Annotated in this window: 55 protein-coding genes and 1 pseudogene (1 of these 56 cut by a window edge); 16 read left to right on the forward strand and 40 right to left on the reverse strand. The window is 72.6% G+C overall.

All coding sequences use genetic code 11. The features are described from left to right. Nucleotides 1–123 precede the first annotated feature (123 nt). From pstA to DAA34_RS00035, 7 genes are all read left to right on the forward strand, one after another. Nucleotides 124–1185, forward strand: coding sequence for a phosphate ABC transporter permease PstA (pstA, locus tag DAA34_RS00005; RefSeq protein WP_199847377.1), 1062 nt, complete (start codon nucleotides 124–126; stop codon nucleotides 1183–1185). A gap of 59 nt (nucleotides 1186–1244) precedes the next feature. Further along, complete coding sequence (locus tag DAA34_RS00010; RefSeq protein WP_106817069.1) at nucleotides 1245–2960, forward strand: substrate-binding domain-containing protein; 1716 nt, start codon at nucleotides 1245–1247, stop codon at nucleotides 2958–2960. After that, a complete protein-coding gene (locus DAA34_RS00015) occupies nucleotides 2957–5680 on the forward strand; it encodes a hypothetical protein (protein WP_106817070.1) in 2724 nt (907 codons plus the stop codon). The genes DAA34_RS00010 and DAA34_RS00015 overlap by 4 nt, the downstream gene beginning before the upstream one ends. Continuing rightward, entirely contained in the window at nucleotides 5677–6660 is a 984-nt protein-coding gene (locus DAA34_RS00020; protein WP_106817071.1) for a sortase, read from the forward strand. The genes DAA34_RS00015 and DAA34_RS00020 overlap by 4 nt, the downstream gene beginning before the upstream one ends. A gap of 179 nt (nucleotides 6661–6839) precedes the next feature. Then, complete coding sequence (locus DAA34_RS00025) at nucleotides 6840–8417, forward strand: Ig-like domain repeat protein (RefSeq protein WP_158707534.1); 1578 nt, start codon at nucleotides 6840–6842, stop codon at nucleotides 8415–8417. 266 nt (nucleotides 8418–8683) lie between these two features. Further along, complete coding sequence (locus DAA34_RS00030; RefSeq protein WP_199847463.1) at nucleotides 8684–9433, forward strand: phosphate ABC transporter ATP-binding protein; 750 nt, start codon at nucleotides 8684–8686, stop codon at nucleotides 9431–9433. A 10-nt stretch (nucleotides 9434–9443) separates the two neighbouring features. Continuing rightward, nucleotides 9444–10208, forward strand: coding sequence for a lytic transglycosylase domain-containing protein (locus tag DAA34_RS00035; RefSeq protein ID WP_234354036.1), 765 nt, complete (start codon nucleotides 9444–9446; stop codon nucleotides 10206–10208). Between the two features lie 36 nt (nucleotides 10209–10244). On the opposite strand, the gene DAA34_RS00040 is transcribed toward DAA34_RS00035, so the two are convergent. Then, nucleotides 10245–10775, reverse strand: a complete 531-nt coding sequence (locus DAA34_RS00040; RefSeq protein WP_106817073.1) for a SixA phosphatase family protein — start codon at nucleotides 10773–10775, stop codon at nucleotides 10245–10247. Between the two features lie 128 nt (nucleotides 10776–10903). On the opposite strand from DAA34_RS00040, the gene DAA34_RS00045 reads away from it, so the two are divergent. Further along, a complete protein-coding gene (locus DAA34_RS00045; protein WP_106817074.1) occupies nucleotides 10904–11479 on the forward strand; it encodes a DUF937 domain-containing protein in 576 nt (191 codons plus the stop codon). Nucleotides 11480–11502: 23 nt separating this feature from the next. On the opposite strand, the gene DAA34_RS00050 is transcribed toward DAA34_RS00045, so the two are convergent. The 5 genes from DAA34_RS00050 to DAA34_RS00070 are packed head-to-tail and all read right to left on the reverse strand — an operon-like array spanning nucleotide 11503 to nucleotide 16312. Beyond that, nucleotides 11503–12423 carry a 2-hydroxyacid dehydrogenase gene (locus tag DAA34_RS00050; RefSeq protein ID WP_199847378.1) on the reverse strand — a complete coding sequence of 307 codons (921 nt, stop codon included), beginning with the start codon at nucleotides 12421–12423 and terminating at the stop codon, nucleotides 11503–11505. 2 nt (nucleotides 12424–12425) lie between these two features. Beyond that, nucleotides 12426–13991, reverse strand: a complete 1566-nt coding sequence (gene gatB / locus DAA34_RS00055; RefSeq protein WP_106817075.1) for an Asp-tRNA(Asn)/Glu-tRNA(Gln) amidotransferase subunit GatB — start codon at nucleotides 13989–13991, stop codon at nucleotides 12426–12428. Nucleotides 13992–13993: 2 nt separating this feature from the next. After that, nucleotides 13994–15508, reverse strand: coding sequence for an Asp-tRNA(Asn)/Glu-tRNA(Gln) amidotransferase subunit GatA (gatA, locus tag DAA34_RS00060; protein WP_106817076.1), 1515 nt, complete (start codon nucleotides 15506–15508; stop codon nucleotides 13994–13996). A gap of 4 nt (nucleotides 15509–15512) precedes the next feature. Beyond that, entirely contained in the window at nucleotides 15513–15809 is a 297-nt protein-coding gene (gatC, locus tag DAA34_RS00065; RefSeq protein WP_106817077.1) for an Asp-tRNA(Asn)/Glu-tRNA(Gln) amidotransferase subunit GatC, read from the reverse strand. 5 nt (nucleotides 15810–15814) lie between these two features. Beyond that, complete coding sequence (locus tag DAA34_RS00070; RefSeq protein WP_106819584.1) at nucleotides 15815–16312, reverse strand: SRPBCC family protein; 498 nt, start codon at nucleotides 16310–16312, stop codon at nucleotides 15815–15817. A 58-nt stretch (nucleotides 16313–16370) separates the two neighbouring features. Between DAA34_RS00070 and DAA34_RS00075 the strand changes: the two genes are divergently transcribed. After that, on the forward strand, nucleotides 16371–16814 hold the full coding sequence (locus DAA34_RS00075; RefSeq protein WP_106817078.1) for an HIT family protein: 444 nt from the start codon (nucleotides 16371–16373) through the stop codon (nucleotides 16812–16814). A gap of 263 nt (nucleotides 16815–17077) precedes the next feature. Here the strand turns inward: DAA34_RS00075 and DAA34_RS12685 are convergent. Next, nucleotides 17078–17200, reverse strand: a pseudogene (locus DAA34_RS12685) (IS3 family transposase); the annotation flags it as partial. A 116-nt stretch (nucleotides 17201–17316) separates the two neighbouring features. On the opposite strand from DAA34_RS12685, the gene tpx reads away from it, so the two are divergent. Further along, on the forward strand, nucleotides 17317–17811 hold the full coding sequence (gene tpx / locus DAA34_RS00085) for a thiol peroxidase (protein ID WP_106817079.1): 495 nt from the start codon (nucleotides 17317–17319) through the stop codon (nucleotides 17809–17811). An 84-nt stretch (nucleotides 17812–17895) separates the two neighbouring features. On the opposite strand, the gene DAA34_RS00090 is transcribed toward tpx, so the two are convergent. Then, complete coding sequence (locus tag DAA34_RS00090; protein ID WP_106817080.1) at nucleotides 17896–18285, reverse strand: hypothetical protein; 390 nt, start codon at nucleotides 18283–18285, stop codon at nucleotides 17896–17898. A 234-nt stretch (nucleotides 18286–18519) separates the two neighbouring features. Further along, a complete protein-coding gene (gene ligA / locus DAA34_RS00095; protein WP_106817081.1) occupies nucleotides 18520–20841 on the reverse strand; it encodes an NAD-dependent DNA ligase LigA in 2322 nt (773 codons plus the stop codon). A 23-nt stretch (nucleotides 20842–20864) separates the two neighbouring features. Between ligA and DAA34_RS00100 the strand changes: the two genes are divergently transcribed. Further along, the gene (locus DAA34_RS00100) at nucleotides 20865–22364 is read left to right on the forward strand and encodes a long-chain-fatty-acid--CoA ligase (protein WP_106817082.1); all 1500 of its coding nucleotides are present in this window, start codon (nucleotides 20865–20867) and stop codon (nucleotides 22362–22364) included. A 16-nt stretch (nucleotides 22365–22380) separates the two neighbouring features. Here DAA34_RS00100 and DAA34_RS00105 read toward each other — a convergent pair whose 3' ends face one another. Genes DAA34_RS00105 through DAA34_RS00125 form a run of 5 tightly spaced genes read right to left on the reverse strand, consistent with a single transcriptional unit; the run spans nucleotide 22381 to nucleotide 31213 of the window. Continuing rightward, nucleotides 22381–23397, reverse strand: a complete 1017-nt coding sequence (locus DAA34_RS00105; RefSeq protein WP_234354037.1) for a uroporphyrinogen decarboxylase/cobalamine-independent methonine synthase family protein — start codon at nucleotides 23395–23397, stop codon at nucleotides 22381–22383. Beyond that, on the reverse strand, nucleotides 23394–24059 hold the full coding sequence (locus DAA34_RS00110; RefSeq protein WP_106817083.1) for a pyridoxamine 5'-phosphate oxidase family protein: 666 nt from the start codon (nucleotides 24057–24059) through the stop codon (nucleotides 23394–23396). The genes DAA34_RS00105 and DAA34_RS00110 overlap by 4 nt, the downstream gene beginning before the upstream one ends. A gap of 7 nt (nucleotides 24060–24066) precedes the next feature. Further along, nucleotides 24067–25152: a tRNA 2-thiouridine(34) synthase MnmA gene (gene mnmA, locus DAA34_RS00115; protein ID WP_106817084.1), complete on the reverse strand. Its 1086-nt coding sequence runs from the start codon at nucleotides 25150–25152 to the stop codon at nucleotides 24067–24069. Then, nucleotides 25149–26333: a cysteine desulfurase family protein gene (locus DAA34_RS00120; RefSeq protein ID WP_106817085.1), complete on the reverse strand. Its 1185-nt coding sequence runs from the start codon at nucleotides 26331–26333 to the stop codon at nucleotides 25149–25151. Before DAA34_RS00120 ends, mnmA begins: the two co-directional genes overlap by 4 nt. Before the next feature lie 20 nt (nucleotides 26334–26353). Continuing rightward, complete coding sequence (locus tag DAA34_RS00125; protein WP_106817086.1) at nucleotides 26354–31213, reverse strand: NAD-glutamate dehydrogenase; 4860 nt, start codon at nucleotides 31211–31213, stop codon at nucleotides 26354–26356. A gap of 222 nt (nucleotides 31214–31435) precedes the next feature. On the opposite strand from DAA34_RS00125, the gene DAA34_RS00130 reads away from it, so the two are divergent. Beyond that, entirely contained in the window at nucleotides 31436–31750 is a 315-nt protein-coding gene (locus DAA34_RS00130; protein ID WP_106817087.1) for a hypothetical protein, read from the forward strand. Further along, nucleotides 31747–32172 (forward strand): hypothetical protein, encoded by a 426-nt coding sequence (locus tag DAA34_RS00135; RefSeq protein WP_106817088.1) that lies wholly within the window; start codon nucleotides 31747–31749, stop codon nucleotides 32170–32172. The genes DAA34_RS00130 and DAA34_RS00135 overlap by 4 nt, the downstream gene beginning before the upstream one ends. Here DAA34_RS00135 and DAA34_RS00140 read toward each other — a convergent pair. Then, nucleotides 32157–32585 (reverse strand): DUF6912 family protein, encoded by a 429-nt coding sequence (locus DAA34_RS00140; protein ID WP_106817089.1) that lies wholly within the window; start codon nucleotides 32583–32585, stop codon nucleotides 32157–32159. The two genes, DAA34_RS00135 and DAA34_RS00140, sit on opposite strands and share 16 nt — an antisense overlap. A gap of 53 nt (nucleotides 32586–32638) precedes the next feature. Here DAA34_RS00140 and nucS point away from each other — a divergent pair, with 53 nt between their 5' ends. Next, nucleotides 32639–33334, forward strand: coding sequence for an endonuclease NucS (gene nucS, locus DAA34_RS00145; RefSeq protein ID WP_106817090.1), 696 nt, complete (start codon nucleotides 32639–32641; stop codon nucleotides 33332–33334). Nucleotides 33335–33462: 128 nt separating this feature from the next. Here nucS and DAA34_RS00150 read toward each other — a convergent pair whose 3' ends face one another. Both DAA34_RS00150 and DAA34_RS00155 read right to left on the reverse strand, forming a co-directional pair. Then, complete coding sequence (locus DAA34_RS00150; RefSeq protein WP_106817091.1) at nucleotides 33463–33714, reverse strand: hypothetical protein; 252 nt, start codon at nucleotides 33712–33714, stop codon at nucleotides 33463–33465. Beyond that, nucleotides 33711–34007: an ArsR/SmtB family transcription factor gene (locus DAA34_RS00155; protein ID WP_234354038.1), complete on the reverse strand. Its 297-nt coding sequence runs from the start codon at nucleotides 34005–34007 to the stop codon at nucleotides 33711–33713. The genes DAA34_RS00150 and DAA34_RS00155 overlap by 4 nt, the downstream gene beginning before the upstream one ends. Before the next feature lie 201 nt (nucleotides 34008–34208). Between DAA34_RS00155 and DAA34_RS00160 the strand changes: the two genes are divergently transcribed. Next, the gene (locus DAA34_RS00160) at nucleotides 34209–34763 is read left to right on the forward strand and encodes a type 1 glutamine amidotransferase domain-containing protein (protein ID WP_106817093.1); all 555 of its coding nucleotides are present in this window, start codon (nucleotides 34209–34211) and stop codon (nucleotides 34761–34763) included. A 120-nt stretch (nucleotides 34764–34883) separates the two neighbouring features. Here DAA34_RS00160 and DAA34_RS00165 read toward each other — a convergent pair whose 3' ends face one another. Then, nucleotides 34884–36968: a protein meaA gene (locus tag DAA34_RS00165; RefSeq protein ID WP_106817094.1), complete on the reverse strand. Its 2085-nt coding sequence runs from the start codon at nucleotides 36966–36968 to the stop codon at nucleotides 34884–34886. A gap of 108 nt (nucleotides 36969–37076) precedes the next feature. Here DAA34_RS00165 and DAA34_RS00170 point away from each other — a divergent pair, with 108 nt between their 5' ends. After that, nucleotides 37077–37700, forward strand: a complete 624-nt coding sequence (locus DAA34_RS00170) for a cob(I)yrinic acid a,c-diamide adenosyltransferase (RefSeq protein ID WP_106817095.1) — start codon at nucleotides 37077–37079, stop codon at nucleotides 37698–37700. Nucleotides 37701–37706: 6 nt separating this feature from the next. Here DAA34_RS00170 and DAA34_RS00175 read toward each other — a convergent pair whose 3' ends face one another. The 22 genes from DAA34_RS00175 to DAA34_RS00275 form a co-directional block, all read right to left on the reverse strand. Beyond that, entirely contained in the window at nucleotides 37707–38141 is a 435-nt protein-coding gene (locus DAA34_RS00175; RefSeq protein WP_158707535.1) for a DUF2550 family protein, read from the reverse strand. Between the two features lie 10 nt (nucleotides 38142–38151). Beyond that, nucleotides 38152–38418, reverse strand: coding sequence for a F0F1 ATP synthase subunit epsilon (locus DAA34_RS00180; protein ID WP_106817097.1), 267 nt, complete (start codon nucleotides 38416–38418; stop codon nucleotides 38152–38154). A gap of 58 nt (nucleotides 38419–38476) precedes the next feature. After that, entirely contained in the window at nucleotides 38477–38998 is a 522-nt protein-coding gene (locus tag DAA34_RS00185; RefSeq protein WP_199847379.1) for a DUF2752 domain-containing protein, read from the reverse strand. A 68-nt stretch (nucleotides 38999–39066) separates the two neighbouring features. Then, nucleotides 39067–40572, reverse strand: coding sequence for a F0F1 ATP synthase subunit beta (atpD, locus tag DAA34_RS00190; RefSeq protein ID WP_106817098.1), 1506 nt, complete (start codon nucleotides 40570–40572; stop codon nucleotides 39067–39069). Between the two features lie 17 nt (nucleotides 40573–40589). Next, nucleotides 40590–41501 (reverse strand): F0F1 ATP synthase subunit gamma, encoded by a 912-nt coding sequence (locus DAA34_RS00195; RefSeq protein WP_106817099.1) that lies wholly within the window; start codon nucleotides 41499–41501, stop codon nucleotides 40590–40592. A 101-nt stretch (nucleotides 41502–41602) separates the two neighbouring features. Beyond that, nucleotides 41603–43240 (reverse strand): F0F1 ATP synthase subunit alpha, encoded by a 1638-nt coding sequence (gene atpA, locus DAA34_RS00200; protein ID WP_106817100.1) that lies wholly within the window; start codon nucleotides 43238–43240, stop codon nucleotides 41603–41605. Between the two features lie 62 nt (nucleotides 43241–43302). Continuing rightward, nucleotides 43303–44112, reverse strand: coding sequence for a F0F1 ATP synthase subunit delta (locus DAA34_RS00205; protein WP_106817101.1), 810 nt, complete (start codon nucleotides 44110–44112; stop codon nucleotides 43303–43305). Beyond that, complete coding sequence (locus DAA34_RS00210) at nucleotides 44112–44678, reverse strand: F0F1 ATP synthase subunit B (RefSeq protein WP_267894602.1); 567 nt, start codon at nucleotides 44676–44678, stop codon at nucleotides 44112–44114. The genes DAA34_RS00205 and DAA34_RS00210 overlap by 1 nt, the downstream gene beginning before the upstream one ends. A gap of 53 nt (nucleotides 44679–44731) precedes the next feature. After that, nucleotides 44732–44953 carry a F0F1 ATP synthase subunit C gene (locus tag DAA34_RS00215; RefSeq protein WP_407656991.1) on the reverse strand — a complete coding sequence of 74 codons (222 nt, stop codon included), beginning with the start codon at nucleotides 44951–44953 and terminating at the stop codon, nucleotides 44732–44734. Nucleotides 44954–45044: 91 nt separating this feature from the next. Beyond that, entirely contained in the window at nucleotides 45045–45857 is an 813-nt protein-coding gene (atpB, locus tag DAA34_RS00220) for a F0F1 ATP synthase subunit A (protein ID WP_234354039.1), read from the reverse strand. Continuing rightward, a complete protein-coding gene (locus DAA34_RS12345; RefSeq protein WP_234354040.1) occupies nucleotides 45854–46132 on the reverse strand; it encodes an AtpZ/AtpI family protein in 279 nt (92 codons plus the stop codon). The genes atpB and DAA34_RS12345 overlap by 4 nt, the downstream gene beginning before the upstream one ends. 8 nt (nucleotides 46133–46140) lie before the next feature. Further along, a complete protein-coding gene (locus DAA34_RS00225) occupies nucleotides 46141–46557 on the reverse strand; it encodes a hypothetical protein (protein WP_106817103.1) in 417 nt (138 codons plus the stop codon). A gap of 53 nt (nucleotides 46558–46610) precedes the next feature. After that, nucleotides 46611–47753 carry an MraY family glycosyltransferase gene (locus tag DAA34_RS00230; RefSeq protein WP_106817104.1) on the reverse strand — a complete coding sequence of 381 codons (1143 nt, stop codon included), beginning with the start codon at nucleotides 47751–47753 and terminating at the stop codon, nucleotides 46611–46613. 23 nt (nucleotides 47754–47776) lie between these two features. Beyond that, entirely contained in the window at nucleotides 47777–49051 is a 1275-nt protein-coding gene (locus DAA34_RS00235; RefSeq protein WP_106817105.1) for a serine hydroxymethyltransferase, read from the reverse strand. After that, on the reverse strand, nucleotides 49048–49773 hold the full coding sequence (locus tag DAA34_RS00240) for an L-threonylcarbamoyladenylate synthase (protein WP_106817106.1): 726 nt from the start codon (nucleotides 49771–49773) through the stop codon (nucleotides 49048–49050). The genes DAA34_RS00235 and DAA34_RS00240 overlap by 4 nt, the downstream gene beginning before the upstream one ends. Nucleotides 49774–49778: 5 nt before the next feature. Further along, nucleotides 49779–50672 (reverse strand): peptide chain release factor N(5)-glutamine methyltransferase, encoded by an 894-nt coding sequence (gene prmC, locus DAA34_RS00245; RefSeq protein WP_106817107.1) that lies wholly within the window; start codon nucleotides 50670–50672, stop codon nucleotides 49779–49781. After that, complete coding sequence (prfA, locus tag DAA34_RS00250; protein WP_106817108.1) at nucleotides 50669–51748, reverse strand: peptide chain release factor 1; 1080 nt, start codon at nucleotides 51746–51748, stop codon at nucleotides 50669–50671. The genes prmC and prfA overlap by 4 nt, the downstream gene beginning before the upstream one ends. A gap of 87 nt (nucleotides 51749–51835) precedes the next feature. Further along, complete coding sequence (rpmE, locus tag DAA34_RS00255) at nucleotides 51836–52051, reverse strand: 50S ribosomal protein L31 (RefSeq protein WP_106817109.1); 216 nt, start codon at nucleotides 52049–52051, stop codon at nucleotides 51836–51838. A 147-nt stretch (nucleotides 52052–52198) separates the two neighbouring features. Next, complete coding sequence (rho, locus tag DAA34_RS00260; protein WP_106817110.1) at nucleotides 52199–54058, reverse strand: transcription termination factor Rho; 1860 nt, start codon at nucleotides 54056–54058, stop codon at nucleotides 52199–52201. A gap of 263 nt (nucleotides 54059–54321) precedes the next feature. Next, nucleotides 54322–55290: a homoserine kinase gene (gene thrB / locus DAA34_RS00265; RefSeq protein WP_106817111.1), complete on the reverse strand. Its 969-nt coding sequence runs from the start codon at nucleotides 55288–55290 to the stop codon at nucleotides 54322–54324. Nucleotides 55291–55297: 7 nt separating this feature from the next. Next, nucleotides 55298–56383, reverse strand: a complete 1086-nt coding sequence (thrC, locus tag DAA34_RS00270; RefSeq protein ID WP_106817112.1) for a threonine synthase — start codon at nucleotides 56381–56383, stop codon at nucleotides 55298–55300. 1 nt (nucleotide 56384) lies between these two features. Beyond that, nucleotides 56385–56836 carry the 3' end of a homoserine dehydrogenase gene (locus tag DAA34_RS00275; protein ID WP_106817113.1) on the reverse strand. The gene runs 877 nt beyond the window's last position, so the window shows 452 of its 1329 coding nt (coding positions 878–1329); its start codon lies beyond the right edge, outside the window; the stop codon is at nucleotides 56385–56387.

Raw genomic sequence — 56836 nt, forward strand, 5'->3', positions numbered from 1 at the left:
CGATACAGTGTGTGTCTACTCATTGATATGTGATTCTAGACGCGTCTCAGTGATTGTTTTTTTGTTTTTAAAGTGCCCCGCCCCCCCGGACTCCCACCCCTCTCTTTTCGCGGGCGGCGTCAGATGTTTAAAAGAGACACCCACCCGCCGCGACGCAAGCTCGGGCTCGTCACCGCCGAGGAGCACTTCGTGCGGTGGGGGACGGTCGTCGCGGGCTTCGCCCTCGCCTGGATGGTCTGCTACCGCGTCATGCCGTGGGGGCGCCTGCTCCCGTGGTTCGTCCTCGGGATCCTGTTCACCGTCGTGATCACCGCCGTGGTCGGCCTGGAGCGCGGTGGTGTGCCCGAGCTCGCCGACCGCGTGATGTCGGTGATCGTCCACACCGGGGCGCTCGTCGTGTTCCTCGCGCTGCTGTCGGCCGTCGGATACACCTTCTACCGAGGCTGGAGCGCCCTGGGGCACCCGAACATGTTCTACAAGGACATGTCCGGGGTCGGCCCCGCCGACCCGCTCGACCGAGGTGGATTCGCCCATGCGATCCTCGGCACCCTCATCGAGATCGCCATCGCCATCGCGATCACCCTCCCCCTGGGCATCGGGACGGCCGTGTACATGACCGAGGTCGGCGGACGCTTCGCCCGCGTCGTCCGCACCGTCGTCGAGGCGATGACGGCCCTGCCGTCGATCGTCGCCGGACTGTTCATCTACACGACGGTCGTCCTCATGCTCGGCGTGCCCAAGTCCGGCCTGGCGGGCGCCCTGGCGATCGCCGTGATGATGCTCCCGATCATCGCCCGGGCGGCCGACGTCGTCCTGCGGGTCGTGCCGGGAAGCCTGCGTGAGGCGAGCCTGGCGCTCGGGGCCTCCCGATGGAAGACGGTCTGGCACGTCGTCCTCCCGACGGCCCGACCGGGCCTGGCGACCGCCCTCATCCTCGGCATCGCCCGCGGCATCGGGGAGACCTCGCCCGTCCTGCTGACCTCCGGCACGGCCCCGTTCTTCGTTACCGACCCGACGTCGGGAGTGATGAACTCCCTGCCGCTCTACGTCTTCTCGGCCGTCCGGTCCGGCGAGCCCGGGCTTGAGGTCCGAGGGTTCGGAGCGGCCTCCGCCCTGCTGGCGCTCGTTCTCGTCCTCTTCGTCGTCGCCCGCTGGCTCGCCCGCCCCAGGAAGGCCGGCCGATGACCACGCCCCCGTCCCGGACACACCCGACCCCCGCCGCACCGACCCGGAGCACCGCCGTGATGCGTTACCTGTCCGTCCTCTTCACCCTCGCCGTCCTCGCCGCGAGCTCGCTCGCCGGGGCACCCCCGGCCCGCGCCGAGAAGTACGCCCAGATCGAGGGCAACGGCTCGACGTGGTCGGAGAACATCGTCCAGCAGTGGATCGCCGACGTCGACGCCCGCGGCATGAAGGTCACCTACTCCGGCGGTGGTTCCTCCCAGGGCCGCCGGTCGTTCGCGAACTACGTCACCGACTTCGGCATCTCGGAGATCCCCTACCAGGGCAAGGACGAGTACGGGAAGGCCGACACCTCCAACGGCCGCGAGTTCGCCTACCTCCCGATCGTCGCCGGTGGTACCGCGTTCACCTACCAGCTGAAGATCGGCAACCAGCAGGTGCGCAACCTCCGGCTGTCGGGAGCGACCATCGCGAAGATCTTCACCCGCAAGATCACGTCGTGGGACGACCCGGCGATCAGCAAGGACAACAACGGCCGCAAGTTCCCGAAGATCCCCGTCCGCCCGGTCGTCCGGTCCGACGGCTCGGGAACGACGGCACAGTTCACGACGTACCTCGACACGATGCACGCCGGGATCTGGCGCCCGTGGTTCGGCAAGGCCGGCCTCACCTCGTACTACCCGACGAGGAACGACAACGCGTTCAGCAAGGTCTCCGGCTCCGACCAGGTGATGAACACGATCTCCTCGGCCGACGGCAACGGGACGATCGGCTATGTCGAGTACTCCTACCCGGTGAACAAGCAGTACCCGGTCGTCAAGGTGCTCAACGCGAAGGGCTACTACGTCGAGCCGACGACGTACAACGTCGCCGTGGCCCTCCAGTACGCCAAGATCAACCAGAACAAGGGCTCGGACAAGTACCTCACGCAGATCCTCGACGGCGTCTACCGGGCACCCGACGCCCGCGCGTACCCGCTCTCGTCGTACTCGTACCTCCTGCTTCCCACGGGCAAGAACGCCCAGGACCGCCGCATGACGACGGCCAAGCGACAGACCCTCGCGGACTTCCTCTTCTACTCCCTCTGCGCCGGGCAGACGAAGGCCGGGCCGTACGGGTACTCCCCGCTGACGCTCAACCTCGTGTCCGCGGGGTTCGACCAGGTGAAGAAGCTCAAGGCGGCGGACTCGGGCGTCAACCTCAACAACCGCGACGTCCGCTCGTGCAACAACCCGACGTTCGACGGCAAGAACCCGAACGCCAACAAGCTGGCGAAGCTGGCGCCGATGCCCCCCTCGTGCGACAAGGTCGGTCAGGGCCCGTGCGGTGGCGGGACGGGTGAGAACAAGGCCTCCTCGAAGGATGCCGGCGGGTCCGCAGGCGGTGCGGGCGGCGGCGGTGGCGCTGGCGGCGGCAGTGGTGGCGCTGGCGGCGGCGGTAGCACCGGCGGTGGTGCTGGCGGCAGCGCTGGCGGCGACGGCGGTGCTGGCACCGGTGGAGGCGACGCCGGCGGTTCGGCCGGGACCGGCGGCAAGGACGCGAAGGCCGCAGGGGCGGGGACGACGGTCGACCCGGAGACCGGCCAGCCCGTCGCGGCTGGCGTCGACGAGGGCGACGGCACCGTGTTCGGCGTCCCGATCGAGCTCATCAACGGCCGCCAGAACGACCAGACGATCTTCTCGATCCTCGCGGTCCTCGCGCTGCTCGGGATCGTCCTCGTGCCGGCCGTCGGTCCGGCGATCATGAAGCGCCGTGCCGACCAGGGAGGCCAGGGATGACGACGCGATTCCGCAGCACGCTCGGGGCGCTCGGCGCCGGCGCGCTCGTCGCGCTCGGGGTGGCGCCCGCGCTCGCCGTCTCGCCCGCGGGCACTCCTGCTGCCGCCACCGGCAGCACGGCCTCCGCCCCGTCGGTCGCCGTCCCGACCGCAGCACCGAAGCCGTGGTCGAAGACGAAGACCCTCACCCGCACCTTCGAGCAGCCCGACGGCACGACGCTCGACGCGCTGAGCCACACGGTCACCGTGAAGGTCGCCAAGACGACCCAGCTTCGCGGGCGGGAGCGCGTCCGGATCACGTGGTCGGGCGCCAAGCCGAGCCAGGGCCGTGCGGTCAACCCGTACGGCGGCGGGGGCATGGCGCAGGAGTACCCGGTCGTCATCCTTCAGTGCCGCGGCGTCGAGAACCCGAAGCCGGGACAGGAGAAGCTCCGTCCCGAGACGTGCTGGACCTCGACCCAGGCGCAGCGCACCAGCTCGCTCGAGCCCTCGCCGCGCACCGCGCTGTGGCGCTGGGACGCCTTCGCGGACAAGGCCGACACCGAGCCGGTCTCCGGGCTGCCGCTCTCGGACTTCGCGACGAAACCGGCGTGCCAGGCCCCGGCCGAGACCGACTCGATCCACGTCACCCCGTTCGTCGCGGCGAACAAGAAGGTGCACAAGTCGTGCTCGGCGGAGTCCATGGCTCCCGAGGCCGCGGTCGACGCGGCCTTCCCCCCGGCGGAGATCGCGGCCTACACCGACAAGGAGGGCCGCGGGGACGTCCAGTTCGAGGTGCGCAGCGAGACGGAGAACGAGTCGCTCGGCTGCTCCGAGAAGGTCGCGTGCTCGATCGTCGTCATCCCGATCGAGGGCATCAGCACGAGGTACGACGCGACGTACTGCAACGCCAACAGCCTCTGTCAGCGGACGGGACGGTTCCTCGAGGGCGAGAGCAACTACACGGGTGACGGCGTCGACGAGGCCGTCGGGCCGCGCTACTGGTGGTCGGCCTCCAACTGGCGCAACCGGTTCAGCGTGCCGATCTCCTTCGGGTACCCGCCGGACGCCTGCTCGATCCTCGACTCCCGGCCGCCGGTCGGCTTCTACGGCACCGAGCTGCTCAGCCAGGCGAGCCTGCAGTGGGCGCCCGCGTACTGCCTCAACAAGAACCGCTTCAACTTCCAGCACAACCGGATGTCGGACGCGACCGGCTTCAACCTCATGCGGTCCGGCGGTGGCAGTGCGGCCTTCGTCGCGGCGGAGCACGAGTCGGCCGACCCGATCGGGTACGCCCCGACCGCCCTCACCGGGTACGGCATCGGGTACATCATCGACAAGCCCAAGAATGCGGGCGAGTTCACGAACCTCCGCCTGACGCCCCGCCTCATCGCCAAGCTCCTCACCCAGTCGTACGCCGGGTCCAAGGCCGGCCAGGAGCACCCCGGCATGGCGAACAACCCGCAGTCGATCAACCAGGACCCCGAGTTCCGCGAGCTCAACCCCGGCCAGCGGGCGGACGGCTTCGAGGCGGGCGCCTCCCTCGCGTTCCTGTCCGAGTCCTCCGACTCCGTCCGCTCGCTCACGGAGTACATCGCCCAGGACAAGGCGGCGAGCGACTTCATCGCGGGCAAGGCCGACCCCTGGGGGATGAAGGTCAACCCCACGTACAAGGACTACTCCCTCCCGACCGACGAGTGGGACCTGCTCGACACGTACAAACCGACGTACGAGGACGAGTGCCGCAAGTCGCTCGACTCCCCGTACTTCAACCTGCTGGCGGCCCCGGTGACGAGCCTGCGGAAGGTCGCCGAGGCCGTTCTCGACGCGTGGCCGTTCACGGCGACGACGTGCGTCCCGGCGACCCAGTCCGACCCGGCGAAGTTCGGCCGGATCGAGCGACAGGGCGTCGGCAGCCGGTTCGTGCTCGGACTCGTGACCCTCGGTGACGCCGAGCGGTTCGGTCTGCGTGTCGCGGCGCTCGAGACGAAGAAGGGAACGTTCGTCGCACCGACGGACGCATCGATCACCCGCACGGCGGGCCTCGCGCGCCGCACGAGCGAGCACGGCGCCTTCACCTGGTCCCAGCGCGACGTCGTCAAGGACGGCAAGGCGTACCCGGGTGCGATGGTCGTCGACACCGCGGCCAAGCTGACGGGCCTGCCCGAGACCGACGCGGACGTCGTCGCCGACTTCATCGAGATCGCCACGACCGAGGGCCAGCGACCCGGGCCGGGCAACGGTCAGCTCGCCGAGGGCTACGTCCCGATCCGCAAGACCGGCGCGACCGCACGGCTGTGGGCGGGTGCCCAGAGCACCGCAGCCGCCATCCGTGCCCAGAAGGAGCCGACGAGCTCCGGCGGCGACGGCGGCTCGGGCTCCGGTGGTGACGACGGCGGCGGCGGTTCGGGCTCCGGTGGTCCCGGTGGAGCAGGCGGATCCGGCGACGGCGGCGGTTCGGGCTCCGGCGCCACGGGCGACACGGGTGGCGGCAGCGGCGGCGGAGACGCGAAGGCGGCCGACGACTCGACGGCCACCAGCTCGGCCAAGGACGCGACCGCCGCGAAGAACACCGCCCCCGTCTCCTCGCCGGCGACCCCGCTGGGCACCACCGCGGAGATCGCCTCGTGGCTGGCGAAGGTCCTCGTCCCGGTGCTCCTGCTGGCGGCTCCGCTCCTCGCTGGCGGCGCGGGCCTCCTCCAGCTCATCCGCTCGGGCGGCTCCGGCGGGAGGACGGCATGACGCTCCCCCCTCCCCCGCCGGTGCTCGATCCCGAGACACCGAGCACCGACCACGACGCCGCCGTCGCGGCCCACGAGGCCGCCGCGCAGGGACGTCCGGCGCCCGCCGGGCCGCCGGTGGACCTGTCCTCGACCGCACCGAAGGAGGCCGGTGCCCTCTCCGCGATCATCGGGGCGAGCTTCACGCTGTCGGTCATCCTCTTCTGGCTCGTGCTCCAGCTGTTCCTCTTCGGCGCCTTCAGCCACGAGCGCGCGCAGGACGCGAAGTACCAGCAGATCCGAGGAGAGCTCGCCGGGGCCACGAGCCCGACGGGCGGGGTGATCGAGCCGGGGCACCCGGTCGCGCTCCTGTCGATCCCGGCGATCAACCTCCAGGAGGTGGTCTCGGAGGGGACCGCGTCCGGCGACCTGCTCGGCGGACCGGGCCACCGGCGCGACAGCCCGCTGCCCGGCCAGGCGGGTGTCTCCCTCGTCTACGGCCGGTCGATGACCTACGGGGCGCCCTTCGACGACATCACCGACCTGAAGAAGGGTGACGAGATCATCGCGACCACGTCCGTCGGCGAGGCGACCTTCGTCGTGGACGGCGTGCGCCGCCCCGGCGACCCGCTCCCCCCGCCGGTCGAGGTCGGGCAGGCGCGGCTCGTCCTCGCCACGGGCGAGGGCCACGGGCCGCTGGCCTGGGCGTCCCCCGACCAGGCCGTCTACGTCGACGCGACGATGAAGGGCAAGGCGTTCGCCGCTCCCGCCGGTCGGCTCCCCGCCGTCCCCGACGCGGAGAAGGCGATGGCCCGGGACAACTCGGCCTGGCCCCTCATGGCGCTGTGCCTCACCGCTCTCCTGCTGCTCGTCTGCGTGACGACGTGGGCATGGAACCGGTTCAGCCGGTCGATGGTGTGGATCCTCGCCGCTCCCGTCGGTATCGCGCTCGCCTGGGCGAGCACCGACACACTCATGCGCCTCCTGCCGAACCTCATGTGAGCCCGTCGGCGGGGCAGCACCACGCGATCGCGGTGCGGCCCCGTCGCCGTGTCGAGACCGATGCGGAACGGTCGACTGCGCGGCACCGTGCGTTCACCCTGTCGTTGCCCTACGGCCCCGCAGCGGGCGGACAGTGGCACTGGCGATATGCCACCTTCCACGTCACAGAAAGCATTGGGATGTCTCGTCACAAGATCTCCGCCGGCCTTGCCCTCACCCTCGCCGGCGCGGCCTTCTTCGCCGCCGCCCCCGCCCAGGCCGACCCGGCCTTCACGCCGGACACCGACGACGTCGTCGGTGTCGGCTCCGACACGACCATGCTCGCGATGGACAACGTCGCCGACGGCAAGAACGGCATCCCCGGCTACAACGAGGCCTCCGGCGCCAAGGAGCGCCTCGTCTCCTGGGACGCGGTCGTCGGCGACGTCTCCCCGACGATCGTCCCGCGTGCGGGTGCGACCGAGATCGCCCGCCCCAACGGCTCGGGCGCCGGCAAGAACCTCCTCTACGGCTCGGGCAACAACACGGCCATCGACTACGCCCGCTCGTCCTCCGCGCTGAACTCCGCGGAGGCGGCCGCCGGCCTCTACGCCTTCCCGTTCGCCCTCGACCGCCTCCAGATGGCCGTCTCCGGCACCGTCGCCTCGAACGCCCCGGCGACGCTCACCGCGGACCAGATCGTCAAGATCTACAACGGCACCTACACCAACTGGAGCCAGCTGGGTGGCAAGGACGGCGCGATCGTCCCGCTCATCCCGCAGTCCGGCTCGGGCACCCGGTCGTTCTTCGAGGGCCAGCTCAAGGCCGCGAACAACGGTACGGCCGTCACCCTCGCGCCGACGGTCAAGGAGACCCAGGAGCACGACCCGGCCGACATCCAGAACAACCCGAACGCCGTCGCGCCGTTCTCGGTCGGTCGCGCGAAGCTCGCCGGCACGGCCGTCAAGCTCGAGTCGGGCTGGGAGGCCAAGCGCGCCGTCTACAACGTCGTCCGCTCGGCGGACCGCACGAACTCGCGCATGGTCAAGATCTTCGGCACGGACGGCTTCCTCTGCTCGCCGCAGGCCAAGGAGCTCATCGCGCTCGGCGGTCTCGAGCAGCTCGCCAGCGTCGCGAACGGCGGCGTCTGCGGTGAGGCCACCCAGGGTGCGACGTCGAACTTCACGACCAACGACCAGCAGGTCGCCACGACGACGTCCACGCTCGCGGTCGCCACGGTCCAGAAGGTCGCGTTCGGCTACACGGCCACCGCCACGGTCACGGCGTCGGACGGCACGGCCCCGCGCGGCACCGTCCAGTTCTGGGACGGCGGCGTCCTCGTCAAGACGGTCGTCCCCGTCTCGGGCAAGGCCGTGTACAAGGCCACCGCGCAGCGCGTCGGCACGCACAAGATCGTCGCGAAGTACGTCCCGGCCGACGGTGCGCCGTACACCGGGTCGACGTCGGCCGAGGCCAAGACGGTCGTCCGCGGCTCGTCCGCGACGAGCGTCAAGGGCGACTTCACGATCACGCGCACGACCGCCGGCCGGTACGTCGTCACCGTCAAGCGGACCGACACGGCCTTCGTCAAGCCGACCGGTCAGGTCAACGCGCTCCTGGGCACGAAGAAGCTCACGGGCGGCATGCTCGACAAGTACGGTCGCGTCACCCTGACGCTCCCGAAGATGTCGGCGGGCAAGAAGACGGTCACCTTCAAGTACTACGGTGACTTCAAGACCCTCTCGTCGTACAAGAAGGTCACGATTACCGTCAGCTGACGTTCCACGACGTCGGGGTGGGTCGCCGGGCGGCGGCCCACCCCGACGGTGTGTCCCCCGCTCCTCCCCCACACATCACCACGCACGACAGGACCACCGTGAGCCACGAGTACGTCCCCCACCACAGCGCGGAGCCCGAGACGACGGTGCTTGCCCCGGCCGGGCCCGAGACGACAACGACCCTCCCGCCCGTCTCCGAGCCGGATACCGCCAGCCGTCGCCGGGTCGTCGACGGCACCGGGCTCGCCACCCTCGAGGGCCGCGACGTGTCCGCGTGGTTCGGCTCGCGCAAGGTCCTCGACCGGGTCAGCCTGACCATGCACGCCGGCGAGATCACCGCCCTCATCGGCCCGTCCGGCTGCGGCAAGTCCACCTTCCTCCGGATCCTCAACCGGATGCACGAGCTCGTCCCCTCGGCCCAGCTCGCCGGTGAGGTCCTCCTCGACGGGGAGGACATCTACGCCCCGCAGAAGAAGCTCATCGACGCGCGCCGTCAGATCGGCATGGTGTTCCAGAAGCCGAACCCGTTCCCGGCGATGTCGATCAAGGACAACGTCCTCGCCGGGCTCAAGCTCACCGGTACGAAGGCGTCGCGGGCGACGAAGAACGACCTCGTCGAGCAGTGCCTGACCCGCGCAGGTCTGTGGACGGAGGTCCGTGACCGCCTCGACGCCCCCGGCGGTGGCCTCTCCGGTGGTCAGCAGCAGCGGCTGTGCATCGCCCGCTCGCTCGCGATCAAGCCCCGCGTCCTCCTCATGGACGAGCCCTGCTCCGCGCTCGACCCCACCTCGACGCGCGTCATCGAGGAGACGATGCTCGAGCTGGCGCAGGAGGTGACGATCGTCATCGTCACGCACAACATGCAGCAGGCCGCCCGCGTCTCGGACAGGTGCGCGTTCTTCCTCGCGGCCCAGGGGACGCCCGGCGTCATCGTCGAGCACGGGGACACGACGTCCATGTTCGACAACCCGCAGGACCCGCGCACCTACGACTACGTCAACGGACGCTTCGGCTGATCCCGTGGGCGTGGCTGGCACCGGACGGACGACGGCGCTGACGGCGGCCTTCGTCGTCGGCCCGCTCCTGGCGCTGTCCACGGCCGCCGTCGCGCTCGACCGCGACGGGACCGTCACCGGCAGCGGTGTCGTCGGCACACCTCCGGAGGGTGCGCGGGTCGTCGTCTCCCGTGCCCCCTCTGGAACGCCGGTCCGCGCGACGACGGCGGGGACCAGCGTGGAGCCGGACCCCGCGTGGGTCGCCCGGACGGCTCACGCGACGGGGATGCCACGACCGGCCGCACGCGCGTACGGACGGGCGTCGATCGTCGTCTCCCGGGAGCAACCCGGCTGCCACGTCGGCTGGCCGACGATCGCTGGGATCGGGTCCGTCGAGTCGGACCACGGCCGTCACGACGGCGCCCGGCTGCGCGCCGACGGCCGGCCGTGGCCGCGGATCGTCGGGCCCGCGCTCGACGGGACGAACGGCACCGAGGCCATTCCGGCGAGCGCCGACTCCGAGTTCTTCCACGGGGACGACGACTGGGACCACGCCGTCGGTCCGATGCAGTTCATCCCCTCGACGTGGCGGACGTGGGGTGCCGACGGGGACGGTGACGGGCGGGCCGACCCGAACGACATCGACGACGCCGCGCTCGCGACGGCGCGCTACCTGTGCGCCGACGGACGGGACCTGTCGACGGACTCGGGGTGGACCGACGCGGTGTTCTCGTACAACCACTCGGACGACTACGTGGCCCTCGTCAGCCGCCGTGCGCGGGCGATGACCCGCTGAGACGACCTCCCTGTACGGCCCGGGCCGAGGCTGCGGTCAGAGCAGGTCGTCGGCACGCACGACCCGGGTGAGCTCGGCTTCGCCGAACCCCAGCACCGACCACGGCCCGCGGTACTCGAGGACGGCGAGCGTCGCCGGTGGACAGCCGCGGGTGAGCGCCTCGTGGGCGTCCTCGGCACCCGCGCCGTCGGCGAGCATGCTCACCGTCGACGGGAGTGTCGGGTTGTGCCCGATGACGAGGACCACCTGCGCGGACTCGTCCGCGTCCCTGATGACGTCGAGCAGGCCGTGCGCGTCTGCCCCCGGGATCCGGTCGTCGTGCCGGACCTCGGCCTCGCACTCCCCCGCGGCGGCGATCGCCTCGCACGTCTGACGGGTACGGAGCGTCGTCGAGCACAGGACGAGGTCGCAGCCGAGCCCGTGCTCGCGCAGCCACGTGCCGACGGCGCGCGCCTGAGCGCGCCCGCGGTCGGTGAGGGGGCGGTCCCGGTCGCGCATCATCGGGTCGGCCACCGCCTCGCCGTGGCGGAGGAGGAGCAGCGTTCGGTCCTCGGCGCTCGTCGTCATGACCCCACTTTCCCCCCGACCCGGCCCCGTGGCAATGCTGCGCGCCCCGCCGCCCCGATCTCGTGGTTGGGTGGGGCCTGACCAGCCCCGACCGCGGCCCCGAGCCCGGTCCGACGAAGGAGACGCCCGTGTCGCAGATCGAGGAGATCCTCGCTGCCCTGCCCATCGACCAGATCGCCGCACGGGTCGGCGCGACCCCCGAGGAGACCCGGCAGGCCGCAGCGGCTGCCGTGCCCGCCCTCGTCGGTGGTCTCGAGGCCAACGCTCAGGACCCGGCTGGCGCAGCCTCCATCGCGGCCGCTCTGGGCGACCACGACGCGTCGGTCTTCGAGCAGGCCGATCTGTCCGCGGTCGACCCGGCCGACGGCGAGCGGATCGCCGGTCACATCTTCGGCGACCAGCAGGCGCAGGTCGCCCAGCAGCTCGGTGGTCTCGGCGGTGGCAACGCACTGGTGCAGAAGATCATCCCGATCATCGCGCCGATCGTCATGGCGTGGCTTGTCAAGCAGGTGACCGCGAAGGCCGGCGGGGCGCTGCCCGGCGGGCTCGGGAGCAGCCCGGCGGTCCAGGACGCCCTCACCCAGGTGCTCAGCGGCGCCCTCGGCGGCGGGCAGTCCACCCCGGCACCGCAGCCGGGCGGGCTGAACGCCGGGTCGATCGTCACGGACGTCCTCGGCGGGCTGCTCGGCGGCGGCCGCCGCTGACCGGACCCTCGTGCGGCGGTCGGTCAGCCCGGCCGCCGCACGAGGTGCTCCGGCTCCCCGCCGGCGGCCAGTCGCGCGAGCTGGGAACGGATCATCGCGACCGCGCGGGGGCGGAAGGCCTCGGTGACCCCGCCGACGTGGGGGCTGACGATGACTCCGGGCGCGGACCACAGGGGGTGGTCCGCGGGCAGCGGCTCGGGATCGGTGACGTCGAGCGCGAAACGCAGCCGGGCGGCGTGACTCAGGACCGCCTCGGTGTCGAGGACGGTCCCCCGCGCGACGTTGACGACGAGCGCGCCGTCGGGCAGCAGGGCGAGCGCGTCGGCGTCCATCAGACCGGCCGTCTCGTCCCCGCCCGGGACGACGAGGACGACGACGTCGTGCTCGGGCAGCAGGACCGTCAGCTCGTCGATCCCGTGGACGACGTCGACGAGCTCGTCCCCACCCCGGCGGCGGGAGGCGACAGCGGTGAGCGTCACCTCGAAGGGCGCGAGGCGCCGGGCGATGCTCCGCCCGATCGAGCCGTAGCCGACGAGAAGGACCCGCCGGTCGGCCAGACCCGGCCGGAACGTGCGCGGGAGCCACTCGCCGCGGTCCTGAGCCCGGGTGTGCTCGTCGAAGCCGCGCAGGGCGGCGATGGCCAGGCCGACGGCGAGCTCGGCGGTCGCCGCGTCATGGACCCCGGCGGCGTTGCAGAGCCCCGGCCCCTCCGGGAGCACGCGGGCGACGTTCTCGTACCCGGCGGACAGCAGCTGGACCCAGCGCGCCGAGACCGTCGCCACGGCGGGCGCCGTCCGGCTCGCGTCCATGTACGGCAGGACGACGAGATCGATGTCCTGGGTGGGCGCGGGCGCCTCGAGGTCCCACACCACCGTCGTCACCCCGTCGACGTCCCCGACCGCCTCGAGCCAGGCCCGGTCCGGGAGCGAGGCGACGACGCCCACGCTCAGCCCTCGACGCCCAGCGCGGCGAGGATGAGGGAGCGGGCCTTCCCGGCGTCCGCCTGTCCCTTCATCTCCTTCATCACCTGACCGATGAGGGCTCCGGCCGCCTGCACCTTGCCGCCGCGGATCTTCTCGGCGATGTCGGGGTTGCGCTCGATGACGGTGGTGATCGCCGCCTGGAGGGCGTCGTCGTCCTCGACGAGCTCGAGCCCGCGGGCGTCGGCGACCTGCGTCGGGGTGCCCTCGCCGTCGAGCACGCCGCCCATGACCTCGCGGGCCATCTTGTCGTTGAGCCGCCCGCTCGAGACGAGACCCTCGAGCTCGGCGATCGCACCGGGTGTGACGCCGACCTGCGTGGCGTACTCCGTCAGGGGCTGGTTCGCCTCGTTCGCCCGCCGGGCGACCTCGCCGAGCCACCACTTCTTCGCCCCCGCGGCGGTGCCGCCGGCGGCGATCGTCTCCTCGATGAGGTCGAGCGCACCGGCGTTGAGGACGTCGCGCATCTCGAGGTCGGACCAGCCGTGCTCGGCCTGGACCCGGCGCCGACGGACGGCCGGGTCCTCGGGGAGGGTGCCGCGGAGCTCCTCGACCCGCTCCGCGCTCGGGGCGACGGGGACGAGATCGGGCTCGGGGAAGTACCGGTAGTCCTCGGCGTCGGACTTCTCGCGCCCGCTCGTCGTCACCCCGGTGTCCTCGTGCCAGTGCCGCGTCTCCTGGAGGATCGACCCCCCGGAGGACAGCACCGCGGCGTGGCGGCAGATCTCGTACCGGACCGCGCGCTCGACGGAGCGGAGGCTGTTGACGTTCTTCGTCTCGGTCCGGGTGCCGAACGGGACGGCGAGCTGCTCTGCGTTGCGCGGGTCGGTCGGGTCGCCGGCCTTCGGGCGGAGCGAGACGTTCGCGTCGCAGCGCATCGAGCCCTGCTCCATCTTCACGTCCGAGACCCCCAGGGCCCGGAGCAGCTCGCGCAGTGCACCGACGTACGCCTTCGCGACCTCCGGCGCCCGCTCCCCGGCCCCGACGAGCGGCTTCGTGACGATCTCGATGAGCGGGATGCCCGCGCGGTTGTAGTCGACGAGCGAGTACTCCGCCCCGTGGATCCGGCCGGTCGAGCCGCCGACGTGGAGCGACTTGCCGGTGTCCTCCTCCATGTGGGCGCGCTCGATCTCGACCCGGTAGGTCGTGCCGTCCTCGAGCTCGACGTCGAGGTAGCCGTCGAAGGCGATCGGCTCGTCGTACTGGCTCGTCTGGAAGTTCTTCGGCATGTCCGGGTAGAAGTAGTTCTTCCGCGCGAACCGGCACCACGAGGCGATGTCGCAGTGCAGCGCGAGCCCGATCCGGATCGCCGACTCGACGGCGACCTCGTTGACGACGGGCAGCGCGCCGGGCAGCCCGAGGCAGACGGGACAGACCTGGGTGTTCGGCTCGGCGCCGAAGGTCGTCGCGCAGCCGCAGAACATCTTCGTCGCGGTGCCGAGCTCGACGTGCACCTCGAGCCCCATGACGGGGTCGTAGGAGGCGAGCGCCTCGTCGTACCCGAGGACGGCGTCGGTCGTGGTCGTGCTCATCGTCAGCCTCCGTGGGCGGTCAGCTCGGGGGCGCGGTCGAGGAGGGGGCCGCCCCAGCGGTCGGTCAGGGCCCGCTCGAGGGCGGCCCCGACGGTGTACAGGCGCTCGTCCTTCATCGCGGGCGCGAGGATCTGGATGCCCGCGGGCAGTCCGTCCTCGTCGGCCAGACCGCTCGGCAGGGACATCCCGGGGATGCCCGCGAGGTTCGCCGGGATCGTCGCGATGTCGTTGAGGTACATCGCCATCGGGTCGTCGAGCTTGTCGCCGAGAGGGAAGGCCGTCGTCGGCGCCGTGGGGCTGAGCAGGACGTCGACGTGCTCGAAGGCGGTCTGGAAGTCGTTCGCGATGAGCCGCCGGACCTTCTGCGCCGAGCCGTAGTACGCGTCGTAGTAGCCGGACGACAGGGCGTAGGTGCCGATGATGATGCGGCGCTTGACCTCGTCGCCGAAGCCGGCGTCGCGGCTGGCGGCCATCACCTGCTCGGCGCTCGGGGCGTCGATCCCCTGCGGCGCGACCCGCAGGCCGTAGCGCATCGCGTCGAAGCGGGCGAGGTTGCTGCTCGCCTCGCTCGGCAGGATGAGGTAGTACGCGGCGAGCGCGTGCTCGAAGCTGGGGCAGGAGACCTCGACGACCTCGGCACCGGCCTGCGTGAGGAGCTCGACCGCCTCCTCGAAGCGCGCCCGGACGCCGGGCTGGAAGCCCTCGCCGGTGAGCTCCGTGATCAGGCCGACCTTCATCCCCCGGACGTCACCCCGGCGGGCGGCCTCGACGACCGGCGGCACGGGGGCGTCGATGGACGTCGAGTCGAGCGGGTCGTGACCGCCCATGACCTCGTGCAGGAGCGCGGTGTCGAGGACGGTGCGCGCGCACGGGCCGCCCTGGTCGAGGGAGGACGCGAGGGCGATGAGCCCGTAGCGGGAGACCCCGCCGTAGGTCGGCTTCACCCCGACGGTGGCGGTGACGGCGGCGGGCTGGCGGATCGAGCCCCCGGTGTCGGTGCCGGTGGCCAGCGGCGCCTGGAAGGAGGCGAGCGCGGCCGAGGAACCGCCGCCGGAGCCGCCGGGGATGCGGGTCAGGTCCCACGGGTTGTGCGTCGCGCCGTACGCGGAGTGCTCGGTGGACGAGCCCATGGCGAACTCGTCCATGTTCACCTTGCCGAGGATCGGCATCCCGGCGTCCTTGAGGTGGCGCACGCAGGTCGCGTCGTAGGGCGGCACCCAGCCCTCGAGCATCCGGCTGCCGGCGGTCGTCGGCAGGCCCCTGGTCGCCATGACGTCCTTGACGGCGATCGGCACCCCGGCGAGGACGTGCAGGTCCTCACCCTTGGCGCGACGCTCGTCGACCTCGCGCGCGGTGGCCAGTGCGGACTCCCCCGCGACGTGGAGGTAGGCGTGGACGAGCTCGTCGACGGCCGCGGTCCGGTCCAGGTGGGCCTGCGTCACCTCGACGGCGGAGACGTCCCCGGCGCGCAGGCGCGCGGACAGCTCGGCGGCGGTCAGGCGGGTCAGGTCGGTCACGGGGTCAGTCCTCGTCCAGGATGCGGGGCACGGAGAAGCGGTCGAGGTCGCTCGCGGGCGCGCCGGCAAGGGCGTCCGCGACGTCGAGCGAGGGGCGCACGACGTCGGGGCGGGTGACGTTGACCAGCGGCATCGGGTGGCTCATCGGCTCCGCCCCGGCCAGGTCCGCGCGCTGGACCTGGGCGACGGAGTCGAGGATGACGGTGAGCTCGCCGGCGAGCGAGTCCAGCTCGGCGTCGGACAGGTCGATGCGGGCGAGGGACGCGAGGTGCGCGACGTCCGCCCGGGTGAGATCTGACATGCGGGTCAGTCTAGGGAGGGCTGCTCGGCGAGCAGGCGCCGCGCCTCGGCGAGCACCACCTCGTCAGCGCACCCCTTGGCGAAGGCGGCGATCCGCGCCCGGATCTCGCGGCCCAGGAGCCACTGCCCGATCGGCTCCGCGATCGGCCGGAGGAACCGCGGCCGGACGGTGTAGGTGTACTTCCACGACGCCTTGGCGCCCTCCCCGTCGGGCGTGAAACGCCAACCCCCGCCGAAGGTGTCGAAGAACCACGGCCCCGACTCCATCGTCATGCCGACGTTGCTCGGCGGCCGGTAGGAGACATACCGGCTGATCATCGTCGGCCCGACGCGGGCGTGGGTCTTGGTCCGCACCCCCTTGGCCGCCCGGGTGGCCCCGTCGAGGAAGTACTGGCGGCGGATGAAGGGGTCCCACCGCAACCGGACCTCGCCCGTCGTCTGGGAGACGGCGAAGGCGAGATCGGGCGGGAGCGGCACGTGGATCTCGGCCGTGACCTGGGGCACGAGGTCGACGCTACCGGCGCGGTCGACGGGCGCGGCCTTCGTCCCTAGGCTCGCGGGCATGGCGACCGTCTTCTCCAAGATCATCGCCGGGGAGATCCCCGGCCGTTTCGTGTGGGCCGACGACGTGTGCGTCGCCTTCCTCACCATCGAGCCGATCACCGACGGGCACTGCATGGTCGTCCCGCGCGAGGAGATCGAGCAGTGGACCGACGCGTCCGAGCAGACGTGGGCGCACCTGACGTCGGTGGCGCGGACCATCGCGCTCGCGCAGCAGGCCGAGTGGGAGTGCCCGCGGGTGGGGCTGCTGCTCGAGGGCTTCCTCGTCGACCACTTGCACGTGCACACCTGGCCGGCGTTCTCGCCGGAGGACTTCGACCCGCACGCGACGAAGACCGACGTGCCCGCCGAGGAGCTCGACGCCGCCGCGCAGCGCCTGCGGCAGCGGCTCAGGGCGATGGGTCACGCCGAGCGGGTCGTCCCGGCCGGGCCGCTCGCCCGCTGACCCGCGCGCAGCCGAACGTCGCCTGTTGCGCGATGGCACCGTCGACGGCCAGGTCCGTCAGCGATCCCGTCGCGGTCCTCGGGGAGTGTGCGCGAGGACCAGCTGGGCAGTGCAGCCAGGGCTAGGGCGTGTCTCTCAGTTGGCTACGCTCTGACACCGTGACGCGCGCTCGGCGGCATGTCCGTGCGGTTCACGTGGAGTGTGGGTACCAGCGGAGCACCGTGGTGCCATGAAACCAGGCGTTCGCCTCCGGGCAATTGCGGCTCGATCCAGGTCACGATCGCGATGCGAAGCTCATCGCGGGTGGTCCAGGCATGCCGGTCCAGGCCGTTCTTCTGGAGGAGGGCGAAGAAGCTCTCCATGGCGGCGTTGTCACCGGCGGCGCGGTGTCGACGTACCGCTCGGCCGTCGCCCGGTCGATCCCGTCGGTCGCGGAGCAGCCTTCCACCGCGCGAGGTGACCCGGGGTGACAAGGGCGCGCCGCACCCTGTTGGCTGGACCCATGGCAACCACCGCGCTCAAGGGCACCCCCGTCCAGACCTCCGGCGAGCTCCCGACCGTCGGCTCCAAGGCCCCGGCCTTCGAGCTCGTCGGCGAGGGCCTCTCCCCCCTCACCTCCGCCGACCTCCCCGGCCGCGTCGTCCTCAACATCTTCCCGAGCGTCGACACCGGCGTCTGCGCGCAGAGCGTGCGCACGTTCAACGAGAAGGCCGCCGGGCTCGAGAACACCACCGTCGTCAACGTGAGCCAGGACCTGCCGTTCGCGCACGCGCGCTTCTGCGCGGTCGAGGGCATCGACGCCGTGAAGGCCGGCTCGGCCTTCCGTTCCTCCTTCGGCGAGGACTACGGCGTGACGCTGCAGGACGGCCCGATGGCCGGTCTTCTCGCCCGCGCCGTCGTCGTGCTCGACGAGAACGGCGAGGTCGTGCACGCCCAGCTCGTCGACGACATCTCCACCGAGCCGGACTACGACGCCGCGATCAACGCGCTCGGCTGACCCGCCGTCCAGGCGACAGGGCGTCGTTCCCGCCGATGGGAACGACGCCCTGTCGCATGTCCGGGCGGGCCGGACCCGGCGCGATCAGCCGAGCAGGTGGGAGGTGTCACCCGACCCGAGGGAGGCCCGCAGCGCGGGATCGAGGTGCAACGCCCGTAGCCCCGTGAGGGCCCGCCGCGGGTCGACGTCGAGTCGGGCAGCCTCGAAGATCGTCGCCTGCCGCCCGTTCGCGACCGCGATGGCGAGCTCGACCGAGCGCAGGTTGCCCTGGCGCCGGGTCTGCAGGGCGGAGATCGACCCGACGTCCTCCCACGCCAGCTCCTGCCGCCGCGCGGTGACGACCCGGGTCGGGGTGGCGACGACCTCTCCGGGCACGCGCCGCAGCCGCCAGAGGGCGACCGTCCCGAGCGTGAACACCCCGGTGATGGCCGTGATGACCACGAGCCCGAGAACCGCCTTCGGGATGCTCTCCACGTCTCCCCGCGCGAGCCGCCCTGCGCCGAGGACGACGGAGGCCCCGAGCCCCCAGGGCCAGGAGGGCGGTGACCGGCAGCATCCACCACGGCGGGCGCCGGAGCGGGAGGGCGACGCCAGCCTCCCCCTCGTGGACGGTGGGTCGGGGCTGTCCGGCCGTGCGGTAGCGCCGCGCCGACCACACCACCTCGGGCGAGCCGTACCTCGAGTCGGATGCGGGGTACCCGGTGGCCATCAGGACTCCTGCTTCTCGGGGGCCTTCACCGCGTCGGGACCGGTGCCGGGGTCCGTGCCGTCGTCGCCGTCGCCTGTGTCGTCGGAGGCGGCGAAGGCCTCGACCGTGCCCGTCTCGAGGAGCTCGACGAACTGCTCCTCGGTGAGGATCGGGCGCCCGAGCTCGCGGGCCTTGTCCTCCTTGGTCCCGGCGTTCTCGCCGACGACGACCCAGTCCGTCTTCTTGCTCACCGAGCCCGACGCCTTGCCGCCACGGGCGAGGATCGCCTCCTTCGCCTCGTCGCGGGAGAACCCCTCGAGCGAGCCGGTGACGACGACGGTAACGCCCTCGAGCGTCCGGGGAAGGGTCTCGTCCCGCTCGTCCTCCATCCGGACCCCGGCCGCGGCCCACCGGTCGACGATCGCGCCGTGCCAGTCGGCGTCCGCCCCGTCGAACCAGTCGCGGACGGACGCGGCGATCGTCGGCCCGACGCCCTCGACGGCGGCGAGCTGCTCGACGCTCGCCGTGCGGATGGCCGCCATCGATCCCATCGACTGCGCGAGGGCCCGCGCGGCCGTCGGGCCGACGTGCCGGATCGACAGGGCCACGAGGACCCGCCACAGCGGCTGGTCCTTCGCCTTCTCGAGGTTCTCGACGAGGCGGCGGCCGTTCGCCGACAGGACCCGGCCGTCGACGACCTCGTCCTCGGGGTCGGTCTTCTTCGCCGCCCGGGTGTAGAGCGGCACGCGGGCGAGGTCCGCGGCGGTGAGGTCGAAGAGGGTCGACTCGTCCTCGATCACCCCGGCCTCGAGCAGCGCGATCGCGCCCTCCCAACCCAGTGCCTCGATGTCGAGGGCGCCGCGCCCCGCCAGGCCGAAGACGCGCTCGCGCAGCTGGCTGGGGCAGGAGCGGGCGTTCGGGCAGCGGATGTCCTTGTCACCCTCCTTCTGGGGGGCCAGGGGCGTGCCGCACGCGGGGCACTCCGACGGCATGACGAACTCCCGCTCGCTGCCGTCGCGCAGGTCGACGACCGGCCCGAGGATCTCGGGGATGACGTCGCCGGCCTTGCGCAGGACGACGGTGTCGCCGATGAGCACGCCCTTGCGGACGACCTCGTGGGCGTTGTGCAGGGTGGCGAGGGAGACGGTCGAGCCGGCGACGACGACCGGCTCCATGTACCCGAACGGCGTGACCCGACCCGTGCGCCCGACGTTGACCCGGATGTCGAGCAGCTTCGTCGTCACCTCCTCGGGCGGGAACTTGTAGGCGATGGCCCAGCGAGGTGCGCGCGAGGTGGAGCCGAGCCGGCGCTGGACGGCGAGCTCGTCGATCTTCACGACGACCCCGTCGATCTCGTGCTCGACACCGTGCCGGTCCTCCCCCACCGCGGCGACGAAGGCCTGCACCTCCTCGGCCGACTCGAGCACCCGATAGTGGCTCGACACCGGCAGGCCCCAGCCGGCGAGCAGGTCGTAGCCCTCGGACTGGCGCGCGAGGTCGAGACCCTCGCGGCGGCCGAGGCCGTGGACGAGCATCCGCAGCGGACGATTGGCCGTGACCCGCGGGTCCTTCTGACGCAGGGAGCCCGCGGCCGCGTTGCGCGGGTTGGCGAACGGGTCCTTGCCTGCCTCGACGAGCGAGGCGTTGAGGTCGGCGAAGGCCTCGACCGGGAAGAAGATCTCCCCGCGGACCTCGACGAGCCGGGGCACGGGGTGCTCCGCGCTGCCGGTGAGCGTCGTCGGGATGCCCTCGATCGTGCGGACGTTGTGGGTGACGTCCTCGCCCGTGCGGCCGTCCCCGCGGGTAAGCGCGCGGGTGAGCCGGCCGTCCTCGTAGAGCAGGTTGATGGCCAGGCCGTCGATCTTCAGCTCGCACAGCCAGTGCACGTCGGTGTGCGCGTCGCGGGCGGCCTTGCCCAGCCACTCGGCGAGCTCGTCCGGCGAGAAGACGTTGTCGAGGCTGAGCATCCGCTCGAGGTGGTCGACGGCCTGGAAATCGGTGGAGAACGCGGCGGCACCGACGGCCTGCGTCGGGCTGTCGGGCGTGCGCAGCGCGGGGTGCTCCTCCTCGAGCGCGGTGAGCTCGCGCACGAGGCTGTCGTACTCGCCGTCGCTGATCGTCGGCGCGTCCTTGACGTGGTAGGCGAACTGGTGGGCGCGCACCTGCTCGGCCAACTCCTCCCAGCGGTGGCGCGCCGAGGTGGTCACCTCGTCGGTCGGGGCGGCCGGCGTCTGCGCGGTGGGAGGGTCCTCGATCACGGCGTCATCCTCCCCCACCGGTCCGACATCGAGCCCCGGTAGGTGCGGGCGGACGTGGTGTGCGTCACGATGGTGCCACCACATGTCCCTCGACAAAGGAGTCGACCATGTCCAGCCTCGCGCAGAGCGTCGTCCGCAGCGCCTCGACGCACGGGGATCGCAGAGCGATCGTCCTCGACGACGCCACCCTCACGTGGTCCGAGCTCCACGGTCTCGCCGCCCGCGTCGCTGGTGCCCTCCGGGCCGCCGGCCTCGCGCCCGGCGACCGGGTGGCGCTGATCCTGCCGAACGTCCCGGCCTACCCCGTCCTTTTCTACGGGACCCTGCTGGCCGGTGGCGTCGTCGTCCCGCTCAACCCCCTGCTCAAGGAGGCCGAGCTCGAGTACTTCTTCTCCGACTCGGGCGCGTCGTTCGCCTTCGTCTGGCAGGACTTCGCCCCGGCCGCGCAGGCCGCCGGCGCCGCGACGGGGACGACGGTCATCGTGTCCGGGCCCGTCGGACCGGCAGCGGACGCGCTCCCGGCCGGTGAGCCGATCGCCACCCCGGAGGACGTGGCCGGCGACGAGACCGCCGTCATCCTCTACACCTCGGGCACCACCGGGAAGCCGAAGGGCGCGCAGCTCACCCACGACAACATTCGGCTCAACGCGCAGCGCAGCGCCGAGGTCATCATGGAGATGACGCCCGACGACGTCATCATGGGCTGCCTCCCGCTGTTCCACGTCTTCGGCCTCACCTGCGGCCTCATCGCGGCGACCACCTCCGGGGCGACGCTCACCCTCGTGCCGCGGTTCGACCCCGAGAAGGCCCTCGAGGTCGTCGAGCGCGACCGGGTGACGATCTTCCAGGGCGTGCCGACGATGTACGCGGCGATGCTCCACGCCAAGCGTGCCGACTCCACCGACACCAGCTCGCTGCGCGCGTGCGTCTCCGGCGGGTCGGCGATGCCGGTCGAGGTGATGTCCGCCTTCGAGGAGAAGTTCTCCTGCCGGATCTTCGAGGGCTACGGCTTGTCGGAGACGAGCCCGGTGGCCTCGTTCAACATGCCCGACGGTCCGACGAAGCCCGGCACGATCGGTCGCACGATCCCCGGTTGCGAGATGCGGCTGCTCGACGACTCGGGGGCCGTCGTCGGGCCGGGCGAGGGAGTCGGGGAGATCGTCATCCGCGGTGACAACGTCATGAAGGGGTACTGGAACAAGCCGGAGGAGACGAAGGCCGCCATCCCCGACGGATGGTTCCGCACCGGTGACCTCGCGACCGTCGACGACGAGGGGTACTACACGATCGTCGATCGCAAGAAGGACATGATCATCCGCGGCGGGATGAACGTGTACCCCCGCGAGGTCGAGGAGTGCCTCTACACCCACCCGGCCGTGCGCGAGGTCGCCGTCGTCTCCGTGCCCGACGAGCTCATGGGCGAGGAGATCGGCGCCGCCGTCGGCCTCAAGGAGGAGACGAGCGCCACGCCCGAGGAGCTGCAGCAGTTCGTCAAGGAGCGGCTCGCGGCGTACAAGTACCCGCGCCACGTGTGGATCGTCGACGAGCTGCCGAAGGGCCCGACGGGCAAGATCCTCCGCCGCGAGGTGCGCGCCCCGCAGGGCTGAGCCTCGGGGCCGGGTCTCAGCCCCCCTCCTGCGCGCAGCGGTCGGCGATCGTCGCCGCTGCGCGCAGGGCGGCGGCAGCCCCGGCGAGGTCGCTGCCGGCCAGCCCGCACGCGGGGCTGACGACGACGTCGGCGAGCGCCGCGGTCGGCAGCCCGACCCGTCGCCATGCCTGGCGCAGGGCGCGCCACGCCGCATCGACGTCGACGCGGGCGCCCGCACCCACCGGGGCGGGGACGGCCCCGGCCACGAGCGCGGTCCCGGACTCGAGCGCCGCGGCCACGCCCTCCCACGCCGCCGGCGGGAGCCCGGTCGTGTCGAGCGCGAGCGCGTCCAGACGCAGCGACGCCAGGCCGCGCACCGGGACCTGCGGGTCGCAGCAGTGCAACCACACGTGCTCCGCCCCGGCACGGCGGGCACCGGTCACGACCACCTCGAGCCCGGCGACGGCCTCGGGCAGGTCGACCGCCCGCAGCCGGCCCCGACCGGAACGCGTCGGCAGCCGCCCCGCGAGCACCGCGGGGAGCCCGGGCTCGTCGACCTGGACGACGAGCCGTGCGCCGGGGACGAGGGCGCGTACCCGGGCCACGTGTCCGGCGACGCCCTCGGCGAGCGAGGCCGCGAGGTCACGGCACGCGCCGGCGTCCGAGAGGAGACGGTCGGCCCGGGGCCGCTCGATCGCCGCGGCCGACGTCCACGGACCGCAGACCTGCACCTTGAGCGGCCCGTCCCACCCGTCGAACGCCTCGGCCACCTCGTCGAGGTCCTCCCGGAGGAAGGCCGCCGCTCGGGCGAGGTCGCGCCCGGGCCGGTCGGCCAGACGCCAGCCCGAGGGCTGGAGCTCGACATGGAGGTCGACGAGGAGACCCGCGGTGCGCCCGACCATGTCGGCCCCGGGGCCGCGCGCGGGCAGCTCGGGGACGTGCGGCACGCCGTCGCCGAGCAGGTCACGGACGGCGCGCACGGCCTCGCGGGCGCTCGTGCCCGGCCAGCTGCCCATCCCCGTGACGCGCCCGGGGATCTCCGTGCCGGTCACCGGTACCGGCGGCGCAGCGCGTCGACCGACGCCGGGACGGGCGCGTCCGTGCCGGGCTCGGACACCGGGTCGCCCGCGACCGTGCGCAGCGGCACCACGCCCTGCCACACGCCCTGAACCGGCTCCGTCCCGACCCCGCCCGTGCGGGTCTTGAGGAGCCAGCCACCGTCCTCGATCGGCAGCGCGAGCGCGACGGTCGCTCCGACCTCCTTGGCCGTCATGTCCCGCACCTCGCCCGTCCGCGCGGGGATGATCCGGTCCGACAGTCGGGCCAGTGCCGTCCACGCCTCCTCGCCCCGCAGCTCCTCGAGCCGCCCGCGGACGACGGCGCTGCGGTAGTTCGCGCTCGAGTCGAAGGTCGAGGCGGCGACGACGATCCCGTCGATGCTCGTCACCGTGAGGCACGCCGGGGCGCCGGCGGCGACGTGGCGCAGCGCTCCCGCCCCGGACGAGCCGTGCAGGAGGATGCGGTCGCCGTCCCGGGCGAGCAGCAGCGGGACGGCCCACGGCCAGCCGTCGACGACGGTCGACAGCGTGCCGACGAGCACCTCGTCGAGGAGCGCGTCGAGCTCCGCACGGGAGGCCTCGCCACGCGCGGGCTTGCGGGTCAGCCGCCCGAGAGCAGCAGGTTCGGTCACGGCGTTCGCGGTGGGGTCCGGCATCCGGCCATCATCGCGCAGCGGTGCCCGTGCGCGCGATCGTCGCGGACCCGACGACCCGGCTCCCGTCGTAGAGGACGACGCTCTGCCCGGGCGCCACGCCGCGCACCCGCTGCTCGAGCACCACCTCGACGCCGTCCCCGGTCACCCGGACCCGCGCGGGGACCTCCTCGCCGTGGGCACGCAGCTGTGCGCCGTACGCCTGGTCGCCGACCGGCGCGACCCCGCACCAGCGGGCGCGCTCGGCCGTGATCGTGTCGATCCCGAGCAGGTCCGCCGTCCCGATCGTCACCGTCCGGGTGACCGGGTCGGTCGCGGTGACGTACCGGGGCCGGCCGTCCTGCGCCGCGCGGGGCACGCCGAGGCCCCGCCGCTGGCCGACCGTGAACCCGTGGGTGCCGCGGTGCTCGCCGACGACGGCCCCGGTGTGCGCGTCGACGACCGGGCCGGGCGCCTCCCCGAGCCGGTCGGCGAGGAACCCGCGGGTGTCCCCGTCGGGGATGAAGCAGATGTCATGGCTGTCGGGCTTGCGCGCGACGGCGAACCCGCGCTGCGCCGCCTCCGCCCGGACCTGCTCCTTCGTGGAGCCGCCGAGCGGGAAGATCGACCGCGCGAGCTGGTCGGCGTCGAGCACCCCGAGGACGTACGACTGGTCCTTGGCCGGGTCGACCGCGCGGTGCAGCTCCCGCCCTCCCGGGCCGTCGACGACCTGCGCGTAGTGGCCCGTCGCGACGGCGTCGAACCCGAGCGCGACGGCCTTGTCGAGCAGCGCGGCGAACTTGATCCGCTCGTTGCACCGCAGGCACGGGTTGGGGGTGCGCCCTGCGGCGTACTCCGCGACGAAGTCCTCGACGACGTCCTCTCGGAAGCGGTCGGCGAGGTCCCACACGTAGAACGGGATCCCGAGCCGGTCGGCGACCCGCCGGGCGTCACCGGCGTCCTCGAGCGTGCAGCACCCGCGGGCGCTCTCGCGCAGGGTCGCCGCGGACTGCGAGAGCGCGAGGTGGACCCCGACGACGTCGTGCCCGGCGTCCCGCACCCGCGCTGCCGCGACGGCCGAGTCCACCCCGCCGCTCATCGCGGCGACCACCCTCATGCCGCCCCCCCTGCCCGGCGCGCGCGCTCGACGACCTCGGGCAGCGCCGCGAGGAAGCGTTCGACGTCGTCCTCGGTCGAGGTCGATCCCAGGGAGATCCGCAGCGAACCACGCGCGACCTCCGGGTCGTAGCCCATCGCGAGGACGACGTGGCTGGGGCGGGGCACCCCCGCCTGGCAGGCCGATCCCGTCGAGACCTCGATCCCCTGCGCGTCGAGCAGGTAGAGGAGGGAGTCGCCCGAGCACCCCGGCACGAGCAGGTGGGCGTTGTTCGCCAGGCGGGTCGTCGTGTCCCCCGGCTCCCAGCAGCCGGTGACCTCGATCCCGAGGTCGAGCGCGAGGGCCCCTGAGAGGACCCGGTCGCGCAGCGCCGCCAGCCGCGCCGACTCGGCCGCCCGGTGCTCGACCGCGTGCTCGAGCGCGAGCGCCAGGCCGACCGCACCGGCCGCGTCGAGCGTCCCGCTGCGGATGTCCCGCTCCTGGCCCCCACCGTGCGACAACGGCATCGGCCGCAGGTCGCGGGCGACGTGGAGCGCCCCGACCCCGACCGGCCCGCCGAGCTTGTGGGCGCTCACCGCCGCGAGGTCGACGCCGGCGGCCCCGAGGTCGACGGGCAGGTGCGCGACCGCCTGGACGGCGTCGGTGTGGAAGCGGACACCGCGCTCCCGGCAGCCGGCCGCGATGGTGGCGACGTCCTGCACCGTGCCGACCTCGTTGTTGGCCCACATGACCGTGACGAGCGCGACCGATCCCGGGTCCTCGTCGACGGCCGCGAGGACGTCCTGCGCCGCGACGAGCCCGCACGGGCCCGGCTCGACCCAGGTGACCTCGGCGTCGCCCGCCTCGACGAGGGCGGTCACCGGGTCGAGGACGGCGTGGTGCTCGACGCCGCTCGCGACGATCCGACGGCGCGCGGGGTCCTGCGCGCTCGCCGCCCACACCGTGCCCTTGACGGCGATGTTGTCCGACTCCGTCCCGCCCGAGGTGAGGACGATCTCGCTCGGCCGCGACCCCAGGCACGCCGCGATGCGCTCGCGGGCGTCCTCGACCACGGCCCGCGCCGCCCGGCCGCTCGTGTGCAGCGACGAGGGGTTGCCGACCGCCCGCATCGTCTCGGCGATCGCCTCGACGACGTGCGGCAGGACCGGGGTCGTCGCGGCGTGGTCGAGGTAGACGGTCACCGCGCGATCCTACGAGGGGCTCAACCCGTCGCCTGCACGAGCGAGCGCAACGTGCGCAGCGCGACGGACAGCGCGGCGATGCTCGGGGACGTCTGCTCCTCGATGCCCCGCAGCGAGGTCCGGGCCCGCAGGACGGTGCGCTCGTTCGCCTCGAGCCACGCCGCGATCCGCGCGTGCGGATCCCCACCCGCGGGCGTCGCCGCGATGACCCCCCGGGTCAGCCCGGCGAGGACCGCGTACAGGTCGTCGCGCAGCGCGGCCCGCGCCATCGCGTCCCACAGCTCCTCGCGCGGCAGGCGGCTCACCTTGATGAGGTTGACGTCGATCCCGAACTCCTCGGACAGGCCGAAGTACAGCGGGACGACGTCCTCGACGACCTCCTGGGTGTCGTGCGCGATGTCGACGACGTCGAGGAGCGAGTAGAGCTCGAGCAGCCCCGCCGTGCGCAGGGCCAGATCCTGCGGCACCCCGTCCTCGGCGTAGGCGTCCGCGTCCGCGAGCAGCCGCTCGCGCTCACCCCCGGTGAGCACCTCGGCCATCCGCGGCGCCCAGGCCGCCACGACGTCCCGGAACCGCTCGATCTCGGCGCCGACGTCGATCGACCCGCGGCGGCTCGTGACGAGCCAGCGGACCGCCCGGTCGAGCAGCCGCCGGATCTCCAGCAGCAGCGCGGCCTGGACCGCTGTCGGCACGACGCTGTCGAGCTCGTCGACCTGCGCCGAGAACCCCGGCAGGTCGAAGACCTCGCGCGCGACGAGGAAGGCCCGGACGACCTGGTCCACGCTCGCGCCCGTCTCCTCGACGGCACGATGGACGAAGGTGATCCCGCCGCGGTCGACGACGTCGTTGGCGATCCGGGTCGTGACGATCTCCCGGCGCAGGGGGTGCGCGGCCAGGCCGTCGGCGAACCGCTCGCGCAGCCGCTCCGGGAAGTACCCGGCGAGGATCTCGTCGCACCACGGGTCGTCGGGTACGTCGCTGGCGAGCACGTCCTCCTTGAGCGCGAGCTTGGCGTACGCGACGAGCACCGACAGCTCCGGCGACGCCAGGCCCTCCCCCGCCGCCCGCAGCCGCTCGAGCGCGGAGTCGCTCGGGAGGAACTCCAGGGACCGGTCGAGGATGCCGCGCTCCTCCAGCCAGCGCATGAACCGCTGGTGCGCCCCGAGCATCGACCCCTCGCGGGCCCGGGCGTTGCCCAGGACGACGTTCTGCGCGTGGTTGTGGCGCAGCACCCGCTGGGCGACCTCGTCCGTCATCGACGCGAGCAGCTCGTTGCGCTCGTCGGTCGACAGCTCCCCGGAGGCGACCGCCGGACCCAGCAGGACCTTGATGTTCACCTCGTGGTCGGAGGTGTCGACGCCCGCGGAGTTGTCGATCGCGTCCGTGTTGACGGCGACCCCGGCGTGAGCCGCCTCGATCCGCCCGAGCTGGGTGAGGCCGAGGTTGCCGCCCTCGCCGACGACGCGGACGCGCAGGTCCGCGCCGTCGACCCGGATCGCGTCGTTCGCGCGGTCCCCGACGCTCGCGTCGGTCTCGCGGGAGGACTTCACGTACGTGCCGATGCCGCCGTTCCACAGCAGGTCCACGGGGGCGAGCAGCACCGCGCGGAGCACCTCGTCGGGGCTGAGCGCGCCCGTGCCCTCCGGCAGGCCCAGCGCCGCGATCGCCTCGGGCGAGAGCGGGATCGACTTGGCCGTGCGCGGCCACACCCCGCCCCCGGCGCTGATGAGCGAGCGGTCGTAGTCGTCCCACGAGCTGCGCGGCGTCTCGAACAGGCGCCGCCGCTCCGCGTGCGAGGCCGCGGCGTCGGGCGTCGGGTCGATGAACACGTGCCGGTGGTCGAACGCCGCGACGAGCCGGATGTGCTCGGACAGGAGCATCCCGTTGCCGAAGACGTCGCCGCTCATGTCGCCGATGCCGACGACGGTGAAGTCCTGCGTCTGGGTGTCGATCCCCCGCTCGCGGAAGTGCCGCTTGACCGACTCCCACGCGCCCCGGGCGGTGATGCCCATCGCCTTGTGGTCGTAGCCGGCCGAGCCGCCGGAGGCGAACGCGTCGTCGAGCCAGAAGCCGTGCTCGGCCGCGACGGCGTTCGCGGTGTCCGAGAAGGTCGCGGTGCCCTTGTCCGCGGCGACGACGAGGTAGGGGTCGTCCCCGTCGTGCCGCACGGTGCGCTCGGGCGGGACGACCTCGTCCTCGACGCGGTTGTCGGTGAGGTCGAGCATCGTCCCGATGAACCGGGTGTAGGCCGCCCGGCCCGCCTCGAACCACGCGTCGCGGTCGGTCGCGGGGTCGGGCAGCCGGGTGGCGTAGAACCCGCCCTTGGACCCCGTCGGCACGATGACGGCGTTCTTCACCATCTGCGCCTTGACCAGGCCGAGGACCTCCGTGCGGAAGTCGGTCCGGCGGTCGGACCACCGCAGACCGCCGCGAGCGACCGCACCGAAGCGCAGGTGCACGCCCTCGACCTGCGGGCCGTGGACCCACATCTCGTACGCGGGCAGGGGCGCCGGCAGCCCGGGCACCTTCCCCGGCTCGAGCTTGAGGCCGATGTGCAGGCCCCCGTCCGAGGCCGGCTCGACGGCGCCGACGGCGCGGTAGTACGTCGTCCGCAGCGCGGCCCGCACGACCGCGAGGCACATCCGCAGGATGCGGTCGGCATCGAGGCTCTCGACCTCCTCGAGCGCGGCGAGGATCCGCTGCGCGACCTCCTCCTCGGCCGCCGCCCGCTCGTCGTTCGGCTCGCCGTCGAAGCGGTCGGGATCGAAGCGGGTCTCGAACAGCTTCACCAGCAGGGCGGCGATGTCCGGGGAGCCGACGAGCGCGCCGGTGATCGCCACCTGGTCGTCGCTGGGGCTCGCCTGGCGCACGTACCCGGCGAGCATCCGCAGGATCGCCACCTGCCGCCACGTGAGGCGCGCGAGGAGGACGAGGGAGCCGAGGCGGTCGGACTCGACCTGCCCGGACCAGACCGCGCCGACGGCCGACTCGAACAGGTCGCGCATCTCCTCGTGGGGCAGCGCGTCCCACAGCTCCTCGTCGGCGCGCAGCCCGAAGTCGTACACGTGCACGCGGGCGCCGTCGGTCCGCTCGATCTCGTACGGCTGCTCGTCGACGACCTCGACGCCCATGTCCGTGAAGATCGGCAGGACGGCCGTGAGCGAGAGCGGCTGCGTGCGGAACAGCTTGTAGCGGCGTACCCCGGGCTCGGCGCCGACCGGTCGGTAGAGCGCGTGCGAGGTCGGCCGGTCCGGCCCCAGACGGGTGAGGTGCTTGAGGTCCGCGATCGTCTGCTGGCTGCCGAAGCGCTCGCGGTAGGCCACCGGGAAGCCGTCGGCGAAGGTCCCGAGGAGCTCCTGGGACCGCTCGACCCCGAGGAGCTCGCGAGCATCGGCGGCCACCCGCTCGGACCACGTGAGGGTCGCGGCGACGACGGCGGTCTCGACCCGCTCCAGCAGCTCGGGCTCGATCTGCGGGACGACGCCGCCGTCGGAGCGGCGCGCGGCGAAGTGCAGCCGCGCCACGGCGCTCTCGGAGACCTGGGCCGTGAAGTCGAGGACGTCGGTGTCGAGCGAGTCGGTGAGGATCGTCTGGATGCGCTCGCGCACCCGGGTCGTGTACCGGTCGCGCGGGACGTAGACGAGGCAGGAGATGAAGGTCCCCTCTCCCCCGCGGCGCAGGAAGGTGTGCACCCCGTGGCGCGCGGGCATCCGGACCACCGTCGAGACGACGTGCTGCAGGTGGGCGACGTCCGCCTGGAAGAGCTCCGAGCGCGGGTAGGTCGCGAGCGTGCCGAGGATGTCCTTGCCCCCGTGCGAGCGCGGGGTGAACCCGCTGCTGCGGATGATCTCCGCGACCTTCTCGCGGATGATGGGGATCGACTCGACCGGCTCGGTGTACGCGCTCGCGGTGAACAGCCCCATGACGACGGTCTCGGCGGTGATCGAGCCCGCCTCGTCGAACCGCCGGATACGCACCTCGTCCAGCCACGCGGCGCGATGAACGGTGGACCGGCGGCGGCCGGAGGTGACGAGGACGACCCGGGCCGCGTCCGGCGCAGCGGGGGCGGTCGTCGGGAGGACCGGATCGACGGTGAGACCGAGGGCGGCGCCGTCGACCTCGCGCGCGCTCGTGGGATCGCCCGGGGTGCCGTACTCGATCCCCGTCGATCCGAGGAAGGCGAAGTGGTCGTCGACGAGCCACCGGAGGAACTCGACGGCCGCCGCGGTCTGGGCGTACGGGGTGCCGGTGGCGATGCCCACCCCTGCCGCGAGGTCCTCGGCGATCTCCGTGCACCGGGCGACCATCCGCGGCCAGTCGCGCACCGCTGTGCGCACGTCGGCGAGGACGGCCTCGATCGCCGCGACGAGGTCCGCCTCCTCCTCGTCCGCGACCGCCGCGAGCTCGATGTGCATCCACGACTCGTCGCACGCGCCCTCGGCAGGGACGGGCGGCCGCAGGTGGGGGGTCGCGCCGGCGACCGCGCCGACGATCTCCACCAGCCGCCCGTCGTCGTCGCGGCGCACGGTGAGCTGCGGGTGGATGACCGAGCGGACGGTCACCCCCCGCCCGGCGAGCGCGTTCGTCACGGAGTCGACGAGGAACGGCATGTCGTCGGTGACGATCTTCAGCATGGCCGGGTGCGGCACCGGACCCGGCTGGCCGCCGCGGGTGACCAGGCGAACGAGGGGCTCACCGACGCTGCGCCGCGCGGCGAGCTCCACGTGCCCGCGGAACAGCTCCGCGAGCTCGGCGACCCCGCGGTGCTGGAGCTCCTCGGTCGGGACGGCCCGGAAGTAGGCCCGCACCGCGGCGGGGCTCGCCCCGTCCGCCTGCGCGGCGGCGGCCTCGACGACGGACTGACGGTCGCTGGACGGCATCGGTGCTGATCTCACCCTCTGGTCGGCGGACGCGGGGACCGACGCTGGGTCCCACCCGGACGACCTTAGCCCGGTGCGTGACGTCGGACACACTCCCGCGGGGCGGCTCGCCCGGTCGGTGCTGGCGGTGGCTGGGGGTGGTCGCGCGGTGGCGGCGAGGCAGCCCTGCGGGCTGTGGATGCGTTCGGCCCTCCCCCGCGCATGGCGCCTAGAGTTGCGGTGATGCCGACCTCGCCACCGCCGCCGACCGGCCCGGATGCGCTGCTGGGGCCCCTCGCCGGGCTCGCCCGGACGCTGTCCACCGCCGCCGACGACCTGCTCGAGGCACAGCCCACGCTCTCCCCGCCGTCGCTCCAGCGCCGCGTCGACGACCTGGTCGACGAGCTCGTGGCGGCGCTCGGGGCGCTCGCCGACGAGACTGCCGCGGCGGCCGCGCGGGTGGAGATCATCGCCGCCTCGCGCCGCGAGGGGGCGCAGCGGGCAGACACCGGCCCGGCCGCGTCGCGGGGTGCGCGAGCGTCCGAGGAGGCGCGGTGACGACCGACCAGCTCGACGACCCCGTCTCGTGCTCGGCCCTCGCCGGGTCGCTGCGCCGGCACGCGGCCGCGCTCCGGGCGGCGGTGCGGGAGGCGGAGGCGGCCTCGCAGGCGGCGGCGGACGGCTGGCCCGGGCGGGTGTCGGTGCAGCACCGCCGGACCGCCGGGGACCTCGCGACCCGCGCGTGGGAGCTCGCCGGGGCGATGGACCGGGCGGGCCTCGCGCTCGCCACCCATGCCGCCGACCTCGCCCAGGTGCGCACCGACCGAGCCGGGCTCGTCGCGAACCCGGCGCTCGGCGACGAGGAGCGCGCCGAGCGGGAACGGTCGATCGACACCCGCGCGGCCCGGCGTGCCGTCGAGCTGGAGGTTCTGCTCGCCGGTGTGACTGCCGAGATCGGCGCCGGTCAGCCCCGGGCGTAGTCGATCGCGGCGGCCAGCTCCGTGACGTCGAACCACAGCAGGTCCGGGACCTCGTCGCTGCCGGTCGGCGGAGTCTCCTCCACGTGGACCGACGCGATCCGGCGGCGAGGCACGGGCGGGCGGACGAGGATGTGCGCCGAGCCGGGCTCGGGTTCCCGCTTGGTCAGCGCGGGCCGCTCGATGTCCGCGGCGACGACGGCACGGCGGCCCCGGCCGGTCGGCAGGGAGGCGAGCGCCTGGTGCATCGCGAAGAACTCGAGCTCCTCCTCGTCGGCGTCGGGCGTCGCCCGCTCGAGCTCGACGGTGACGGCCCAGGCGTGGAGGTGCTCCCCGCTGGCGGCGACCTCCCCCGTCCGCTGGAGCGCGAGGAGCCCGTCGAGGTCGTGGGGCAGGTAGATCCGGGTCCAGGCCACAGGCGCAGCGTAGCCGCCGGAGGCACGTCGGCGGGGTCCTAGGGTGGGGTGCCATGCGCCTGGTGATCGCGACGTGCAGCGTCGACTACGAGGGGCGGCTCGACGCCCACCTGCCGCTCGCGCGGCGGCTGCTGCTCGTCAAGGCGGACGGCTCGGTCCTCGTCCACAGCGACGGTGGGTCGTACAAGCCGCTGAACTGGATGAGCCCGCCGTGCGCGATGGCCGAGCTGGCGCCGGACGAGGACGACGCGGCCGCGGGGGTCGTCGCGGTGTGGAACGTCCAGCACGCGAAGTCCGAGGACCGGCTGCGGGTGCGGATCCACGAGATCCACCACGACAGCAGCCACGAGCTGGGGGTCGATCCGGGCCTGGTCAAGGACGGGGTCGAGGCACACCTGCAGGCGCTGCTCGCCGAGCACATCACGACCCTGGGCGAGGGGTACACCTTCGTGCGTCGGGAGCACATGACGGCGATCGGGCCGGTGGACATCCTGTGCCGCGACGGCAGCGGCGCGGCGGTCGCGGTCGAGATCAAGCGACGCGGGGAGATCGACGGGGTCGAGCAGCTGACGCGCTACCTGGAGCTGATGAACCGTGACCCGCACCTGGCGCCCGTCACCGGCGTCTTCGCGGCCCAGGTGATCAAGCCGCAGGCCCGCACCCTGGCCGAGGACCGGGGCATCCGCTGCGTCACCCTCGACTACGACGAGCTCAAGGGCATCGACCTCAGCGAGCACCGCCTCTTCTGACCCCACCCCTCACGCCCCACCCCCCACCCCTTCTCGCAATTGCGCGCGCAACTGACATCTGCGCGCGATATTTCACGCGCAGATGTGCAGTTGGGCGCGCAGATGTCGCGCGGACGCGACGGGCGAGATCAGGCGGCGTGCGAGCAGGTCGAGCAGGTGCAGTCCGCGCACGTGCACGTCGCGCACCGGCACCCGGTCGGGCAGGAGCCGCACGAACAGGCGTCGCACTCCTCGACGTGGCCACCGTGGGCGTGGTGCAGGTGACCGTCGTGCTCGTAGTCGGTGTGGTCGCCGTGCTCGACGGCCTGGTGGCCGCAGTCGGCGCCGTGCACGTGATCGTGGTCGGGGTGGATGGCGTGGGCGGCGTGGTCGGTGCTCATCGCTGGCTCTCCTTCGCGTGCTCGATCGCGTCGAGCACGATGTGGGACACGTGCGCGTCGGTCACGGAGTAGATCCGCTCCCGACCCCGCGGTTCCGACCGGACGATCCCGGCGGTGCGCATGACCCGCAGGTGCTGCGAGACGAGGGTCTGGCTCGAGCCGGTTCCCTCGACGAGCCCTGCGACCGTGGCCGGTTCCCTCGAGAGGATCACCAGGAGCCGGACCCGGACGGGGGCTCCGAGGATCTTGAACAGGTCGGCAGCCCTGGCCACCGCCTCGTCGATCCTCGTCACGTCCGCACTATACATGCACGCTTGCGCATGTGAACACTCAAAGTGGAGCCGTGAAATCTGCGCGCCGAAGGTGACATCCGCGCGCGGCATTCGACGCGCAGATGGCACTTGCGCGCGCAATTGCGGCCGGGGGGCGGTTGGGGATGCGCGACCCCCGGGGCCGGTCGTAGTGTCGAGGCACCCCCTACGAGAGGACGCGTCATGGTCGACTCCACTCCCCCTACCCCGACCAAGGTTGCCTTCGCGGTCGCCGGCGAAGGCATCGAGCAGGTCGAGCTCACCGATCCGTGGAACGCGGTGGAGCGCGCGGGCTACCAGCCGGTGCTCGTCTCCGTCGAGCCGGGCACGGTCCAGGCTTTCAACCACCTCGACAAGGCCGACACCTTCGAGGTCAACACGACGTTCGACGCCGCCATCGTCGCCGAGTACGCCGCGCTCGTGCTCCCCGGAGGCGTCGCCAACCCCGACGCCCTGCGCACCGAGCCCCGCGCGGTGTCCTTCGTCAAGGAGTTCGTCGCGTCGGGCAAGCCGGTGGCCGCGATCTGCCACGCTGCCTGGACGCTCGTCGAGGCCGGCGCCGTCGACGGCCGCCGCCTTGCGTCGTGGCCGAGCCTCCGGACCGACATTCGCAACGCCGGTGGGACGTGGGTCGACGAAGAGGTCGTCGTCGACGGCAACCTCATCTCGAGCCGCAACCCCGACGACCTGCCCGCGTTCAACCGCGAGCTGCTCTCGGCGCTCGACGCGATGGGCTGACGGTCTCGGAAATCGCGCGGAGGTTCCCATCTGCGCGCGAAAGGTGACAGGTGCGCGTGATGTTTCACGCGCACCTGTCATTTGCGCGCGCAAATGCGAGGAGGGGGTGGTGGGGGGACGTCAGGCGGGGGTGGGCTCCAGGGGCGGCAGGTCGCGGCTGGTGCGGACGACGTCGACGACGTGGGCCATGATCTCGTTCAGCCCGAAGTCCTTCGGCGTGAAGACGGCCGCGACGCCCATCTCGCGCAGGCGCGCCGCGTCCGACTCGGGGATGATCCCGCCGACGATGACGGGCACGTCACCGGCGCCCGCGTCCTGCATCCGCTGGAGGATGTCCGGGATGAGCTCCATGTGCGAGCCGGACAGGATCGAGATCCCGACGACGTGCACGTCCTCCGCGACCGCCGCCGCGACGATCTGCTCGGGCGTCAGCCGGATGCCCTGGTAGACGACCTCGAAGCCGGCGTCACGAGCACGGACGGCGATCTGCTCCGCGCCGTTGCTGTGGCCGTCGAGGCCCGGCTTGCCGACGAGGATCCGGAGGGTCTCGCCGAGCTCCTCAGACGTCCGGCGCACCGCGTCCCGCACCGCCGCCAGCTCCCCGCTGCCCGCGTCCGCGACGCCCACCGACCCGCTGACCCCCGTCGGGGCCCGGAACTCGCCGAAGACGTCCCGCAGCGCCTGCGCCCACTCGCCCACGGTCACCTCGGCTCGCGCGCACTCCAGCGACGCGGCCATGAGGTTCTCCTCGCTGCCGGCGGCCTCCTTGAGCGCGGCGATCGCCGCCTCCGCACGGGCCCTGCGGGTCTCGTCGCCGTCCCGATCCGCACGCCACGCGCGGATCGCCTCGATCGCCTTCTCCTCGACGTCGTGGTCGACGGTCTGGATGGCCGTGTCGAGATCGGCCGTGAGGGGGCTGGGCTCGGTCGTCTCGTACTTGTTCACGCCGACGACGACGTCCTCGCCGGCCTCGATGCGCTGACGGCGCAGGGCGTGGCTGGCGACGAGCGCGCTCTTCATGTACCCGGACTCGACGGCCGGGACCGCTCCGCCCATCTCCTGGACCCGGTCGATCTCGGCCTTGGCGCCGGCGACGAGCTCCGCGACCTTCGCCTCGACGACCGCGGACCCGGTGAAGAGGTCGTCGTACTCCAGCAGGTCGGTCTCGAACGCGAGAACCTGCTGCATCCGCAGGGACCACTGCTGGTCCCACGGCCGCGGCAGGCCGAGCGCCTCGTTCCACGCCGGCAGCTGGACGGCGCGGGCGCGGGCGTCCTTGCTCAGGGTCACCGCGAGCATCTCGATGAGGATGCGCTGAACGTTGTTCTCCGGCTGGGCCTCCGTCAGACCGAGGCTGTTCACCTGGACGCCGTAGCGGAAGCGGCGCTGCTTGGCGTCCGTCACGCCGTAGCGCTCCCGCGTGATCTCGTCCCACAGCTGGACGAAGGCGCGCATCTTGCACATCTCCTCGACGAAGCGCACGCCGGCGTTGACGAAGAAGGAGATCCGGGCGACGACCTTGCCGAACTCCTCGTCCGGCACGCGGCCCGAGGCCTTCACGGCGTCGAGCACCGCGATCGCCGTGCACATCGCGTACGCGATCTCCTGCACCGGCGTCGCCCCGGCCTCCTGGAGGTGGTAGCTGCAGATGTTCGTCGGGTTCCACTTCGGGATCTCGTCGACGGTGTACGTCACCATGTCGGTGATGAGGCGCATCGACGGCGCCGGCGGGAAGACGTACGTCCCGCGCGAGAGGTACTCCTTGATGATGTCGTTCTGCGTCGTGCCCGCGAGCCGGGCGACGACGGCCGAGCGCTCCTCCCCCGCGGCCTCCGCCTGCTCCTCGGCGGCGACCTGGTAGAGCGCGAGGAGGTACATCGCCGTCGCGTTGATCGTCATCGACGTGTTCATCTCGCCGAGGGGGATCTGGTCGAAGAGGGCGCGCATGTCGCCGATGTGGCTGATCGGCACGCCGACCTTGCCGACCTCGCCGCGGGAGAGGACGTGGTCGGGGTCGTACCCCGTCTGCGTCGGCAGGTCGAAGGCGACGGACAGCCCCGTCTGGCCCTTCGCGAGGTTCCGGCGGTAGAGCGCGTTGCTCGCCGCAGCGCTGCTGTGACCGGCGTAGGTCCGCATGACCCAGGGGCGGTCGCGCTCGGGGCGGACGGGTGCGGCGGACTCGGTGACGTCGGGGGTCTCGGGCATGGTCCGAAGGTACTCGGCAGCCCCGGGACGCGGCAGCCCAGTCCGCGGTGAAAGCGACCACACCGGTCGGGCGGTGGCGGGTGGCGGGGCGTCTGGGAGGGTGGCCCCATGGTCAACCTCACGCGGATCTACACCCGGACGGGCGACGACGGCACGACGGCGCTCGGCGACTTCAGCCGGACGAGCAAGACCGACCCTCGGCTCGGGGCCTACGCCGACACGAACGAGGCCAACGCCCACCTGGGGGTCGCGATCGCGACCGGGGAGCTCGACGAGGACGTCGTCGCGGTGCTGACCCGCGTCCAGAACGACCTCTTCGACGTCGGCGCCGATCTCGCGACCCCGCTGCAGGAGTCGTACGAGTACCCGCCGCTGCGGGTCGAGCAGCGCTGGGTCGACGAGCTCGAGGCCGACTGCGACACGTACAACGCCCGGCTGGAGAAGCTCCGCTCGTTCATCCTCCCCGGCGGCAGCCCGGCTGCCGCGCACCTGCACGTGGCGACGACCGTCGTCCGGCGGGCCGAGCGCTCGGCGTGGGCGGCGCGGCAGGTCCACGGCACCGAGGCGGGGGGCGCGCGCGGCGTCGGCGGGATCAATCCCCTGACCACGACGTACCTCAACCGGCTCTCGGACCTGCTCTTCATCCTCGCGCGGGTGGCGAACCTCGGGCGTGGCGGGGACGTCCTGTGGCAGCCCGGAGGCGGGCGCGCCGAGGCGCCGTCGAAGGGCTGAGCCGCCTCAGGCGACGTGGACGGTCGAGCCCGGGGGCGTCGACTCGGCCCAGGACCGCAGCGCGGTGTAGACCTCCCGGCTCAGACCGAGCTCCGCGGAGGGCAGCGCGGTCCCGATGGGACCGGCGATCGGGACGCTCACCGCGACGGGGATGCCGGGCACCCGCTCCACGACCTCCGACGGGGCGCCGACCGCCACGTCCCCGCGGGGCCACGACAGGGACGGCTGGGTGCTCCACCCGACGAGCGGGAACCAGTCGAGGCGATGGGTCCCGAGCCTGACGAAGCCCGCGTGCCACCGGCCGGAGCGGTCCGAGCGCCGGGCGACGTAGGCGACGGCCGCCGCGGTGGCGATCACCCGGTGCCGGAACCACAGGGTCGCGGGGAGGACGAGGAGCAGCCCCGCGAGCAGCACGACGAGGGCGGTCTCCGCCCCCGTCACGACCGACACCTCAGCTCAGGCCGTCGGCCGAGACCTGCTCGGAGACGATCGTGACGCGGTCGTGGTCGACCGACATGAAGCCGCCGTCGACCGTCGCGGTGCTACGGCCGCTGCCGGTGTGGATGCCGACCTCACCCGCGGCGAGAACGGCCAGCAGCGGGGTGTGGCCCGGGAGGATCCCGATCTCACCGTCGACCGTGCGCGCCGTGACCTGGGTGGCCTCGCCCTCCCACACCTGACGGTCGGCGGCGACGACTTCAACCTGCAGCGAGCTCACGGGCGATCCTCACATCTCGAGGGCGACTGGTTCCGAGCGATCCTACCGGCCGGGCGGGTCAGGTGATGACGCGGTCGAACCAGGTGATGCCGTTGGCGAGGGTGACGATGCGGACGACGCTGTAGAGGATCCATGCCCCGAAGCCGCCAGCGACGAGCCAGACGGGCACCCGGTCGATGAGCGAGTACAGGGGGCGCCGCCGCACGAGCGCCACGACGGTCGCGATCGCGAGACCGACCGCGACGAGGTAGAAGGCCGGCCCGAAGAGGTTGTAGTCGAAGGCCGCGCCGACGTCGCCGTGGCTGAGGTGCACCCACGACCGGGTCAGCCCGCACCCTGGGCACGGCAACCCCGTCAGCAGGAGCACCGGGCAGGTCGTCTGCCCGTGGTCGGTGAGGTACGGGTCCTTGAGGAAGGACACCGCCAGCGCTCCGGCCCCACCCGCCGCGAGCACGCCCACGAGGACCGACTCCAGCCGACGCGAGCGCGGGGCGGCGCCGACCGTGCGCGGCGGCGGCCCCGAGGGCACCGCAGCGGTCGGTCCCGGGGCCGGGGCGGGCGTGTGCTGGTCGACGGTCACCCGCCGATCATAGAACGACGGCGGGCCGCCCCCGAAGGGACGGCCCGCCGTCGGTGATCGAGGTCGGATCAGAGGTTCTTCTGGATCTCCGCCCACTGGCGCTCGACGTCGTCGAGGCCACCGCACATGAAGAAGGCCTGCTCGCCGACGTGGTCGTACTCGCCGTCGCAGATCTTCGTGAAGGCCTCGATGGTGTCGGCCAGCGGGACCGTCGAACCCTCGATGCCGGTGAACTGCTTGGCGACGTAGGTGTTCTGCGAGAGGAACCGCTGGATCCGGCGGGCCCGGTTGACGAGGATCTTGTCCTCCTCGGACAGCTCGTCGATACCGAGGATCGCGATGATGTCCTGCAGCTCCTTGTTGCGCTGGAGGATCTGCTTCACGCGGACCGCGGTGTTGTAGTGGTCCTCGGCGATGTACCGGCGGTCGAGGATCCGGCTCGTCGAGGTGAGCGGGTCCACGGCCGGGTAGATACCCAGCGAGGCGATCTCACGCGAGAGCTCGGTCGTCGCGTCGAGGTGGGCGAAGGTCGTCGCCGGGGCCGGGTCGGTGTAGTCGTCGGCCGGGACGTAGATCGCCTGCATCGAGGTGATCGAGTGACCACGCGTCGAGGTGATCCGCTCCTGGAGGACACCCATCTCGTCGGCCAGCGTCGGCTGGTACCCGACGGCGGACGGCATGCGACCGAGCAGGGTCGAGACCTCGGAGCCGGCCTGCGTGAACCGGAAGATGTTGTCGATGAACAGGAGGACGTCCTGCTTCTGGACGTCGCGGAAGTACTCGGCCATCGTCAGGGCCGAGAGGGCGACGCGCAGACGCGTGCCCGGCGGCTCGTCCATCTGGCCGAACACGAGCGCCGTCTGACCGAGGACGCCCGCCTCCTCCATCTCGACCATGAGGTCGTTGCCCTCACGGGTGCGCTCACCGACACCGGCGAACGTGGAGACACCGCCGTGGTCGCGGGCGACGCGGGCGATCATCTCCTGGATGAGGACGGTCTTGCCGACACCGGCACCACCGAAGAGGCCGATCTTCCCGCCCTGGACGTACGGGGTGAGCAGGTCGATGACCTTGATGCCCGTCTCGAACATCTGGGTCTTGGACTCGAGCTGGTCGAAGGCCGGCGCGGAGCGGTGGATGCCCCAGCGCTCCTTGACCTCGAGCGTCTCGCCCTCCTCGAGGTTGAGGCAGTCACCCGTGGCGTTGAAGACCTTGCCGAGCGTGACGTCACCGACGGGGACGCTGATCGGGCCGCCGGTGTCCTGCACCTGCGCGCCGCGGACGAGGCCGTCGGTCGGCTGGAGGGAGATGGCGCGGACCATCGAGTCACCGATGTGCTGGGCGACCTCGAGGTTGATGTTGCGCTGCTCGCCGGCGATCTCGACGGTCGTCGTGAGGAGGTTGTACTGGTCGGGCATCGCGTCGCCGGGGAACTCGACGTCGACGACGGGGCCGATGACGCGGGAGATGCGGCCGACACCACCGGGGGTGACGTCCATGAGGTTCTCCTCCTGCGGTCCGGTCGACTCGGAGCTCGAGCCCGCGGCGGTGGGGTCGTAGGCAGTGGCGGTCATGGTCTCTCTCTACCTCTTCACTTGGCCTCGGCGAGGGCGCTTGCGCCGCCGACGATCTCGGAAATCTCTTGGGTGATCTCGGCCTGGCGGGCCTGGTTCGCCAGACGGGTGTACTTCTTGATGAGCTCCTCGGCGTTGTCCGTCGCCGACTTCATCGCCCGCTGGCGGGCGGCGAGCTCGGACGCGGCGGCCTGCAGGAGGCAGTTGAAGATCCGCGCCGCGACGTACCGCGGGAGCAGGGTGTCGAGGAGCTCCTCGGCGTTCGGCTCGAAGTCGTACAGCGGCATCGACGCGCCGTTCGCCTTGGCCTCGGCCGCGTCCTGGAACTCGTCGACGACCTCCAGCGGCAGCAGCCGGATGATCTCCGCCTCCTGGCTGACCATCGACACGAAGCGGGTGAAGACGACGTGCACCTCGTCGACGCCGCCGGTCCCGGTGTCGGCCGTGAAGTCGGCGACGATCCGCTCGCTGATCTCGCGGGCGTGCTCGAACGTCGGCTTCTCGCTGAAGCCGCTCCACTCCGCGGCGTACTCACGACGCCGGAACGAGTAGAAGCTGATCGCGCGGCGGCCGACGAGGTAGGGCACGACCTCCTTGCCCTCGGAGCGCAGGCGCTGGACGAGCCGCTCGCTCTCCTTGAGGACGTTGGCGTTGTACCCGCCGGCGAGCCCGCGGTCGGCCGCGAAGATGACGACGGCCGCGCGCCGGACCTGCTCGTGCTCGGTCGTCAGCGGGTGGTCGACGTCCGAGAAGGTCGCGACGGCCGAGACGGCGCGGGTGAGCGCCCGGGCGTACGGCGAGGATGCGCGCACGGCCTGCTGCGCCTTGACGACGCGTGAGGCCGCCATGAGCTCCATCGCCCGCGTGATCTTCTTCGTCGCGCTGACGGAGCGGATGCGCTGCCGGTACTCCCGGATCTGCGCTCCCATGCTGTTCCGCCTCTCCTGGGGTCAGGGTGGTGGGTGGTCGGGGGTGCCGCGTGGGCGGCGGGTGGGTGGCCGGGCGGATCTCCGCCCGGCCACCGGGGTCGTCACCGCTTCTGGCGGACGATCTGCTCCTGCATCGGGTCCTCGTCGAGCTCACCCGGGTCGGCCTCGGTACCCAGCGGCACGGTCTCGTGCTGCTCGGGCCGGAAGCCGCGGGTGAACTCGTCGACCTCGGCCGCGAGCGCGTCCTCGGCACCCTCCTCGAGCTTGCCCGTCTCCCGGATGCCGTCGAGGACCTCCGGTCGGGTGCGGCGCAGGTGGTCGAGGAACTCCGCCTCGAAGCGCGAGACCTCCTCGACCGGAACCTCGTCGAGGCGGCCCGTCGTGCCGAGCCAGATGGAGACGACCTGCTCCTGGATCGGGAACGGGTTGGCCTGACGCTGCTTGAGGAGCTCGACCAGCCGCGCGCCCCGGGCGAGCTGCTGCTTCGAGGCCGGGTCGAGGTCGGAGGCGAACATGGCGAACGCCTCGAGCGCCCGGTACTGGGCGAGGTCGAGCTTGAGCCGGCCGGAGACCTTCTTCATCGCCTTGACCTGCGCGGCACCACCGACGCGGGAGACCGAGACACCCACGTCGATCGCCGGGCGGACGTTGCTGTTGAACAGGTCCGCCTGGAGGTAGATCTGGCCGTCGGTGATGGAGATGACGTTCGTCGGGATGTACGCCGAGACGTCGCCGGCCTTCGTCTCGATGATCGGCAGACCCGTCATCGAGCCCGCCCCCATCTCGTCGGACAGCTTCGCGCAGCGCTCGAGGAGCCGGCTGTGGAGGTAGAAGACGTCGCCCGGGTACGCCTCGCGGCCCGGCGGACGGCGCAGCAGGAGCGACATCGCGCGGTAGGCCTCGGCCTGCTTGCTCAGATCGTCGAAGACGATGAGGACGTGCTTGCCCTGGTACATCCAGTGCTGACCGATGGCCGAGCCGGTGAACGGGGCGAGGTACTTGAAGCCGGCGGCGTCCGACGCCGGAGCGGCGACGATCGTCGTGTACTCCATCGCGCCGGCCTCCTCGAGCGTGCCCTTGACGGCCGCGATCGTCGAGCCCTTCTGGCCGATGGCGACGTAGATGCACCGGACCTGCTTGGCCGGGTCGCCCGTCTCCCAGTACTCCTTCTGGTTGATGATCGTGTCGACCGCGACGGTGGTCTTGCCCGTCTGGCGGTCGCCGATGATCAGCTGGCGCTGGCCGCGGCCGATCGGCGTCATCGCGTCGACGGCCTTCAGGCCCGTCTGCATCGGCTCGTGGACCGACTTGCGCTGGACGACCGTCGGGGCCTGGAGCTCGAGCGCACGACGCTCGGTCGAGGCGATCTCACCGAGACCGTCGATCGGCTGGCCGAGCGGGTTCACGACGCGGCCGAGGTAGGCGTCGCCGACGGGGACCGACAGGACCTCGCCCGTGCGCTTGACCGTCTGGCCCTCCTCGATGCCGGCGAAGTCACCGAGGATGACGACACCTATCTCGTGCACGTCGAGGTTGAGCGCGATGCCGAGCGTGCCGTCCTCGAACTGGAGCAGCTCGTTGGTCATCGCCGAGGGCAGCCCCTCGACGTGGGCGATGCCGTCACCGGCGTCGACGACGCGGCCGACCTCTTCGCGCGACGCGGCGCCCGGGTCGTAGGACTGCACGCTGGCGTCGAGCGCGTCCCGGATCTCCTCCGGACGGATCGAAAGCTCCGTCATGTGTCTCTTCTCCTCGTGTGGCCCCGGTCCGGAGCCGGCTGTGTGGGTGGCGGGTGGGGGCGTCAGCCGGCGAGGTGCCGGCGGGCGCCTTCGAGCTTGCGAGCGACCGTGCCGTCGATGACCTCGTCGCCGACGCGGACCCGCAGGCCCCCGATGACGGACGGATCGACGACGACCTGGAGCAGGACGGGCTTGCCGTAGATCCCCGAGAGAGCACGGGCGAGCCGGTCCTCGTCGGCTTGGTCGAGCGGCGTGGCGGCGGTGACGACCGCGGTGATCTGCTCCCGGCGCCGGGCGGCGACCGCGAGGTACTCCTCGATCGTGCGGCCGAACTTCCGACCACGCGGCTCGAGCACCGCCTGGCGCGCGAGCCGGACCGTCTCCGGACGCGCCTTGTGCTGAAGCAGCCGATCGACGACGGCGGCCCGCTGCGCGGGGTCGCCGTACCGGTTGGTCAGGACGTCCCGCAGCTCCGGGTCTCCCGCGACGGCACGCTCGAAGCGGAACAGCTCGTCCTCGACCCGGTCGACCTCCCCGGAGCGCTCGGCACCGGCGACGACCGCCTCGACGGCGAGCGTCTCGACCGTGTCGGTGAGGTCACGGTCCTGGGACCACCGCTGCCCGACGAGCGCCTTGACGACGTCGAGGGCCGCGGAGGACACCTTGCCGGCGAGCACGCGGTCGACGATCCCCTGCTTGGCGGCCGCGTCCCGCGAGGGGTCCGCGATGCCGCGGCGGAGGGTCGGGTTGGCGTCGACCGCCGAGGCGACCGCGAAGAGCTCGTCGGCCAGCGACGCGGCGTCCGCCACGGCGAGCGCCGACGTGAGGGCCTCGCGCCCGGCGGCGGCCGCCTCACGGGAGGCGCCGCGCATCAGGAACCGACCTTCTCCGGGCGGATCTCGCCCGACTCGAGCTCGGTGAGGAAGCGCTCGACGATGCCCTTCTGACGGGTCTCCTCGTGGAGGGACTCGCCGACGATCCGGCTTGCGAGGTCCGTCGACAGGCGGCCGACCTCCGAGCGCAGCGACTGGCTCGCCTGCAGGCGCTCGGCCTCGACCTGCTTGTGCGCCGACTCGACGATCCGGTCGTGCTCGGCCTGGGCCTGGGCCCGCATCTCCGTGACGATCTGCGCGCCGTGCTGGCGGGCCTCCTCACGGATCTGAGCGGCCTCGGCCCGTGCGTCCTGCAGCTGGGTCTCGTACTGCTGCTTGGCGGCCGCAGCCTCGGCCTGGGCGGCCTCGGCCTGGGCGATGCCACCCTCGATCGCCGCGTGGCGCTCGGCGAAGGCCTGCTCCAGCTTGGGCGCGACGAAGCGGGCGACGACGAAGTACACCACCCCCACCATCACCAGGCCCCAGACGAGCTCGGGGATGTGCGGGATGAGGGGCATCTTCTCCTCGGCTGCCTCCTCGGCGGCGAGGACGACGGCGGTGATCACAGGGGGCTCTCCTTAGCCGTGGACCGGGACGGGATGGCGGGGTTCCCCGACGATCAGAGGAAGAACAGGACGAAGCCGAGGATCGCGAGGGCCTCGGCGACGGCGAAGCCGAGGATGGCCTGCGGCTGCATGAGGTTGCGGGCCTCGGGCTGGCGCGCGATGCCGTTGATGAGGGCGGCGAAGATCATGCCGACGGCGATCGCCGGGCCGATGGCGGCGAGGCCGTAGCCGATGACGGAGAGGTTGCCGGTGATGTCGACAGCGAGGAGGTTCACTGTGTGCCTCTTTCTTTTCTCGGGTTTCGACTACGACCCGTGTCGTAGGCGTTCTGGGGGGCGCGGGCGCGCCGAGGTATTGAGTTGTCGGTCAGTGGTCGTCGGCGAGGACGCCGGCGAGGTAGCTCGCGGTGAGCAGGGTGAAGACGAACGCCTGGAGGAACTGGATCAGGAGCTCGAAGACGAGCATGAGGCTGGCCATGAGGTAGGCCGGCAGGGCCACGAGCTTCATCGCCCCCTCTGCGTCGAGCAGGAACCAGCCCGCCGAGCCCGCGAGGAGCAGGATGAGCATGTGCCCGGCGAACATGTTGCCGAAGAGTCGGAGCGCGAGCGTGAGCGGCCGCGTGATGAAGTACGTGACGAGCTCGAGGACGAAGACGATCGGGATCATGAGCAGCGGCAGGCCCGGCGGGACCATGTGCTTGAAGTAGCCGAGCAGGCCGTGCCGCTGGATGCCGACGACGTGGTAGACGACGTACGCGACGATCGTGAAGGCGATGGGGAAGCCGATGACACCGTTGACCGGGTTCATCACCGGCGGGATCGCCCCGAGCAGGTTGAACACGAGGATCGTGCTGAACAGCGTGACGAGCAGCGGCACGAAGCGCCGGAACTCCTTGTTCCCGAGCATGTCGCGGCCGATGGCGTTGCGCGGCAGCTCGTAGAACTTCTCCAGCAGCCACTGACCCTTCGTCGGGACGACGGCGGCGCGGCGCGAGAGCGCGATCATCGTGGTGCACAGGAGGGCGACGGCGACCGTCGACCAGACCATCTGCTCGGTGACCTGCCAGCCCTCGGGGCCGAACAGCGGGAGCCAGAAGTCGTTCGGGCCCGGGATGTGGGGCCCGCCCTCGGCCGCGGCGGTCGCGAAGGACGTCTGCGACGCAGGCGCAGTCAGTGTCACGGAATCTCCTCGTCGTGGCGCGTGGCACCGGGGACGGCGCCGCCGTCGACGTCCGGTGTCCGGGACGTACCGTACCGGAGCCAGACGACATAGATGGACAGAGCCATGCCACCGACGACGCCGATCGGCATGAGCAGGGTGCGGTGCAGCAACCAGCGGTCGAGCACCCATCCCAGGCCCCCGTACGTCAGGGGTCCGGCGAGCAGGTAGGCCATGACCGTCGCGGACAGCCCGCTGGGGTTGGCCGGCACACGGTCGTCGCTGGTCGGGGGCACGGCGGCGCTCATCGACCCGCCTCCACGAAGACGCCGCGACCGGCCCGGACGTGACCGACCGTCAGCCCGAGCTGCGCGCCGACGACGGCGAGCGCACCCGCGGCCGCGGCGACGGAGCCGTCGAGCCAGTCGGTCCGGCGGAGGGCGACGACGGCCATCGCGAGCAGGGCGAGCTGGCCGAGGTAGACCACGAAGGCGCCGACGAGGTAGGTGCTCGTCGGGCCCGCGAGGATCCACGCGACGAGGGCGACCCCGCCGGCGAGCAGGGCGACGACGAGGGCAGCGACGACGATCGCGCTCGCGGCCCCCCGGGACCCGCTGCTCACCCATCCCCCGAGCGCCGCGACGGCCAGGGCCGCTCCCCCGCCGACGACGAGCCCACGAAGCATCCCGGGGACCGGGGTGCGCGGCGGACGGCGGCTCACGAGGACCTCTCAGCGGGCGATCAGCAGGCGGGGGCAAACGCTTGTGAAAACTATCACAAGCGCCGTTCGATCCCGTGCTCGGTCTGCTCGTAGACCTTCGGCTCGCTGCCGAGCGCCCGGGCCTGCGGCACCCAGACCGTCAGCCCCGCGGCGACGACGAGCATGAGCGCGAGCGCTCCCCCGGCGACCTCGGCAGGGAGGACGACGAAGCCGACGGCGCCCGCGGCGATGACGAGCGCCCACAGCCACAGCAGCAGGACCGCGCGGCGGTGCCCGTGGCCGATCTCGAGCATCCGGTGGTGCAGGTGCTGCCGGTCGGCCTGCCACGGGCTCTGACCCCGGGCCAGGCGGCGGACGACGGCCAGGACGACGTCCAGGAGCGGCAGGAGCATGATCGAGGCGGGGACCGCGATCGGCAGGAGGGTCGCCGCGATCGGGTTCGCGCTGACCTGGGAGGGGTCGACGGCGCCCGTGGTCGAGATCGTCGCGGCCGCCAGGAGCAGGCCGAGCAGCAGCGCGCCGCTGTCCCCCATGAACAGGCGCGCCGGGTACACGTTGTGCGGCAGGAAGCCCAGGCAGCAGCCGAGGAGGGCCGCCGAGATGAACGTCGAGGCCCCGAAGACGTTCGGCGGGTCGAAGAGGTGCCCGAGCGTGTACGTGTAGGCGAAGAACGCCGCTGCCGCGATCGCGACGATCCCCGCCGCCAGGCCGTCGAGGCCGTCGACGAAGTTCACCGCGTTGATCGACAGGACGACGACGAAGATCGTCATGAGGACGAGGACGGGGGCGGGCAGGACCGTGACGACCCCGAGCGGCAGCGAGAACAGCTGCACCCCGCTGAACGCCAGGATCCCGGCGGCGACGAGCTGCCCGCCGAGCTTGGTCAGCGCGTCGAGCTCGTGGATGTCGTCCCACGCCCCGATCGCGCACACCAGCGCCCCGCCGCCGAGGACGCCGAGCAGCTCCGGTCCCGTGAAGACCTGGCTCAGGTAGGGCAGCCGACTCGCCGCGAGGGTCGCCGCCGCGTACCCGACGAGGATCGCGACCCCACCGAGCCGCGGGATCGGCACGGCGTGGACGTCCCGGTCGCGGACGGGCGTGAAGGCCCCCACCCGCACCGCGAGGGCACGAATCGCCGGCACCGTGAGGAAGGTCGCGACGAAGCCGACGAGCAGGACGAAGAGGTACTCGCGCACCGGCGCTCAGCCCCGGCCGCGGATCAGCGCGGGTACGCGGGGAAGGCCTCGACGAGCTCGGTGACCTGCGCGCGGACCCGCCGGCTCACCTCGTGCTCCGGGTCGGCGTCTCCGGCCGTGACCGCCTCGTCGATGAGGTCGGCGATCGTCGTCATCTGCTCGACGCCCATCCCCTGGGTCGTCACGCAGGGGGTGCCGACGCGGATGCCGGAGGCGATGCTCGGCTTCTGCGGGTCGTTGGGGATCGCGTTCTTGTTCAGCGTGATCCCCGCGGCGTCGCAGCGGGCCTCCGCGTCGGCGCCGGTGACCCCGACCCCCTGGAGGTCGAGGAGCGTGAGGTGGGTGTCGGTCCCGCCGGTCGTCGGCCGGATGCCGTGCTCCTGCAGCCGCGCGGCCAACGCCTGGCAGTTCTCGATGACCGCCGAGGCGTACGCCGCGTACTCCGGGGTGGCGCACTCCTTGAAGTTCACCGCCTTGGCCGCGATCGTGTGCATCTGCGGGCCGCCCTGCATCATCGGGAAGACGGCCTTGTCGAGGGCCTTGGCGTGCTCCTCGCGGCAGACGAGCGCACCCGAGCGGGGGCCGCGCAGCACCTTGTGCGTGGTGAACGTGACGACGTCGGCGTGCGGGACCGGGCTCGGGATCGCCTTGCCGGCGACGAGACCGATGAAGTGGGCCGCGTCCACCCAGAAGATGGCCCCGACCTCGTCGGCGATCGCGCGGAAGCGCTCGAAGTCGATGAGCCGCGGGATCGCGGACCCGCCGGCGCAGATGACCTTCGGGCGGTGCTCCTTGGCCAGTCGCTCGACCTCGTCGTAGTCGATGTTCTCGGTCTCGGGGTGGACGCCGTAGTGGATCGCGTCGAACCACTTGCCGGAGAACGAGACCTTCGTGCCGTGGGTGAGGTGCCCGCCGTGCGGGAGGCTCATCGCGAGGATCTTCTCGCCCGGCTGGAGGAAGGCGCCGTAGACGGCCTGGTTCGCGCTCGCCCCAGAGTGCGGCTGGACGTTCGCGTGGTCGGCGTCCAGGAGGGCCTTGCAGCGCTCGATCGCGAGCTCCTCGGCCTTGTCGACCTCGGCGCAGCCGCCGTAGTAGCGGCGACCGGGGTAGCCCTCGGCGTACTTGTTCGACAGCGTCGACCCGAGCGCCGTGAGAACCTCCGGCGAGGACATGTTCTCCGACGCGATGAGCTGCAGACCACCACGCAGGCGCTCGAGCTCGGTGAGCAGGACGTCGGCGATCTGGGGGTCGAAGGCCGCCAGCGCCTGGTAGTCGGAGCCGTAGAAGGGCTCGGTCACGGGGTGCTCCTCGTGTCGTCGGTCGGGTCGGGGTCGGTGGCCGAGGGCTCGACCGGGTCGGGCTCGCCGGCCTCGAGGTCGGCGGGGGCGTAGCGGTCGAGGATCTCCGCGAGGGCGTCCTCGTCGACCGCACCCGCCCGCAGCAGGACGGGCGAGTCGCCCGTGCAGTCGATGATCGTAGAGGGGTCGAGCTCGGTGCGGGGGCCGGCGTCGACGTAGTACGCGACGGACGAGCCGAGCTGGGTGGCCGCCTCCAGCACGGTGCGGGCGGCCGGTTCCCCCGTCCGGTTCGCCGAGCTCACCGCCATGGGGCCGACCTCGGCCAGGAGGGTGAGGAGGACCTCGTCGTCCGGCATCCGCAGGGCGACGGTCCCGTTCGTCCGGCCGAGGTCCCACGTGAGCGACGGCTGGCTGCGCAGGACGAGGGTGAGCGCGCCGGGCCAGAAGGCGCGCACGAGGTCGCGCGCGTAGGCCGGGATGTCGACGGCCAGGCCGTCGAGCGTCCGCGGGTTGGGGACGAGGACCGGCGGCGGCATGTCGTCGCCGCGCCCCTTGGCCTCGAGGAGCGCGCGGACGCCGGGGACGGAGAAGGCGTCGCAGCCGATGCCGTAGACGGTGTCGGTCGGGACGACGACGAGCTCGCCGGCCCGGACCGCGACCGCCGCCTCCTGGAGGGCTTCCTCGCGGGTGTCCTCGGAGGTCGCGTCGAGCACGGATGACATGCGCGTCAGCGTACCCGTGGGGGTGATGCGGGCGGCGGGGCCGCCGTGCGCGTCGCGACGAGCGCCCGGGGACGGCCCGTGAGATCGGGCACGTCGCGCGCGTCCGACCACGCCGGGTCCGCCGCGGCGTGGTCCAGGAGCGCGCCCGACTGCACCTCCGCGTGCTCGAGGACGACGGTGCCGCCCGGTCGCAGCAGGACCGCGGCGCGGGCGAGGATCCGGCGCGGCAGCTCCAACCCGTCCCTCCCGCCGCCGTAGAGGGCGAGCGCCGGGTCGTGGTCGCGCACCTCCGGGTCGACCGGCTCCATGTGGTGCGGGACGTACGGGGGGTTGCTCACGACGACGTCGACCTCCCCGGCGAGATCGTCGAAGGCCTCGAGCGCGTCGCCGAGGACGAGCGACACCGCCGGTGCGTGGTCGGCGACGTTGCGCTGCGCCCAGGCGTGCGCGTGGGCGGACAGCTCCACCGCGTGCACCCGGGCGCCGGGCACCTCGCGGGCGAGCGCGACCGCGATCGCCCCCGAGCCGGTGCACAGGTCGACGACGACAGGGTGGGCGACGGCACGCGCGGCCCCGATCGCGAGCCCGGCGACGACCTCGGTCTCGGGCCGGGGGACGAAGACCCCGGGGCCGACCGCGAGGTCGACACCGCGGAACGGAGCGATGCCCGTGAGGTGCTGCAGCGGCACCCGGGCGGCGCGCTCGTCGAGGAGCGCCTCGAGCACGGCCAGGTCCTCCGGCTCCAGCGGCGCCCGCAGCAGGACCCGACGCTCCACCTCGCCGAGGTCGACCGCGAGGACGTGCCCGACGAGGCGGACGACGTCGGCGCGGGCCCCGACGATCCCGGCCCGGGTGAGCCGGGCGGTCGCGTCGTCGACGACCCGCCGCAGGTCGCTCACTCCTGCCCCAGTGCCGCGAGCCGCGCGGCCTCGTCGGCGGCGACCGCGGACCCGAGGAGGGCGTCGAGGTCCCCGTCGAGCACCGCGGGAAGGTTGTGGGCCTTGTACCCCGTCCGGTGGTCGCTCACCCGGTTCTCCGGGAAGTTGTACGTGCGGATGCGCTCGCTGCGGTCGACGGTCCGGACCTGACCAGCCCGGACGCCGGCCTCCGCGGCCGCCGCGGCCTCGAGGGCCGCCTGGCGGAGCCGGGCGCGCAGCACCCGCATCGCCGCCTCACGGTTCTGGATCTGGGACTTCTCGTTCTGGCAGGAGACGACCGTCCCCGTCGGCAGGTGGGTGATCCGCACGGCCGAGTCCGTCGTGTTCACGCTCTGCCCGCCGGGCCCGGAGCTGCGGAAGACGTCGATCCGCAGGTCGTTCGGGTCGATGTCGACCTCGCCGGGGTCGTCGACCTGCGGGATGACCCAGACCCCGGCGGCACTGGTGTGGATCCGCCCCTGGCTCTCGGTCACCGGCACCCGCTGGACACGGTGGACCCCGGCCTCGAACTTCAGCCACGCCCACGGTGCCTCCCCCGGTCCCGGGCTGCCCGTGGCGGACACCGCGATGCGCACGTCCTTGTACCCGCCGAGGTCGGAGGGCGAGGCGTCGACGATCTCGGTCCGCCACCCGACCCGCTCGGCGTAGCGCAGGTACATCCGCGCGAGGTCGCCGGCGAAGAGCGCCGACTCCTCGCCGCCCTCGCCGGCCTTCACCTCGAGGAAGACGTCCCGGTCGTCGTCGGGGTCGCGCGGCAGGAGCAGCAGTCGCAGCCGGTCCTGCGCCTCCGTGAGCCGGTGCTCCAGCTCGACCGCCTCCTGCGCGAAGGAAGCGTCCTCCGCGCCGAGCTCGAGAGCGGCCGCGAGGTCACGAGCCAGGGCCTGCACCTCCTCGTGGCAGGCCACGACGGGGGCGAGGGCTGCGTAGCGGCGGCTGGCCCGGCGGAACTCCGCCTGATCGCCGACGACGTCGGGGTCGGCCAGACGTCGGGTCAGCTCGGCGGCCTCGTCGAGCAGCGCGCGGGCAGGGTCGGTCATCTCGGTCCTGAGGGGTGTCGAAGGGGCCGGAACGCGCTCGGCCCCGCGACCCGGGAGCGGGGCCGAGCGGCTGCGCTCAGGCAGACGTCACTTGGCGGCCTTCTTGCCGTAGCGGGCCTGGAACCGGGCGACGCGACCACCGGTGTCGAGGATCTTCTGCTTGCCCGTGTAGAACGGGTGGCACTGCGAGCACACCTCGGCGTTGATCTGGCCGGACTTCGCCGTGCTGCGGGTCGTGAACGAGTTGCCGCAGGTGCAGGTCACCTGGGTCTCGACGTACTCGGGGTGGATGTCCTTCTTCACCGTGTCTCCTCGGGATACGGACCGGGTCGGCCCGCCGTCACCCGTGCCGGGCGACCGGGCGGTGCGCTCTCGGCGGCGCGTGCCGTGAACCGGACCAAGGAGACATTCTGCCACATCGCACCACGGCTCCTCAGTGCGGGCCCTCGCTCAGGCGTCGTCCTCGTCGTCGAGCTTGATCGAGCTCGTCTGCTGGACCTGGAGGAGGAACTCGTAGTTGCTCTTCGTCTTCCGCAGCCGGTCCAGGAGCAGCTCGATGCCCTGCTGGCTGTCGAGGGCGGCCAGGACCCGGCGGAGCTTCCACATGATCTTCAGCTCGTCCGGGGCGAGGAGGATCTCCTCGCGACGCGTGCCGGAGTTGTTGACGTCGACCGCGGGGAAGATGCGGCGGTTGGCGAGCTGCCGGTCGAGCTTGAGCTCCATGTTGCCGGTGCCCTTGAACTCCTCGAAGATCACCTCGTCCATGCGCGAGCCCGTCTCGACGAGGGCCGTGGCGAGGATCGTCAGGGAGCCGCCGTGCTCGATGTTGCGCGCGGCGCCGAAGAACTTCTTCGGCGGGTAGAGCGCCGCGGAGTCGACACCGCCCGACATGATCCGGCCGCTCGCCGGGGCCGCGAGGTTGTAGGCCCGGCCGAGCTTGGTGATCGAGTCGAGGAGGACGACGACGTCGTGCCCCATCTCGACCAGACGCTTGGCCCGCTCGATCGCGAGCTCGGCGACGGTCGTGTGGTCGTCTGCCGGGCGGTCGAAGGTCGAGGAGATGACCTCGCCCTTGACGGCGCGCTGCATGTCGGTGACCTCCTCCGGACGCTCGTCGACGAGGACGACCATGAGGTGGCACTCGGGGTTGTTCGTCGTGATCGCGTTCGCGAGCGACTGCATGACCATCGTCTTGCCGGCCTTCGCCGGGGCGACGATGAGGCCTCGCTGGCCCTTGCCGATGGGGGCGACGAGGTCGATGATCCGCGTCGTCAGGATGTTCGGCTCGGTCTCCAGCCGCAGCCGCTCCTGCGGGTACAGCGGGGTCAGCTTGCCGAACTCGGGGCGCTTGCGCGCCTCGTCCGGGGTCATCCCGTTGACGGTGTCGAGGCGGACGAGCGGGTTGAACTTCTCGCGCTTGTTCCGACCGCCGCCACCCCCGCCCTGGGGGATCTCCCCGTCGGCGTTGGCGCGGACGGCGCCGGTGACGGCGTCGCCCTTGCGCAGCCCGTGCCGCTTGACCGTGCCGAGCGGGACGTAGACGTCCTGGGTGCCGGGCAGGTAGCCCGAGGTCCGCACGAAGGCGTAGCTGTCGAGGACGTCGAGGATGCCGGCGATGTCGACGAGGACATCGTCCTCGGCCACCTGGGGCTCGTCGTCCTCCTCCGGACCGCCCTGCCCGCGGCCACGCCGATCCCGGTTGCGGTTCCGGTTCCGGTTGCGGTTGCGGCGCCGGCCGCCGCGGCCGTCCTCGTCGTCCGGACCGTGACCGCCGTTGCCGTCGTTCTCGCCCCGGCCGCGGCCCTGGCCGTCACCATCGCGCTGACCGTCCCGGTCGTCGCGACGCGGCTGGTCGCTGCCGCCCTGGTTCCGATTGCGCTGCTGACCGTCGCGGTTCTGACCATCGTTGCGGTTCTGACCATCGTTGCGGTTCTGACCATCGCGCTCCTGGCCGCCGCGGCGCTGACCCTGGCGCCTCTCGGCGCGGTCGGCGTTCTCCTCGTCCCGGCGCTCGGCGGCGGGCTGCTCGGCCGGCTGCTGGGTCGTCTGCTGCTGGCGCGCCGGCTGCTCGGCGCGGGGCGCGGCCTCGGCGGCGGGGGCCGCGGCGCGCTCCGGGGCCTGCGTCGAGACGCCGGCACCGGACTGGCGCGCGCGGATCGCCTCGATGAGGTCGCTCTTGCGCATCTTCGTCGTCCCGCTCAGACCCATGCTCGAGGCGAGGGCCTGCAGCTCGGCGAGGCGCAGGGAGCTGAGGGAGCCCGAGCGCCGCGGGGTCGCGGGTGCGCTGGTCTCCGGGGTGGTGTCCGTCACGAAGGTTCCTTCCCCCTCGTCGGGGCCGCCGCACCGAGAGCGGGCGGGGCCGTTCGGCCAGAGCGGCCGAAAGGGTGGGTGTGCGTGGATCCGAGGGCCGACGGAGCGACTGCGCCGCCCCTGGGCACTCGGTGCTCCGGTCGGGTCAGCCGTCTTGACGAAACGGGACTGGCACCGGGCTGGACGCCCGGGCGATGACTCGCGAAGCACGGTCAGCGTAGCACCGGGGGTGGGGCCGCTCGCGGGCTCCCCTCCGCGGCGTCTCAGCCGGAGGTGGCTCGGACCCCGACCGTCGGCACCCCGGGCCGCAGGACGCGCCACGGGCCGCCGGCCGGGACGCTGCCGGCGACCGCGTCGGAACGGTCCGGCGTCGTCAGCGCGAGGACGGTCGGGCCCGCCCCGCTGATCGTCGCGGCCACGCCGGCGGACCGCAGCTCGTCGACGAGCGCCATCGACGCGGGGTACGACGGGCGGCGCGGCTCCTGGTGCAGCCGGTCGAGGGTCGCGGGCAGCAGGAGCGAGGGGTCCTGCGCGAGCGCGTGGACGAGGAGTCCCACCCGACCGCCGTTCGCCGCCGCCACCGACAGGGGCACCTCGGCGGGCAGGACGCTGCGGGCCGTGGCGGTGGAGAGGACGACGGAGGGGACGAAGACGACGGGCTCGACGTCGGGGTGGAGGTCGATCGCGACCGTGCGGGTGCGCGGACGCGCGGGGTCACCCGCCGGGTCGTCGTCCGACCAGGACAGGGTCGCGCCGCCGAAGACGCTCGCCGAGGCGTTGTCCGGGTGCCCCTCGAGGTCGCACGCGATGTCGTTGACGAGCCCGAGGTCGAGGTCGAGCGGGCCGGGGTCGGCCCCCTGCGCGGCGACGAGCGCGACGGCGGCGGAGACCCCCGTGACGATCGCCGTCGCCGACGAGCCCATCCCGCGACCGTGGGGCACGCTGTTGTGGCACGAGAGGTGGACCCCGGCGGGCGCCGCGACGCCCATCCACCGCCACGCCGCGACCATCGCCCGGTGGACGAGGTGGCGCTCGTCGCGGGGGACCCCGTCGGCGCCCTCGCCCTCGACGTCGATCGAGACCCCCGGCTCGTCGGCCACCATGACGACCGTGCGGTCGTGGACGCCGAGCGCGAGCCCGACGGAGTCGAAGCCCGGCCCCAGGTTGGCGCTGCTGGCGGGGACGACGAGCTCGACCCGCGTCCCGGGGGCGGGCGCCGTGGCCGTGCTCACCGTGGCATCACCCGAGCCCGAGGGCGTCGGCGATGGCGTAGGGGTCCACCGCCACCCGGACCGGGACGATCTCGTCGCCGTCGGCCGTGCGCAGCGCCCACCGGGGGTCCTTCAGCCCGTGACCGGTGACCGTGCAGACGATCGTCGCGCCCTCGGGGACCTGCCCGGCCGCGTGCCGCTGGAGCAGGCCAGCGATGCTCGCCGCCGACGCCGGCTCGACGAAGATCCCCTCCGTCGAGGACAGGATCCGGTGGGCCTCGAGGATCTGCTCGTCGGTGACCGACTCGATGCAGCCGCCCGACTCGTCCCGCGCCGCGATCGCCTGGTCCCACGACGCCGGGTTGCCGATGCGGATGGCCGTCGCGATGGTGTCGGGCTCGTCGACCGGGTGACCCTTGACCAGCGGCGCGGCGCCGGCGGCCTGGAAGCCCCACATCTGCGGCAGGCGGGTCGCGACGGCAGGCAGGCCCGGGGCGTCGGTCGCGTACTCGCGGTACCCGCGCCAGTAGGCGGTGATGTTCCCGGCGTTGCCCACCGGCAGGCAATGGATCTCCGGGGCGTCGCCGAGGGCGTCGACGATCTCGAAGCTCGCCGTCTTCTGGCCCTCGATCCGCGCGGGGTTGACGGAGTTCACGAGCTCGACCGGGTGGGACTCGGCGAGCTTGCGGGCGACCTCGAGGCAGTCGTCGAAGTTGCCGTCGACCTGCAGCAGCGTCGCGCCGTGGGCGATCGCCTGGGACAGCTTGCCCATGGCGATCTTCCCGTCGGGCACGAGGACGGCGCACGTCATGCCGGCCTTCGTCGCGTAGGCCGCGGCCGAGGCGCTCGTGTTGCCGGTGCTCGCGCAGATGACGGCCTTCGCGCCCTCCTTCGCGGCGACGGAGATGGCCGTCGTCATACCCCGGTCCTTGAAGGAGCCGGTCGGGTTGAGCCCCTCGTACTTGACGAGCACCCGGGCGCCGACCCGCTCGGACAGGGCCGCCGCCTCGATGAGCGGGGTGCCGCCCTCGTGGAGGGTGACGACCGGGGCGCCCTCGAGCATCGGCAGGCGGTCGGCGTACTCGCGGATCACGCCGCGCCACTGGTGAGCCATCTCAGGATCCCTCCACTCGCATCACGGACACGACGTCGGTCACGGTGTCGAGGTCCGACAGCGCCTCGACGGTCGCGGTCAGGGCCGCGTCGGGCGCGGTGTGCGTGACGACGATGAGGTACGCCTGCGCGGCGTGCTCCTCGCCGTCGCCGCCGACGACCTGCTGGCGGACCGCCTGGATCGACACGCCGTGGGCGGCGAACACGGACGCGACCTGCGCGAGCACGCCCGGACGGTCGGCGACGGCGAGGCTGATGTGGTACCTCGTGCTCGCCTTGCCGATGTCGTGGACCGGCAGCTGGGCGTAGGCGCTCTCCCCCGGGCCGCGACCGCCGGAGACCCGGTGCCGCGCCACGGCGACGATGTCACCCATGACGGCGCTGGCCGTCGGGTCACCGCCGGCGCCCTTGCCGTAGAACATGAGCTCGCCCGCGGCGGTCGCCTCGACGAAGA

Origin of the sequence: Janibacter massiliensis, from assembly GCF_900289115.1 — a bacterium.
GTDB lineage: Bacteria > Actinomycetota > Actinomycetes > Actinomycetales > Dermatophilaceae > Janibacter_A > Janibacter_A massiliensis.

Coding starts and splice junctions, on each gene's coding strand:
- DAA34_RS00130 (WP_106817087.1), top strand. CDS start 31,436: ATGCCGACCTCGCCACCGCCGCCGACCGGCCCGGATGCGCTGCTGGGG.
- DAA34_RS00150 (WP_106817091.1), bottom strand. CDS start 33,714: ATGAGCACCGACCACGCCGCCCACGCCATCCACCCCGACCACGATCAC.
- DAA34_RS00010 (WP_106817069.1), top strand. CDS start 1,245: ATGCGTTACCTGTCCGTCCTCTTCACCCTCGCCGTCCTCGCCGCGAGC.
- DAA34_RS00040 (WP_106817073.1), bottom strand. CDS start 10,775: ATGACGACGAGCGCCGAGGACCGAACGCTGCTCCTCCTCCGCCACGGC.
- pstA (WP_199847377.1), top strand. CDS start 124: ATGTTTAAAAGAGACACCCACCCGCCGCGACGCAAGCTCGGGCTCGTC.
- atpD (WP_106817098.1), bottom strand. CDS start 40,572: ATGACCGCCACTGCCTACGACCCCACCGCCGCGGGCTCGAGCTCCGAG.
- atpA (WP_106817100.1), bottom strand. CDS start 43,240: ATGACGGAGCTTTCGATCCGTCCGGAGGAGATCCGGGACGCGCTCGAC.
- thrC (WP_106817112.1), bottom strand. CDS start 56,383: ATGGCTCACCAGTGGCGCGGCGTGATCCGCGAGTACGCCGACCGCCTG.
- DAA34_RS00195 (WP_106817099.1), bottom strand. CDS start 41,501: ATGGGAGCGCAGATCCGGGAGTACCGGCAGCGCATCCGCTCCGTCAGC.
- DAA34_RS00025 (WP_158707534.1), top strand. CDS start 6,840: ATGTCTCGTCACAAGATCTCCGCCGGCCTTGCCCTCACCCTCGCCGGC.
- DAA34_RS00110 (WP_106817083.1), bottom strand. CDS start 24,059: ATGCCGGACCCCACCGCGAACGCCGTGACCGAACCTGCTGCTCTCGGG.
- DAA34_RS00205 (WP_106817101.1), bottom strand. CDS start 44,112: ATGCGCGGCGCCTCCCGTGAGGCGGCCGCCGCCGGGCGCGAGGCCCTC.
- gatC (WP_106817077.1), bottom strand. CDS start 15,809: ATGTCAGATCTCACCCGGGCGGACGTCGCGCACCTCGCGTCCCTCGCC.
- nucS (WP_106817090.1), top strand. CDS start 32,639: ATGCGCCTGGTGATCGCGACGTGCAGCGTCGACTACGAGGGGCGGCTC.
- DAA34_RS00020 (WP_106817071.1), top strand. CDS start 5,677: ATGACGCTCCCCCCTCCCCCGCCGGTGCTCGATCCCGAGACACCGAGC.
- DAA34_RS00240 (WP_106817106.1), bottom strand. CDS start 49,773: ATGTCATCCGTGCTCGACGCGACCTCCGAGGACACCCGCGAGGAAGCC.
- DAA34_RS00165 (WP_106817094.1), bottom strand. CDS start 36,968: ATGCCCGAGACCCCCGACGTCACCGAGTCCGCCGCACCCGTCCGCCCC.
- DAA34_RS00125 (WP_106817086.1), bottom strand. CDS start 31,213: ATGCCGTCCAGCGACCGTCAGTCCGTCGTCGAGGCCGCCGCCGCGCAG.
- prfA (WP_106817108.1), bottom strand. CDS start 51,748: ATGACCGACCCTGCCCGCGCGCTGCTCGACGAGGCCGCCGAGCTGACC.
- DAA34_RS00015 (WP_106817070.1), top strand. CDS start 2,957: ATGACGACGCGATTCCGCAGCACGCTCGGGGCGCTCGGCGCCGGCGCG.
- gatB (WP_106817075.1), bottom strand. CDS start 13,991: ATGAGCACGACCACGACCGACGCCGTCCTCGGGTACGACGAGGCGCTC.
- DAA34_RS00075 (WP_106817078.1), top strand. CDS start 16,371: ATGGCGACCGTCTTCTCCAAGATCATCGCCGGGGAGATCCCCGGCCGT.
- ligA (WP_106817081.1), bottom strand. CDS start 20,841: ATGTGGTGGCACCATCGTGACGCACACCACGTCCGCCCGCACCTACCG.
- DAA34_RS00160 (WP_106817093.1), top strand. CDS start 34,209: ATGGTCGACTCCACTCCCCCTACCCCGACCAAGGTTGCCTTCGCGGTC.
- tpx (WP_106817079.1), top strand. CDS start 17,317: ATGGCAACCACCGCGCTCAAGGGCACCCCCGTCCAGACCTCCGGCGAG.
- DAA34_RS00170 (WP_106817095.1), top strand. CDS start 37,077: ATGGTCAACCTCACGCGGATCTACACCCGGACGGGCGACGACGGCACG.
- mnmA (WP_106817084.1), bottom strand. CDS start 25,152: ATGAGGGTGGTCGCCGCGATGAGCGGCGGGGTGGACTCGGCCGTCGCG.
- DAA34_RS00100 (WP_106817082.1), top strand. CDS start 20,865: ATGTCCAGCCTCGCGCAGAGCGTCGTCCGCAGCGCCTCGACGCACGGG.